Source organism: Mammaliicoccus sp. P-M59 (assembly GCF_022386135.1).
Lineage (GTDB): Bacteria > Bacillota > Bacilli > Staphylococcales > Staphylococcaceae > Mammaliicoccus > Mammaliicoccus sciuri_A.
The window spans coordinates 1-57,671 of sequence record NZ_JAJNJJ010000003.1; the positions used below are offsets into that span (position 1 = coordinate 1).

61 protein-coding genes and 1 riboswitch (1 of these 62 running past the window's edge) are annotated in these 57,671 nt (G+C 31.8%); of the genes, 40 read left to right on the top strand and 21 right to left on the bottom strand.

What is annotated here, in order from left to right:
• Positions 1 to 388 precede the first annotated feature (388 nt).
• The 5 genes from LQ617_RS06240 (at position 389) to LQ617_RS06265 (ending at position 5,839) form a co-directional block, all read left to right on the top strand.
• Positions 389 to 2,110: an ABC transporter ATP-binding protein gene (locus tag LQ617_RS06240; RefSeq protein ID WP_037589325.1), complete on the top strand. Its 1,722-nt coding sequence runs from the start codon at positions 389 to 391 to the stop codon at positions 2,108 to 2,110.
• A gap of 124 nt (positions 2,111 to 2,234) precedes the next feature.
• Complete coding sequence (locus LQ617_RS06245) at positions 2,235 to 2,615, top strand: RrF2 family transcriptional regulator (RefSeq protein ID WP_191836270.1); 381 nt, start codon at positions 2,235 to 2,237, stop codon at positions 2,613 to 2,615.
• 70 nt (positions 2,616 to 2,685) lie between these two features.
• Positions 2,686 to 3,576 carry an NAD(P)/FAD-dependent oxidoreductase gene (locus tag LQ617_RS06250; protein WP_239739991.1) on the top strand — a complete coding sequence of 297 codons (891 nt, stop codon included), beginning with the start codon at positions 2,686 to 2,688 and terminating at the stop codon, positions 3,574 to 3,576.
• Positions 3,577 to 3,685: 109 nt separating this feature from the next.
• Positions 3,686 to 4,534: a patatin-like phospholipase family protein gene (locus LQ617_RS06255; protein WP_239739992.1), complete on the top strand. Its 849-nt coding sequence runs from the start codon at positions 3,686 to 3,688 to the stop codon at positions 4,532 to 4,534.
• A gap of 375 nt (positions 4,535 to 4,909) precedes the next feature.
• Complete coding sequence (locus LQ617_RS06265) at positions 4,910 to 5,839, top strand: ABC transporter substrate-binding protein (RefSeq protein WP_239739993.1); 930 nt, start codon at positions 4,910 to 4,912, stop codon at positions 5,837 to 5,839.
• Positions 5,840 to 6,239: 400 nt separating this feature from the next.
• Here the strand turns inward: LQ617_RS06265 and LQ617_RS06270 are convergent, their stop codons facing one another.
• Positions 6,240 to 6,458 (bottom strand): hypothetical protein, encoded by a 219-nt coding sequence (locus tag LQ617_RS06270; protein WP_037589321.1) that lies wholly within the window; start codon positions 6,456 to 6,458, stop codon positions 6,240 to 6,242.
• 74 nt (positions 6,459 to 6,532) lie between these two features.
• Positions 6,533 to 6,632, bottom strand: a riboswitch (SAM riboswitch).
• A 132-nt stretch (positions 6,633 to 6,764) separates the two neighbouring features.
• Between LQ617_RS06270 and LQ617_RS06275 the strand changes: the two genes are divergently transcribed.
• From LQ617_RS06275 to LQ617_RS06290, 4 genes are all read left to right on the top strand, one after another.
• A complete protein-coding gene (locus LQ617_RS06275; protein WP_037589320.1) occupies positions 6,765 to 7,430 on the top strand; it encodes a PepSY domain-containing protein in 666 nt (221 codons plus the stop codon).
• 238 nt (positions 7,431 to 7,668) lie between these two features.
• Positions 7,669 to 8,529, top strand: a complete 861-nt coding sequence (efeO, locus tag LQ617_RS06280) for an iron uptake system protein EfeO (RefSeq protein WP_037589373.1) — start codon at positions 7,669 to 7,671, stop codon at positions 8,527 to 8,529.
• 6 nt (positions 8,530 to 8,535) lie between these two features.
• A complete protein-coding gene (efeB, locus tag LQ617_RS06285) occupies positions 8,536 to 9,774 on the top strand; it encodes an iron uptake transporter deferrochelatase/peroxidase subunit (protein WP_204189413.1) in 1,239 nt (412 codons plus the stop codon).
• A complete protein-coding gene (locus LQ617_RS06290) occupies positions 9,749 to 11,446 on the top strand; it encodes an FTR1 family iron permease (protein ID WP_239739994.1) in 1,698 nt (565 codons plus the stop codon). The genes efeB and LQ617_RS06290 overlap by 26 nt, the downstream gene beginning before the upstream one ends.
• 213 nt (positions 11,447 to 11,659) lie before the next feature.
• On the opposite strand, the gene LQ617_RS06295 is transcribed toward LQ617_RS06290, so the two are convergent.
• A complete protein-coding gene (locus LQ617_RS06295; protein WP_239739995.1) occupies positions 11,660 to 12,538 on the bottom strand; it encodes a hypothetical protein in 879 nt (292 codons plus the stop codon).
• 168 nt (positions 12,539 to 12,706) lie between these two features.
• Here LQ617_RS06295 and LQ617_RS06300 point away from each other — a divergent pair, with 168 nt between their 5' ends.
• The 4 genes from LQ617_RS06300 to LQ617_RS06315 are packed head-to-tail and all read left to right on the top strand — an operon-like array spanning position 12,707 to position 16,016.
• Positions 12,707 to 13,573, top strand: coding sequence for an ABC transporter ATP-binding protein (locus LQ617_RS06300; protein ID WP_201277779.1), 867 nt, complete (start codon positions 12,707 to 12,709; stop codon positions 13,571 to 13,573).
• Between the two features lie 6 nt (positions 13,574 to 13,579).
• Complete coding sequence (locus LQ617_RS06305) at positions 13,580 to 14,311, top strand: ABC transporter permease (protein ID WP_106417328.1); 732 nt, start codon at positions 13,580 to 13,582, stop codon at positions 14,309 to 14,311.
• A complete protein-coding gene (locus LQ617_RS06310; RefSeq protein ID WP_159315835.1) occupies positions 14,311 to 15,417 on the top strand; it encodes a sensor histidine kinase in 1,107 nt (368 codons plus the stop codon). Before LQ617_RS06305 ends, LQ617_RS06310 begins: the two co-directional genes overlap by 1 nt.
• Positions 15,414 to 16,016: a response regulator transcription factor gene (locus tag LQ617_RS06315; RefSeq protein WP_191836276.1), complete on the top strand. Its 603-nt coding sequence runs from the start codon at positions 15,414 to 15,416 to the stop codon at positions 16,014 to 16,016. Before LQ617_RS06310 ends, LQ617_RS06315 begins: the two co-directional genes overlap by 4 nt.
• A gap of 516 nt (positions 16,017 to 16,532) precedes the next feature.
• Here the strand turns inward: LQ617_RS06315 and LQ617_RS06320 are convergent.
• On the bottom strand, positions 16,533 to 17,177 hold the full coding sequence (locus tag LQ617_RS06320) for a FusB/FusC family EF-G-binding protein (protein ID WP_239739996.1): 645 nt from the start codon (positions 17,175 to 17,177) through the stop codon (positions 16,533 to 16,535).
• Positions 17,178 to 17,409: 232 nt separating this feature from the next.
• On the opposite strand from LQ617_RS06320, the gene LQ617_RS06325 reads away from it, so the two are divergent.
• On the top strand, positions 17,410 to 18,435 hold the full coding sequence (locus LQ617_RS06325) for a hemolysin family protein (RefSeq protein ID WP_239739998.1): 1,026 nt from the start codon (positions 17,410 to 17,412) through the stop codon (positions 18,433 to 18,435).
• Positions 18,436 to 18,477: 42 nt separating this feature from the next.
• Here LQ617_RS06325 and LQ617_RS06330 read toward each other — a convergent pair whose 3' ends face one another.
• Together LQ617_RS06330 and LQ617_RS06335 are read right to left on the bottom strand one after the other, a co-directional pair.
• Complete coding sequence (locus LQ617_RS06330) at positions 18,478 to 19,023, bottom strand: hypothetical protein (RefSeq protein ID WP_239740000.1); 546 nt, start codon at positions 19,021 to 19,023, stop codon at positions 18,478 to 18,480.
• A 12-nt stretch (positions 19,024 to 19,035) separates the two neighbouring features.
• A complete protein-coding gene (locus LQ617_RS06335) occupies positions 19,036 to 19,617 on the bottom strand; it encodes a TetR/AcrR family transcriptional regulator (RefSeq protein ID WP_204254923.1) in 582 nt (193 codons plus the stop codon).
• A gap of 186 nt (positions 19,618 to 19,803) precedes the next feature.
• Here LQ617_RS06335 and glpT point away from each other — a divergent pair, with 186 nt between their 5' ends.
• Positions 19,804 to 21,165, top strand: coding sequence for a glycerol-3-phosphate transporter (glpT, locus tag LQ617_RS06340; RefSeq protein WP_037589310.1), 1,362 nt, complete (start codon positions 19,804 to 19,806; stop codon positions 21,163 to 21,165).
• Positions 21,166 to 21,467: 302 nt separating this feature from the next.
• Positions 21,468 to 22,370, top strand: a complete 903-nt coding sequence (locus tag LQ617_RS06345) for a helix-turn-helix transcriptional regulator (protein ID WP_191836278.1) — start codon at positions 21,468 to 21,470, stop codon at positions 22,368 to 22,370.
• 77 nt (positions 22,371 to 22,447) lie between these two features.
• Here the strand turns inward: LQ617_RS06345 and LQ617_RS06350 are convergent, their stop codons facing one another.
• The 3 genes from LQ617_RS06350 to LQ617_RS06360 all read right to left on the bottom strand — a co-directional run bounded on the left by LQ617_RS06350 (position 22,448) and on the right by LQ617_RS06360 (position 25,811).
• Complete coding sequence (locus LQ617_RS06350; protein WP_037589371.1) at positions 22,448 to 23,488, bottom strand: NAD(P)/FAD-dependent oxidoreductase; 1,041 nt, start codon at positions 23,486 to 23,488, stop codon at positions 22,448 to 22,450.
• A gap of 510 nt (positions 23,489 to 23,998) precedes the next feature.
• Entirely contained in the window at positions 23,999 to 24,931 is a 933-nt protein-coding gene (locus tag LQ617_RS06355; protein WP_037589370.1) for an aldo/keto reductase, read from the bottom strand.
• Positions 24,932 to 24,980: 49 nt separating this feature from the next.
• On the bottom strand, positions 24,981 to 25,811 hold the full coding sequence (locus LQ617_RS06360) for an aldo/keto reductase (protein ID WP_239740003.1): 831 nt from the start codon (positions 25,809 to 25,811) through the stop codon (positions 24,981 to 24,983).
• 202 nt (positions 25,812 to 26,013) lie between these two features.
• Here LQ617_RS06360 and LQ617_RS06365 point away from each other — a divergent pair, with 202 nt between their 5' ends.
• From LQ617_RS06365 to LQ617_RS06380, 4 genes are all read left to right on the top strand, one after another.
• Positions 26,014 to 26,223, top strand: a complete 210-nt coding sequence (locus tag LQ617_RS06365; protein WP_025905002.1) for a hypothetical protein — start codon at positions 26,014 to 26,016, stop codon at positions 26,221 to 26,223.
• 183 nt (positions 26,224 to 26,406) lie between these two features.
• Positions 26,407 to 27,621: a NupC/NupG family nucleoside CNT transporter gene (locus tag LQ617_RS06370; protein ID WP_025905003.1), complete on the top strand. Its 1,215-nt coding sequence runs from the start codon at positions 26,407 to 26,409 to the stop codon at positions 27,619 to 27,621.
• Positions 27,622 to 27,708: 87 nt separating this feature from the next.
• Positions 27,709 to 28,194, top strand: a complete 486-nt coding sequence (locus tag LQ617_RS06375) for a DUF1648 domain-containing protein (protein WP_239740005.1) — start codon at positions 27,709 to 27,711, stop codon at positions 28,192 to 28,194.
• A gap of 10 nt (positions 28,195 to 28,204) precedes the next feature.
• Entirely contained in the window at positions 28,205 to 28,774 is a 570-nt protein-coding gene (locus tag LQ617_RS06380) for a DNA-3-methyladenine glycosylase I (protein WP_239740007.1), read from the top strand.
• A 44-nt stretch (positions 28,775 to 28,818) separates the two neighbouring features.
• Here the strand turns inward: LQ617_RS06380 and LQ617_RS06385 are convergent, their stop codons facing one another.
• On the bottom strand, positions 28,819 to 29,259 hold the full coding sequence (locus LQ617_RS06385) for a MarR family winged helix-turn-helix transcriptional regulator (RefSeq protein ID WP_126476710.1): 441 nt from the start codon (positions 29,257 to 29,259) through the stop codon (positions 28,819 to 28,821).
• Positions 29,260 to 29,488: 229 nt separating this feature from the next.
• Here LQ617_RS06385 and LQ617_RS06390 point away from each other — a divergent pair, with 229 nt between their 5' ends.
• Both LQ617_RS06390 and LQ617_RS06395 read left to right on the top strand, forming a co-directional pair.
• A complete protein-coding gene (locus tag LQ617_RS06390) occupies positions 29,489 to 30,247 on the top strand; it encodes a threonine/serine exporter family protein (RefSeq protein WP_037589303.1) in 759 nt (252 codons plus the stop codon).
• A 10-nt stretch (positions 30,248 to 30,257) separates the two neighbouring features.
• Positions 30,258 to 30,719: a threonine/serine exporter family protein gene (locus LQ617_RS06395; RefSeq protein ID WP_037589302.1), complete on the top strand. Its 462-nt coding sequence runs from the start codon at positions 30,258 to 30,260 to the stop codon at positions 30,717 to 30,719.
• A 51-nt stretch (positions 30,720 to 30,770) separates the two neighbouring features.
• Here the strand turns inward: LQ617_RS06395 and LQ617_RS06400 are convergent, their stop codons facing one another.
• Positions 30,771 to 31,214 carry a YtoQ family protein gene (locus tag LQ617_RS06400; protein ID WP_206166415.1) on the bottom strand — a complete coding sequence of 148 codons (444 nt, stop codon included), beginning with the start codon at positions 31,212 to 31,214 and terminating at the stop codon, positions 30,771 to 30,773.
• A 106-nt stretch (positions 31,215 to 31,320) separates the two neighbouring features.
• Here LQ617_RS06400 and LQ617_RS06405 point away from each other — a divergent pair, with 106 nt between their 5' ends.
• A complete protein-coding gene (locus LQ617_RS06405; RefSeq protein WP_239740009.1) occupies positions 31,321 to 31,839 on the top strand; it encodes a GNAT family N-acetyltransferase in 519 nt (172 codons plus the stop codon).
• A gap of 827 nt (positions 31,840 to 32,666) precedes the next feature.
• On the opposite strand, the gene LQ617_RS06410 is transcribed toward LQ617_RS06405, so the two are convergent.
• Complete coding sequence (locus tag LQ617_RS06410) at positions 32,667 to 32,771, bottom strand: type I toxin-antitoxin system Fst family toxin (RefSeq protein ID WP_345773043.1); 105 nt, start codon at positions 32,769 to 32,771, stop codon at positions 32,667 to 32,669.
• Between the two features lie 633 nt (positions 32,772 to 33,404).
• Here LQ617_RS06410 and LQ617_RS06415 point away from each other — a divergent pair.
• Positions 33,405 to 33,776, top strand: coding sequence for a hypothetical protein (locus tag LQ617_RS06415; protein ID WP_025905698.1), 372 nt, complete (start codon positions 33,405 to 33,407; stop codon positions 33,774 to 33,776).
• Between the two features lie 157 nt (positions 33,777 to 33,933).
• Here the strand turns inward: LQ617_RS06415 and LQ617_RS06420 are convergent, their stop codons facing one another.
• Complete coding sequence (locus LQ617_RS06420; RefSeq protein WP_107603061.1) at positions 33,934 to 34,029, bottom strand: type I toxin-antitoxin system Fst family toxin; 96 nt, start codon at positions 34,027 to 34,029, stop codon at positions 33,934 to 33,936.
• Between the two features lie 245 nt (positions 34,030 to 34,274).
• On the opposite strand from LQ617_RS06420, the gene LQ617_RS06425 reads away from it, so the two are divergent.
• Positions 34,275 to 34,859, top strand: a complete 585-nt coding sequence (locus tag LQ617_RS06425) for an AAA family ATPase (protein ID WP_239740011.1) — start codon at positions 34,275 to 34,277, stop codon at positions 34,857 to 34,859.
• Positions 34,860 to 34,920: 61 nt separating this feature from the next.
• On the opposite strand, the gene LQ617_RS06430 is transcribed toward LQ617_RS06425, so the two are convergent.
• Together LQ617_RS06430 and LQ617_RS06435 are read right to left on the bottom strand one after the other, a co-directional pair.
• Positions 34,921 to 36,144: an Nramp family divalent metal transporter gene (locus tag LQ617_RS06430; protein WP_239740013.1), complete on the bottom strand. Its 1,224-nt coding sequence runs from the start codon at positions 36,142 to 36,144 to the stop codon at positions 34,921 to 34,923.
• A 28-nt stretch (positions 36,145 to 36,172) separates the two neighbouring features.
• A complete protein-coding gene (locus LQ617_RS06435; protein WP_025905703.1) occupies positions 36,173 to 37,114 on the bottom strand; it encodes an agmatinase family protein in 942 nt (313 codons plus the stop codon).
• Positions 37,115 to 37,265: 151 nt separating this feature from the next.
• On the opposite strand from LQ617_RS06435, the gene LQ617_RS06440 reads away from it, so the two are divergent.
• From LQ617_RS06440 to LQ617_RS06450, 3 genes are all read left to right on the top strand, one after another.
• Positions 37,266 to 38,102 carry a hypothetical protein gene (locus LQ617_RS06440; protein WP_239740015.1) on the top strand — a complete coding sequence of 279 codons (837 nt, stop codon included), beginning with the start codon at positions 37,266 to 37,268 and terminating at the stop codon, positions 38,100 to 38,102.
• Between the two features lie 124 nt (positions 38,103 to 38,226).
• Positions 38,227 to 39,660, top strand: a complete 1,434-nt coding sequence (locus LQ617_RS06445) for a sucrose-specific PTS transporter subunit IIBC (protein ID WP_037589295.1) — start codon at positions 38,227 to 38,229, stop codon at positions 39,658 to 39,660.
• A 63-nt stretch (positions 39,661 to 39,723) separates the two neighbouring features.
• On the top strand, positions 39,724 to 40,056 hold the full coding sequence (locus LQ617_RS06450) for a hypothetical protein (RefSeq protein WP_159315799.1): 333 nt from the start codon (positions 39,724 to 39,726) through the stop codon (positions 40,054 to 40,056).
• A gap of 82 nt (positions 40,057 to 40,138) precedes the next feature.
• Here the strand turns inward: LQ617_RS06450 and LQ617_RS06455 are convergent, their stop codons facing one another.
• Both LQ617_RS06455 and LQ617_RS06460 read right to left on the bottom strand, forming a co-directional pair.
• Positions 40,139 to 40,696, bottom strand: a complete 558-nt coding sequence (locus LQ617_RS06455) for a TetR/AcrR family transcriptional regulator (protein WP_239740017.1) — start codon at positions 40,694 to 40,696, stop codon at positions 40,139 to 40,141.
• A gap of 1,097 nt (positions 40,697 to 41,793) precedes the next feature.
• A complete protein-coding gene (locus LQ617_RS06460; protein WP_107576910.1) occupies positions 41,794 to 42,693 on the bottom strand; it encodes an ABC transporter substrate-binding protein in 900 nt (299 codons plus the stop codon).
• A 136-nt stretch (positions 42,694 to 42,829) separates the two neighbouring features.
• Between LQ617_RS06460 and LQ617_RS06465 the strand changes: the two genes are divergently transcribed.
• Positions 42,830 to 43,729, top strand: a complete 900-nt coding sequence (locus LQ617_RS06465) for a DNA-3-methyladenine glycosylase family protein (protein ID WP_239740019.1) — start codon at positions 42,830 to 42,832, stop codon at positions 43,727 to 43,729.
• A gap of 55 nt (positions 43,730 to 43,784) precedes the next feature.
• Here LQ617_RS06465 and LQ617_RS06470 read toward each other — a convergent pair whose 3' ends face one another.
• Positions 43,785 to 44,204, bottom strand: coding sequence for an OsmC family protein (locus tag LQ617_RS06470; protein ID WP_037589290.1), 420 nt, complete (start codon positions 44,202 to 44,204; stop codon positions 43,785 to 43,787).
• A gap of 179 nt (positions 44,205 to 44,383) precedes the next feature.
• Here LQ617_RS06470 and LQ617_RS06475 point away from each other — a divergent pair, with 179 nt between their 5' ends.
• Both LQ617_RS06475 and LQ617_RS06480 read left to right on the top strand, forming a co-directional pair.
• Complete coding sequence (locus LQ617_RS06475; protein WP_239740022.1) at positions 44,384 to 45,436, top strand: ABC transporter permease; 1,053 nt, start codon at positions 44,384 to 44,386, stop codon at positions 45,434 to 45,436.
• A 2-nt stretch (positions 45,437 to 45,438) separates the two neighbouring features.
• The gene (locus tag LQ617_RS06480; RefSeq protein WP_107565335.1) at positions 45,439 to 46,116 is read left to right on the top strand and encodes an ABC transporter ATP-binding protein; all 678 of its coding nucleotides are present in this window, start codon (positions 45,439 to 45,441) and stop codon (positions 46,114 to 46,116) included.
• Positions 46,117 to 46,169: 53 nt separating this feature from the next.
• On the opposite strand, the gene nfsA is transcribed toward LQ617_RS06480, so the two are convergent.
• From nfsA to LQ617_RS06495, 3 genes are all read right to left on the bottom strand, one after another.
• Positions 46,170 to 46,925: an oxygen-insensitive NADPH nitroreductase gene (nfsA, locus tag LQ617_RS06485; protein ID WP_239740024.1), complete on the bottom strand. Its 756-nt coding sequence runs from the start codon at positions 46,923 to 46,925 to the stop codon at positions 46,170 to 46,172.
• Positions 46,926 to 47,118: 193 nt separating this feature from the next.
• Positions 47,119 to 48,309 carry an MFS transporter gene (locus LQ617_RS06490; protein ID WP_239740025.1) on the bottom strand — a complete coding sequence of 397 codons (1,191 nt, stop codon included), beginning with the start codon at positions 48,307 to 48,309 and terminating at the stop codon, positions 47,119 to 47,121.
• A 1,065-nt stretch (positions 48,310 to 49,374) separates the two neighbouring features.
• Complete coding sequence (locus tag LQ617_RS06495) at positions 49,375 to 50,658, bottom strand: homocysteine synthase (protein WP_037589286.1); 1,284 nt, start codon at positions 50,656 to 50,658, stop codon at positions 49,375 to 49,377.
• A gap of 190 nt (positions 50,659 to 50,848) precedes the next feature.
• Between LQ617_RS06495 and LQ617_RS06500 the strand changes: the two genes are divergently transcribed.
• From LQ617_RS06500 to LQ617_RS06525, 6 genes are all read left to right on the top strand, one after another.
• Positions 50,849 to 51,592 carry an amino acid ABC transporter ATP-binding protein gene (locus LQ617_RS06500; RefSeq protein WP_103362168.1) on the top strand — a complete coding sequence of 248 codons (744 nt, stop codon included), beginning with the start codon at positions 50,849 to 50,851 and terminating at the stop codon, positions 51,590 to 51,592.
• A gap of 10 nt (positions 51,593 to 51,602) precedes the next feature.
• Positions 51,603 to 52,430: a transporter substrate-binding domain-containing protein gene (locus LQ617_RS06505; RefSeq protein WP_107565337.1), complete on the top strand. Its 828-nt coding sequence runs from the start codon at positions 51,603 to 51,605 to the stop codon at positions 52,428 to 52,430.
• Between the two features lie 11 nt (positions 52,431 to 52,441).
• Positions 52,442 to 53,137, top strand: a complete 696-nt coding sequence (locus tag LQ617_RS06510; protein ID WP_037589283.1) for an amino acid ABC transporter permease — start codon at positions 52,442 to 52,444, stop codon at positions 53,135 to 53,137.
• A 5-nt stretch (positions 53,138 to 53,142) separates the two neighbouring features.
• Complete coding sequence (locus tag LQ617_RS06515; RefSeq protein WP_025904717.1) at positions 53,143 to 53,847, top strand: amino acid ABC transporter permease; 705 nt, start codon at positions 53,143 to 53,145, stop codon at positions 53,845 to 53,847.
• 115 nt (positions 53,848 to 53,962) lie between these two features.
• Entirely contained in the window at positions 53,963 to 54,490 is a 528-nt protein-coding gene (locus LQ617_RS06520; RefSeq protein ID WP_107572590.1) for a GNAT family N-acetyltransferase, read from the top strand.
• A 57-nt stretch (positions 54,491 to 54,547) separates the two neighbouring features.
• Positions 54,548 to 55,063 (top strand): hypothetical protein, encoded by a 516-nt coding sequence (locus LQ617_RS06525; RefSeq protein WP_239740027.1) that lies wholly within the window; start codon positions 54,548 to 54,550, stop codon positions 55,061 to 55,063.
• A 446-nt stretch (positions 55,064 to 55,509) separates the two neighbouring features.
• Here the strand turns inward: LQ617_RS06525 and LQ617_RS06530 are convergent, their stop codons facing one another.
• A complete protein-coding gene (locus tag LQ617_RS06530; RefSeq protein WP_037589281.1) occupies positions 55,510 to 56,193 on the bottom strand; it encodes a DUF1129 family protein in 684 nt (227 codons plus the stop codon).
• A 144-nt stretch (positions 56,194 to 56,337) separates the two neighbouring features.
• Between LQ617_RS06530 and LQ617_RS06535 the strand changes: the two genes are divergently transcribed.
• The 3 genes in view from LQ617_RS06535 to LQ617_RS06545 are tightly spaced (at most 18 nt apart) and all read left to right on the top strand, a layout consistent with a single transcriptional unit that may run on beyond the window.
• Positions 56,338 to 57,090, top strand: a complete 753-nt coding sequence (locus LQ617_RS06535; RefSeq protein ID WP_206166406.1) for a sulfite exporter TauE/SafE family protein — start codon at positions 56,338 to 56,340, stop codon at positions 57,088 to 57,090.
• Between the two features lie 11 nt (positions 57,091 to 57,101).
• The gene (locus LQ617_RS06540; RefSeq protein ID WP_204173348.1) at positions 57,102 to 57,539 is read left to right on the top strand and encodes a GNAT family N-acetyltransferase; all 438 of its coding nucleotides are present in this window, start codon (positions 57,102 to 57,104) and stop codon (positions 57,537 to 57,539) included.
• Between the two features lie 18 nt (positions 57,540 to 57,557).
• Positions 57,558 to 57,671, top strand: the start of a protein-coding gene (locus tag LQ617_RS06545) for a cation:proton antiporter (RefSeq protein WP_037589278.1). It continues 1,929 nt past the right edge of the window; the window shows 114 of its 2,043 coding nt (coding positions 1–114); its start codon is at positions 57,558 to 57,560; its stop codon lies beyond the right edge, outside the window.

A 57,671-nucleotide genomic window follows, 5' to 3' on the forward strand; every position in this document is an offset into this window, starting at 1 on the left:
CCCGAAAACAGGATTTACAGGCCGATAAAAATAAATAACGACCCGAAAACAGGATTTACAGGCCGATAAAAATAAATATCGACCCGAAAACGAGAATTGCAGGCCGATAAATAAAAATATCGACCCGAAAGCGAGATTTACAGGCCGATAAAATAAATTATCGACCCGAAAATGAGATTTGCAGGCCGATAAAAAAATTTATCGACCCGAAAACGGGATTTACAGGCCGATAAAAATAATTATCGACCCGAAAATCCACCGCGCACCACGCCATCATCTATTTTATTTCGGATACAAAAACAATTTTAAATAAATTCTTAAAAAGTGCAGAAAAATATAATTCTATAGTATAATTAAAATTGGTCGAAATTTATTTAGGAGGTCCGTTATGAAAGAATTCTTCCAATATTATAAACCCTATAAAGGATTGTTTTTCTTAGATTTTGGTTCGGCTGTTTTTGTAGGTATTCTCGAATTGGTGTTTCCACTTATAACGAGTATATTTATTGACCAGCTATTGCCAACTAAGAATTGGAGTTGGATTGTGATTTTTGTTTTTCTTTTATTATTCATATACGTTGTTGAATCTGTATTGAAATTCATCGTGACGTATTGGGGGCATAAACTGGGGACTAATATTGAAAGAGATATTCGTAATGAGCTTTATGAGCATATTCAAAAAATGAATTTTGGATTCTTTGATAACCAAAAATCAGGTAAAATCATTGGACGATTAACGAACGATTTAATGGATATTGGAGAAGTTGCTCACCATGGACCTGAAGATGTCTTTGTAGCTGTGATGACGCTTGTCGGTTCATTTGTCATTATGTTGACGATCGATGTGAAACTCGCGCTAATTACGTTCTGTGTTGTACCGATTATTTTTGTATTAACGATTTACTTTAATCAAAAGATGTCAGGTGCTTTTAAGAACTTATTTAGCAATGTTTCGAGATTTAATGAGCTTATTGCTGATAATGTTGGTGGTATGCGTCTTGTACAAGCATTTACAAATGAAGGTCACGAATTAGCAAGATTTAAAAAGGTCAATGATAATTTTAGAGCGACAAAATTAAAAGCATATTCTTATATGTCTTGGAACTTGTCGATTAGTCATATTGCTCAAAAATTAACGTTAATCTTTGTACTGATTTTAGGAAGTTATTTTGTATTAAATGGAGCATTGTCATATGGCGGATTTGTAGCGTTTATTATGATTACAAATCTATTATTTAAACCATTAGAGTCTATTAATATGGTTATTGAACTATTTCCTAAAGGTATTGCTGGATTCAAAAATTTCAAAGAAATCGTAAATATGGATCCAGAAATTAAAGATAATGACGATGCTATCGAATTTATAGATGAACCAGATACAATTGAATATGAAAATGTATCATTCAAATATTCAGAGAAATTAATCTTAAATCAGCTATCTATCAAAATTGAACAAGGTGAAAAAGTAGCACTAGTAGGACCGAGTGGGGGAGGTAAAACGACAATTTGTTCGTTATTACCAAGGTTCTACGACCCGTTACAAGGTAAGATTAAAATCAATAATCGAGACATTAAATCTTATAAGTTGGAATCATTAAGAAAACAAATTGGTGTTGTACAGCAAGATGTATTTCTTTTCGGTGGAACGTTAAGAGATAATATTATTTATGGTAATTTAAATGCAACGGAAGAAGAAATTAATTACGCAGTTGACCAAGCACAATTAAGAACGTTTGTAGATGAATTGCCAGAAGGTTTAGATACTGTCGTTGGGGAACGCGGTACAAAATTATCTGGTGGACAAAAGCAACGTATTTCAATTGCGAGAATGTTCTTGAAGAATCCGCCAATTATTATTCTTGATGAAGCAACAAGTGCTTTAGATGTTGAAACTGAAAATAAAATACAATCAGCATTTAAGAATTTATCACGTGGTCGAACATCACTGATCATTGCGCATAGACTGAGTACAATTAGACATGTCGATAGAATTGTATATATCGAACAAGGTCAAATACAAGAAATGGGCAGTCATGATGAACTCATGGATAAAGGCGGCAAATACAAAGATTTATACATGTCACAATTTGAACAAATTGATGAATTTTAACATAATGCTAGAGATCTTTTTGAAGAAAAAGGTCTCTTCATTTTTATATTTTGAGCTAAATAATAGACTTTCTGTTTAAAGTTGTTATTATAGAGTGGTAATATCTGTGATTAAGAGGTGTAACATGAAGATTTCTAAAGGATCAGACTATGGGTTGCATGCATTGGCATATTTAATTGCTAAAAGAGACCAACAGCCCATCAATGTTAAAAGTTTATCTGAAACGTTAAATGTATCTGTAACATATTTATCTAAAATATTAACGCAATTAGTAAAAGCTAGTGTCATAAAATCTGCATCTGGTGCCAAAGGTGGTTATTACTTAGTTAATAATTGGGAAGACATAACTGTCTATGATATTATTACTGCAATTGATGGTCATCAAAGTACACTTGAAGATAGCTTTGATCACGGTCCAGAATGTAAGATACAAGCGATATTAACTTCAGCTGAAGATGAAATGACGCAAGCTTTGAAAAATAAAACTTTAAAAGATTTAATGTAAGTTAAATCTTTTTTTATCTATCAATTATAGATATTACGACTCTATAATAGTTATGAAAGGTGGAAATACCATGTTTGATTGTATCGTAATAGGTGGAGGGCCAGCAGGATTAGCGAGTGCACTCACATTAGGAAGAGCTTTAAAAAAGACATTAGTGATAGACAACAATAATGCGAGAAATAAAGTGACACAACATTCACATGCATTTTTAACACAAGACGGTGTAAGACCTGAAGAATTGAGAGCTAAAGCAGAACACGATGTAGATCAATATGATGATGTAACACGTATCAATGACACTGTGTTAAACATATTGAAAGAAGAGCATAACTTTATTGTTGAAACAGCCAATCAACAATATAAAGCTAAAAAAATTATGGTATGTACAGGATTGCGAGAAACATTACCAGAAATTGAAGGTTTAAAAGAAAGTTACGGCAAATCTGTCTTTTATTGTCCATGGTGTGATGGATATGAATTGAGACATCAACCATTACTCGTAGCTGTTCAACCTGAACATGTGAAACATATGGCGATGCTGATTAACAATTGGACAGACGATATTGTTATAAGTAGTCGTGATTTTTCATTATTAACTGAAGAAGATAAAGCGTTTATTGAAAGTAAACAGATCACATTAGTGGAAAGCGAAGTAGCTGAATTTAAACATCATGAAGGACAAATTAATGAAGTTATCTTTAAAAATGGTGAACGAATTAATAGAAGCGGTGCAATCATTGGTGTGAAGTGGGATACTGATTTTGAATTTTTAAAAGCGCTCGATATTGAAAGAGAAGACAATGGAAAAATAAAAATTAATGAGTTAGGTGAATCATCTATACCAGGTTTATTTGTAGCAGGAGAAAGTAAAGATTTCATGGCATCTCAAATTATAGACGCAGCAGCAAATGGTAATCAAGTCGCAAAATTTGTAGCGATGCAAATCATTATGGAATCATAATAAAAGAAAGGAGAAATAAATGATAATTTCGCAAAATAGCGTTATAGTTACCATTGACTAAAGCTTTGCGTAGTAAAAAGCATTTTATAAATGGATGGAGATGTATCAAATGATTCAAGAAAAAGCACTTGTATTAGGTGGGGGAGGTATAACAGGTATTGCTTGGGAATCTGGTGTTCTAGCAGGACTAATGGATTCAGGGATACTTGTAAACCACGCCGATAAAATATTAGGGAGTTCGGCCGGATCATATGTGGGTTCTATTTTAGCTAACGGGCAAAATATGAAGCGTTATTATGAGGATCTTGCTATAAATCACGATAATGCAGATAACGCCCAATTGGATCCATCTTTATTTGAATTATGGCGTGATGCATTTGTACAAGGAAAAACAGACGAACGTGTTATCGGACAAAAGCTTGGAGATATTATTCATACAAATCCTTCAAAAGTTTCACGCGATGAACGAGCACATTCTGTTCGTCAAAGAATAGGTGATGTAGATTGGACAGAACAACTTGAAATTACAGCAATTAATGCAGAAACCGGAGAACTTACAGTATTTAATAATAAGACTGGTATAAGTTTAACAGAAGCGGTTATGGCAAGTGGAGCAGTACCTGGTATTTGGCCACATGTTGATTTTCAAGGTGTTTCTTGGATTGATGGCGGTATGATTTCTTCAACAAATGCGAAACTAATGACTGATTATCAAGATATTATTGTTTTAGCGCCACTTGATCAAAAGCAAGGTTTAGTACCTTCAGTGTATGAAGAAGTTGAAAGCCTCAAAGAACACAGCAACGTTATATTAATAACGCCTGATCAGAAAAGCAAAGATATTATAGGAACCAATATTTATTCAGCAGAAAATATTAAAGAAATCGGTGACGCTGGATATGAACAAGGCATAACAATTGGACGCGAATTTTTAAAAGATGCGAAGAATTGGAAATAAAATTGAAAAAACATGAGACAAACTGAACTTAAATTTAAAAGTTCAGTTTTTTTTATTTAAATGATTAACTTCTAAAACTTGCAAATTAACACTATTGAAAATAATAGAATTTATCTTATAATTGATAATAGTTATCAATTAGAGAAAGGGGTATTAATTCTGAAGGCGTTTTTGTATTTTATATATTTTATGGTTGTATTTTTTATTTTGAATTATCTGATTGATTTACTAATTTTCAAAGATAATGAGGTATTAAAAAATATAATTTCTGCTTTTATTTATGCAATACTTATGACACTACTTTTTAATGTGTCAGACAAAGGGAAGAAAAAAATAAACTAGGTATGAACAAATAAGAGGATAGGAGATTAGAAAGTGAATAAAGTGAGTAAACTGATCGCAATATTATTAGCGATATTATTTATAGCAACGGCATGTTCGAACGGAAATGCAGAGAAGAAAGAAAAGGATAAAGATAACAAAGATACAGTGATTTATAATGACAAAGTAAATAAAGATGTAGAAATACCTAAACATCCAAAAAGAGTTATTGATATGAATTTTAAAAATGTTGGTAATTTACTTTTATTAGGTCAAGAGCCAGTTGGTGTACAAGAATGGATTAAATGGAATCCAGAACTTGAAAAAGAAATGAAAGATATACCTAAAGTTGATTTGGATAATATAGAGAGTGTGGCTAAGCAAAAACCAGATTTAATATTAGCTAATGCTTCAGATAAGAATATAAAAAAATATCAAAAATTGGCACCAACTATTGTTTATGATAGTAAAGCAGACTATAAAGACATCTTAAAAGTACAAGCTAAAGTATTAAATAAAGAAGAGAAGGGTAAAGAAATACTGAAAAATTGGGATGAAAAAATAGAGAAAGATAAGAAAGATTTAGGCTCTAAAATTAATCATAAAACAATTACTGTAGTTCAAGATTACCAAAAAGAACAAATGGTTTTAGGTTCAGGATTAGGGAGAAGTACAGAAATAGTTTATGGTGCATACGGTATGAAACCTTCGAAAAAAGTTGAAAAAACATTTAATGAAAAGAACGCTAATTACTATACATTGAGCAAAGAAAAAATAGATGATATCGATGGTGATTATATAGCTATGATATTATTCGATGGTAATAAAAGTGAGATATTTAATTTAACAGAATGGGAAAATTTAAATGCTGTAAAGAATAATCATGTTCTAAAATTATCTATTAATGATGCTTCATTAGGTGATTTTAAAACACTAGATAAGACTAGAGAAAAAATTAAAAAACAATTCGAAAATATGCAATAGATTAAAAGGTATATTGAATTTAAATAATTAAAAAGCTATAATGTGCAATATCATTTTCTGGAATCAATACTTCAATATTTAATGGTAGAGTTATTTGAGACATGTTATACACTTTATACATAAGGCACCTCGTTGATTTGGTTTTTGTCATGATTAATTAAATTTTACGAGAGTGCTTTATTTTTTGTATAAAATTGGAAATCTGTAACGATTTTGTGCTGTGCTGACGCCTGAGGGAATAGTATGTGTGAGAGACTACAGGCTCGAACCATACCCTAGGCAAGCATGCACGAACAAAATCGTAGATTATAAAAAATAACACCTCATTTATACTGAATAAATCAGTAGAATGAGGTGTTATTTAATTTGAGTTAGGAATTAAGTCCTAGACTCGTTTTGCTTATTTTTTAGTTATTTTAATATTAATTTCAAAGTCACCAAATTGGACATTGTGGTGTTCAGAATCTGAAGTTGGTTGAAGTATTGTATTCTCGACTCTGCATAATTCTTGGATTAAAGCGTTCTTCTTCTGGGTCTTAGCTATTGAACCTGAAAAGCTTTTTGGTGGATTTGCCTTTAATTCTAATAGTTCTGATAAAATATCGTCTCTTGTTCTCATATTTATTGCCTCCTAATTTGATAGTTACAATAAAACAGCTCATCTTAAGATTAAGAAGAGCTGTTTAGAGAATCTTCTTATCTTTCAAGTTAAACTTGTTGGATTTAGCACAGTACATACGCCTGTTGCTGAGGTTTCATCGGGCCAATTCCCTCCGCCTACTCTTAATAAGACTACGAGCTATTTTATTGTTTCTTTATCATAACGAATTAATTGCATTTTGTCTAATTTTTTAAAAACTAAATGTTTAAAAAGTTTGAGATGGTCTATATATTAACTGAATATGAAGCATAGGAGGAATAGATTATGAAGTATAAAATGCTTTCTTTATTATTGTCAGCAGGTATCGTGTTAGCAGCATGTGGTAATGGTGACGATGATAACAATGATAAAAAAGATAATCAAAATGATGAAAAAACAGAACAAACAACTAAAGAAAATAGTAACGACGATCAAAATACAGATGATGATCAAGATTCAGACGATAATCAAAACACAGATGACGATCAAAGTTCTGACAAAGCAACTGAAAATACAGTAAAATGGGATGACGTTAAAGTCTCTCCAGAAGATGCTGTAAAAGCTGCACAAAAAGAATCAAAAGGTGAACTTAAGGATCTATCTTTTGAAAAAGAAACAGGCGAGTGGAGTTATAAAGTTGAATTAGTTGATGGAACAAATGAAAATAAAGTACTCATAAATGCAGATGATAAGTCTGTTACGAATGTTGAAAAAGAACAAGAAGATAGTGATGATAATGATCAAACATTCAAATTATCAGATGTTGCTAAATTTGAAGATGCACTTAAAGTAGCACAAGACAAAGCTAAAGGTGATATTAAAGAATGGTCACTAAGTGAAGATAATGGCAAACTTGTTTATTCTATTGAGTTAAAAGAAGGTAATAAAGAATCAACAGAATTTACAATTGATGCTAAGTCTAAAGAAATTCTAGAACAAGAAACAGATTAATTTATTAAGAGGCATAGGATAATTCATTTTATCCTATGTTTTTTTTGTTCATTAATCGATTATCATTCTCAATTAATAATTCAGAAGAAGTCTGAAAAAAATTTCATTACATAAACACTATAGGTACAGTCTTGTATTTGTATTTTTGATGAATTCTATAAAATTTTTATTGACTATTACACATTATAGGCATAAATTAAAGATGATAATGATAATCAATTAGATGGGGAGTGTTTTGATGAAAAAGTTAGCAACAACTTTATTAGCAAGTACTTTAATTTTAACAGCGTGTGGGAATAGCGCTGATAAGAAAGAAAATGAAGATAAAAAAGAAACAAAGGAAACGAAAAAGTCTGAAAAAGCGGATTTCTCAAAAGAAACAAAAGCTTATAAAGATTTTACAACTGAACAATTAGATAAATTCTTAGCGGATACTGAAAAATTCGTTGAAGCGGTTAAAGCAGACGATATCGAAAAAGCGAAAGAAATATATCCTACAGCTCGTATGTACTACGAAAGATCTGAGCCAGTTGCTGAAAGTTTCGGTGATTTAGATCCGAAAATTGATGCACGTTTAGCAGATATGAAAGAAGAAAATAAAGAAGACGAATGGTCAGGTTACCACAAAATTGAAAAAGCATTATGGGAAGATAATACAACTAAAGATATGGCACCAGTTGCTGATCAATTATTAAAAGATACGAAAGAATTACGTGCAAAAGTAGATACAGTAGATGTTACACCTAAATTAATGTTACAAGGTTCAATCGACTTATTAAATGAAGTATCTAGCTCAAAAATTACAGGTGAAGAAGAAATTTATTCACACACAGATTTATATGACTTTAAAGCAAACATCGAAGGTGCAGAAAAAATCTTTGAAATATTTAAAGATAAAGTAGCAGATAAAGATAAAAAACTTGCTGACACAACACAAGAAAGATTTGATAATGTTAATAAATTATTAGATCAATATAAGACTAAAGATGGTGGATATGAAGATTATACGAAACTATCTAAAGATGAAACGAAAAAACTTTCTGAAGCTGTCGATAAATTAGGGGAATCTTTAAGTCAAATGGCTGTTATTACGGAGTGATGATTGATGTCTAATAATGAAAATCATATAGCTAGAAGGGATTTTCTAAAACTTGCTGGTGTTGGTGGTGCGGGATTACTGATAGGCTCTACTGGTGTAGGCGGTACTTTTCTAGCATCTCAATACTTTGCTAAAGATAAAACAGGCGTAAAAAATAAAATCAATTTCTATGGTAAATATCAGTCTGGCATCACGACAGAACAACAAAAACATATTTACTTTGTCGTTCTGAGCATTAATAAAATGTCAATTTCAGATGTTAAAGAAATGTTTAAAGTATGGACAAATTATAGTGTTCATTTAATGAATGGTGAATATGTAAAAGAGCTTGGTAAAAACAAAATGTTACCAAGTCCAGATACAGGGGAGACGATTGGTTTAGACGCCAGTCGTCTGTCTCTTACTTTTGGTATAAGTCCTTCATTCTTTGAGAAAGTTGGATTGAAAAAGCATAAACCAGATTTATTAAAAGATTTACCTCATTTTCCTAAAGATCAAATTGATGAAGACTATTCAGGTGGAGACATTTGTATTCAAGCATGCTCAGATGATCCACAAGTTAATTTTCATGCCATTAGAAATTTAATTAGAGTGGCTAAAGGTGAAGTTTCAATGAAGTGGAGCCAAGCTGGATTTAACTCATTTGAAGAAAAAGATGGTAAGAAAGAAACGCCTAGAAATTTATTCTCTTTTAAAGATGGAACAGGTAATCCTAATGTCCAAAATAAAAGTGATTTGAATGAATACGTCTTTATACAAGATGGTTGGGCTAAAAATGGTTCATATTTAGTCGCAAGAAGAATTCAAATGTTGTTAGAAACATGGGATAGAACGGCTTTAGGTGAACAAGAAGCCACATTTGGTAGATACCGTCATTCTGGTGCGCCAATTGGTAAAGAAAAAGAATTTGATACATTTGACCCTGATATTAAAGATAAAAATGGCGAGAACTTGATAGAAAAAGAATCACATGTCAGTTTAGCAAAAGCATCTAAAACAAATTTATTAAGAAGATCTTTTTCATATTCAGATGGTATAAACGCAAATACAGGTGCTTTTGATGCAGGATTACTCTTCCTAGCATTTCAAAAATCACCTGAACAATTTATTAAAATCCAAAGTAAAATGGGTGCTATTGATAAATTAAATGAATATATTACACATCGAGGTTCAGGTATTTTTCTATGTTTACCAGGTGTCCAAGAAGGAGGATATTTAGGTGAAACGTTATTCAATCGTATTTAGTTTAGTCGCAATACTATTTATGCTGTTATCTTTGACCGCTAAAGCAGAAACGAGCTTAAGCGATATTTATATTAGTGTGACGGATGCCAAATCGGCGATACAAGATAAAGACGAAAAGGCATTCGACAAACATTTCAAAGAGATTAAAGATAATTGGCAAAGTACGAATAAAAAAGACCATAAACTTGTGAAAAAAATAGATCAAGATATCGAAAAAGTTGAAAAAACAACGTCTCAAAAAGATAGAGAAAGTGCGCTAAATACACTGACTTCTGATTTAATTGATTATGAAAAAGTATTAAATCCTGTTGATAAACAGAAGAAACGAAATCAGTTACAAAATGAAATGCAGCCATTGATTAAAAATATAACAAAGGCGATTTCAGATAAAGATTTTGAAAAAGCAAAAACGATCAACAATCAATTAAATGCGACTTGGACAAAAAATGAAAAAATTGTTCGAGAAGAAGATATTGGCAGATATGGCCAAGTTGAAACTGCATTAATGTTTACAAGAATTGAATTAACGAAAGATAAAGTAGATGCTAGTAGTGCACAAATGCAAGTTGATCAATTGAAAAAAGAACTTGATGATTATCATGCAGGAAAAAAATCAGATGCTAAAACAAGCGATCAAGATGTTAACATTTTAAATGAACATTTAGATACTGCGATTAAAAATATAAAAAATGATGATTTAGCGAAATCAAAGCAAGCGTTACAACAATTTATTATTGCATGGCCAAATGTTGAGAGTGAAATTAGCACGAGAAATGGTGCGTTGTACACTAAAATAGAACAGAAAATTCCTCAATATGCAGGTCAACTTGATGAAGATAATAAAGATGACATTGGTAGCCAGTTAGAAACGCTCAATCAAGAAATTAAATCAACCATTTCTAAGACGAGCTATACATTTTGGGATGCAGCTTTAATCTTATTACGTGAAGGTGTAGAAGCACTGCTCATTATTATGGCGTTGCTTACTGTAACACGTAAATCTGAACAAACAAAAGCATCAAAATGGATTGTTACAGGCAGTGTCATTGGTATTGTATTAAGTATTGCGTTAGCTTTCATATTTAAAGCAATATTTGAAAACTTAGGTTCAACAAGAGAATTAACAGAAGGTTTAGTAGGTATTGGATCTGTAATATTAATGATTATCGTAGGTATCTGGTTGCACTCTAAATCAAGTTTAGATTCGTGGCAGAAATTCATCAATAAAAATATGGATAAAGCTATGTCTACTGGAAGTATCGTTACTTTTGGGTTAGTCGCTTTCCTATCTGTATTTAGAGAAGGTGCTGAGACGATTATCTTCTATTTAGGTATCGTTGGGAAAATCTCAACATGGTCATTAATATTAGGTATTATCGTCGCATCCGTCATACTGGCGTTAATTGCAATCTTCTTTAACCAAATTACAAAATGGATACCAATACATCGTTTATTCTTTATCATGTCATTATTTATATTTATATTGGCATTTAAAATATTAGGCGTAAGTATTCATACATTACAAATATTAAACATAGTACCACAACATACAATTAATCACTTACCATTCATAGACTTAATAGGATTTTATCCAACATACGAAACATTGATACCACAATTAGCATTAGTCATTTTAGTTGTGATTTACTATGCAATGAGTAAGAAGAAATAGAGTAATTTAAAACGCTAAGACAAAGGCATTTGTCTTAGCGTTTTTTAGTGTGTCGCCAAAGTCTTAGACTTTAGTGGCATTTTTTATGCGCATGCTTTCCGCGGGCATGTTCTCAGCCTGTAGTCTTCGAATCATGCTTTTCCCGCAGGAGTCAGCGCTAAAAAATACCAATTGAAATGATTTATGTTTCAGATGTAGTACTTAAAAATCAATTTAGTTTTCGTGGTAATTGACATAATATACTTGATCAATAAATTCTTGTATGAGTTCATCTTCATATTTGTCTGCTAACTTCTCACTCAACTTTTCATCTAAAATTATATTGTCACTTATATAATCTTGATAATGTCCAATTTCATGTGCTAATATTCTTAAAATATTTAAATCACTATCAAAAAGTGACATTTCTTTTTTTAATTGTTCATAGCTATGTGTGGAAACGACTATTCTTGGATACTTAAATAAAGATTTGGGATATTGGAAGTAACCATAAGAATCTTCGAGTTCTTTATGCGTAATATGAATATTAACTTTTATAGGGAAGTCCAATTCTTTTTTAATGAAATTTCTAAATTGTACAAAAGCCTTCTTTAAATGAGCACTTATTTCAGAATCAAACTTCAACGTAAGTCCATCTTTATAGAGTGTAGAACTATTATTATGACAAAATAAATATTTGTAAGTTAAATAATAACTGTATTTTCTAATGTTATATTCAAATCGGTCAAAATGATCAATGAGTTCTTTATGTGTAACTTGTTCGTACTCTAAAGTATAGAATTGTGCGATATGATAATTTAAATCATATAAAATTTCAGAAAGTGCATATTCAAATTCGTTTACAATAATGTTATTGCTCTTCTTAGCCACAAGATATTCTTCAATATTATATAAAGAATAATATATATGACGATTATCAAAGTCTACTTGGCAATCTGAAAGATAACCATAAGAACTTATTGGAGCATCATGGGAAATAATTTTAATGTTTTGATTTAATATGTTATTTCTATTAATCCATTTAATATAATTTCTGATGCTTTGAACTACACTTGTGTGATTACTTTTATTTATTACGGTTATTTTAGTCATCTTCATCATCCTCAAACACTTCTTACAATAAATTATCTATACATTCCAAATATTGTCAATTCAATTTCGCAACCTTTCATGACATTTGTCATATGATATTCGTGACAGTTTGTACTTATAACGGGTGGTGTGATTTTTTATAATATAGGTAACTTATAAAGGACGGTGATGATTGTGATTGATGTTCAAAATGTAACGAAAATCTATAATCAGAAAAAAGTTGTGAGTGATGTTTCTTTTCAAATTAATGAGGGTGAATGTACGGCTTTAATTGGTCCAAATGGTGCTGGTAAGTCTACGTTGATTGATATGATTATTGGGGACAGACATCCTAATGACGGGCAAATTATTAGTGACAATCAACAATTAGATAAGAAGCGGATGGGTATTTTGTTTCAAACGACGGCTTTCCCAGATGTGATGAAAGTTAAGGAGTTGTTTTATCTTTTTAAGTCTTTTTATAAAGATACGATTTCGATAGAAACTTTTAAAGAAATTACTCGATTTGATAATGATAAACTTGAACAATTTGCTGCTAAATTATCTGGTGGTGAACGTAGAATATTGGATTTTACATTATCAATTATTGGGAAACCGGACTTTGTCATTTTGGATGAGCCTACAAGTGCGATGGATACTGAAATGAGGAAGCATTTCTGGAAAGTGATTGAGGAAATGAAACAAGAAGGTAAAACGATATTTTATACTTCTCATTATATTGAAGAAGTTGAAAGAATGGCTGACCGTGTTGTTGTACTTAATAAAGGTGAGCTTGTTATGGATAGTACACCTAGAGCGATACGTCATAGTGAAAACAAAACGATGATTCAAATTCCTTTATCGAAAAAAGAAGTGGTGAATATCCTTAAAAATGTTTCGGTTGAAGCATCTAAAGATATGCTCATCATTACGACTGAAGATGTCAATCCTGTTATTAAAGCTTTTATAGACTATGGCATTGATTTTAATGAGGTAGAAATTATTAAAGAGTCATTAATGGATACGATATTTTCAAAAAATGAAGAAAGGGTTTGATGAGATATGTTATGGGCATATTTTAAATCTGAATTGTTATTGTTAACGAGAAAAAAATCATATTTAATACTTTCGATTATGTTGCCGTTAGTATTTTATTTAATATTCACAGCACTATTGGATTTACCTAAAGAATACGAAGCTAAATTTTATAAAGAATATATGTTTAGTATGGCGACGTTCAGTTTAAGTAGTTTCTGTATTATGACATTTCCATTAGAGATGATAGAAGATAAGAAAATAGGATGGTCAAAAAATTTATTCAAAACACCTTTATCACCAAGTTATTACTATGCAGGGAAAGTAATGAAACTCATGTGCATGTTTTGTTTAGCTATTATCGCATTATTTTTAACAGGAGCTTTTTATAAAGGTGTTGAAATGTCAGCAGGCGAGTGGATTGGATCAGGATTGATGTTATGGGTTGGTTCTAGCATGTTTTTATCAATGGGCGTTCTCATATCTCAAATAAAAGATATTCAAAAAGCTAGTGCTATCGCGAATATCATATATTTAGGACTTGCTGTATTGGGAGGACTTTGGTTCCCAACAGATCAGTTTCCAGATTGGCTAAAGCACGTATCGTATGCAACACCTACTTATAATTTAAGAGAACTCTCTTTATCTGTGACAACTCAAGGTGGCATACACTTTGTTTCACTTCTTATATTGGCAATTTATTGTATACTGTTTATAAGTATTGCGTTGATTATACGTAAAAAGACGGAAGTGGTTTAATGACATTATTAGAAAGAATTAAAGAGAATCCTATAGGTTCATCAAACTTAATTTATCTCATCTTTCCAATATTGAGTTTAACAGTACTTGGTCATAGAGGACCTTTATGGAGCGGTATATTAGTTACCGCTCTATTTACGATAAGTTATTTAATGATGATTTATGTAGATTTATCTAAAAGGCGCATGCTTAGAAGAATACTTTTAATGGTTCATTTTTTAGGTATATTTTATTTTGTAGATTTTTTTAATGCTTCTCATTTATTATTCTTTTTCTATGCAGCTTATATTATTCCATATGTTTTTCAAACTAAAATGAAATCTATCGAAGTATTAATGTATATTGTGTCGTTTATAATCGCTATTTATATTATTGCAGTTGATCATAGAGACTATTTAATTATTATGATACCTATGAGTATTGTCATGATATTTATTATGTTTGGAAATTTTAAAGCGTTAGAATCTGAACAGTTAAAAGAAGAAATTAGAAGTAAAAATGAACATATCAATACGTTAATTGCTGAACAAGAACGAAATCGAATCGGACAAGATTTACATGATACGTTAGGTCATGTGTTTGCGAGTTTAAGTATTAAATCTGAACTTGCGATGAAATTAGTGGATAAAGATATTGATAAAGCGAAAGAAGAAATGGCGTCTGTGAATGAATTGTCTAAAGAAGCGCTTGTTAAAGTAAGAGCAATTGTAGATGATTTGAAGTTGCAATCTTTTGAAGAAGAAGTGAAGACGATGGAAACATTGTTAGAAAATGCAAACTTATCGTTTGAATTTAACAATGCTGATAGAGCTCAATCGCTCAGTCCAACTCGACAATCAGCACTGTCCATGATTTTGAGAGAAGCGGTTAACAATGTCATTAAGCATGCACAGGCTACAAAAGTAACAGGTGAAATCGTTGAAGAAAATGAACATTTAACATTGGTAATCATAGATGACGGCATAGGTATGAAACACATTGATGAAGATGATTTTAAGAGTATCAAAAATCGTGTTCATGCATTAAATGGCCAACTAAAAGTAAGTAATTTAAATAAAGGATTAAAAATGACGATCACATTGCCTAGAGGGGATGACACATTATGATATCAATTGTTATAGCAGAAGACCAAGAAATGTTACGTAAAGCCATGGTTCAATTGATGGAAATGAATGATGAATTAAATATTTTAGGGGACTTTTCAAATGGAGAAGATGCATTAGAAAGTATTCAAAGTCACGAACCAGATGTCGCGATACTAGATGTCGAAATGCCTAAAATGACAGGATTAGAAGTATTGAAAAAAGTAAAAGATTCAAATTTAAATACGAAAGTCATCATCGTTACAACTTTTAAAAGACCTGGATACTTTGAGAGTGCAGTAGCAAACGATGTTGATGCATACGTATTGAAAGAACGATCAATCGATGAACTCGTCGAAACAATTAAAAATGTGATGGATGGTAAAAAAGAATATAGCGAATCTTTAATGACATCAATGTTTAAAGATAGAAATCCATTAAGCCCGAAAGAACAACTCGTATTGAAAGAAATAGGCAAAGGCTTATCCAGTAAAGAAATATCAAAAGAATTATATTTATCAGACGGCACAATTAGAAATTATACATCGATAATTATAGATAAATTAGAAGCAGATAATCGGTTTGACGCATGGCAGAAAGCAATCGAAAAAGGATGGATATAGTGAGGTGCAGAGGTAGTAGCGGTAAGTAGAGGTTATTGGGGAATTTCTGGACCGATAAAATAAATTACCGGTCCAGAAATGAGAAATATGGACCGATAAAAATAATTACCGGTCTAGAAATGTGGAATATGGACCGATAAAAAAATTTACCGGTCCAGAAATGAGGAATATGGACCGATAAAAATAATTAGCGGTCCAGAAATGGGAAATATGGACCGATAAAAAAATTTATCGACCCGAAAACAGGATTTTCAGGCCGATAAAATAAATTACCGACCCGAAAACAGGATTTTCAGGCCGATAAAATAAATTACCGACCCGAAAACAGGATTTTCAGTCCGATAAAATAAAATATCGACCCGAAAACGGGATTTTCAGGCCGATAAAATAAAATATCGACCCGAAAACAGGATTACCAGGCCGATAAAAATAATTATCGACCCGAAAACAGGATTATCAGGCCGATAAATGAAAAGCTGAGCCATCATTTGATGATGTGCTCAGCTTTCTTATTGATTATTTTGTTTTTACTGTGTGTATAAACTCATATAATCCGTTTAGTTGATCGAGTTGTTGATTACAATGTTCACTGTCATGGCAAATATAATTACCATTTTTAGTATATGTTCCATCACCTTTTGACTTCGTAGTTGATAGAAACATGGAAACATTGGATTCTTTCTTACATATACTACAGATTCCGGGCTTAATGGTAGGTGATAAGTCTCCTGATACACCTATCAATTTATCATCTTCATAAAGCACGATAAATTTCTTTTGTTTACCAGAATCATTCCAACCTATATATGAAGACTCTTTTAAGTCTATGTTATCCCATTCTGGATGTTTTAATTTTTTAGTCTTTTTAAAGATTTTTTCAAGTTGCTTACTTGAAGGCTGTTCAAATGGAACGACGTAGCTTTTAAGTCCAAATAATAATTTCTCAATTTGTACTCGAGAAATCTTTTTATTCATAATGATTTTTGTGAAATCTTCTATTTCAGAATGCTTTTCTTCAAAAAGCTGTGAAATATGGTCGTATGTTATAGCTTGAAACGTATCGATTGTTTTTATATCATTTACAGATTTATAAACGTTAAATAACTGTTCTGATTTTTCTTTAATACTAACGAATTGATATGGTTTAATGTAATTATTCATATTGAATCCCTTCTTTTAAATTATTTCCTTTGATCGTTGGGTATGAATAATTGTAGAGAACATGACACATTTAGTAGCATCTTAAGATCCCTCCTTATCAGACACTAGTATAGTCCTTTAACCATGTAATTTCAAATGTATATTATTATAAAAATTATTCGAAATAGTGTAAAATTAAAAGACAACCGAATATGGTTGGAATTTTTTATTATATGGAGGAATTAATTAATAATTGGGGACCACAATTAGTTTAATCACGTTTATTGTATTACTCGCTTTAACCGGATTCTTTGTTGCGACGGAATTTGCAATTGTAAAGGTCAGGTCATCTAGAATTAACTACTTAGCAGAACAGAATTATAAGAACGCTCAACCAGCTAAAAAGGTAGTCGAACATCTTGATGAGTATTTAGCAGCATGTCAGCTAGGTATTACCATTACAGCACTTGGAATTGGTATGGTTGGCGAATCAACATTTGAGTTTATTCTGCATCCACTTTATAGTAGCTTTGGATTATCAGAAACGGTTATTCATGTCTTAACATTAGTCAGCGCATTTATTATCGCAACTTATTTACACGTTGTAGTAGGTGAAATGGCGCCAAAGACAATCGCAATTCAAAAAGCAGAACAAGTTACAATATTCTTTGCAAGACCGATCATACTGTTTTACAAATTATTATATCCTTTTATTTTTATTTTAAATGGGTCAGCAAGAATGATATTGAGCTTATTTGGTATGAAGCCTGCGAAAGAGTCTGAATTATATCACTCTGAAGAAGAATTGAAGATGTTGATTAAAGAAAGTCACCAAGGTGGGGAAATTTCATCAACAGAACTAGAACATATTAATAAAGTCTTTATTTATGATGAACTTGTCGTCAAAGATTGTATGATTTCTAAAGACAATATGACAATGATCAATAGTGATGCTAGTCAGCAAGAAGCAATTCAATTTGTGAAAAATGGCTATTATACGAGATATCCAGTTTACCAAGATGATAAAACGAATGTTATTGGATATTTACATGCGAAAGATTTATTGAAAGACAACATACAAGGTATAACTGAATTGATTCATGAAATCATATATGTCAAAGAGGCAGACGCCATTCAAAACGTACTAGATAAAATGAAAAAACAACGCGCACATATCGCAATTGTTCATAATGAACACAGTGAATTAGCAGGTATGATTACGATGGAAGACATACTTGAAAATATTGTCGGTAACATTGAAGATGAACACGATAAATAGACGTAAAAAGAACCTGAGCCACAAAAAATGGCTCAGGTTCTTTTATTCTGTCTGTTTCTTTTTGGGTGGCCAGATGAAATACGAGATGGTGATAGCTAAATCAATAAAGAGCACTATTGACCAAATGTGAATAACGCCATCCATAGCTTCTGTTCTATTTTTATCATGAATTAAATAAATGATTAAATGTAGAATACCTGTCCCTATAATGTAAGAGAGTAAATGTTTAAACCAACTTTTCGCATATAGTTTAGCATACGCGAATCCACTAGGTTTCTCAGGCTTGCTACCTTCTTTCATGACATAATATCTGAAGCGGTCATCTGCCCATTGAATCATACTTTTACCAAAGACAATTGAAACAGATATATAAACAGCAGCAATAGCGTGAGGTGTTTCGGCAGTTGCACCGTTCATTAAATCCACAGCTGTTGTAATTAATAGAATCAAATCAATTACGGGTGTAAGTGCTAGAAAAATGAGCCCAAGCTTTTTCTGTCTGAAGACATACCTTGTGACGAGTCCAAGTAATATAACGACCCAGAAAGCAACTTCACAAAAAATAATGAGCCACACAATAAAATTCATGATTATCCTCCTTTATTTTGTAAGCTTTGAAATTTCTTCAAATACAATTGCTTCAATATCTTCATTAGAGGTCTGTTCTGGATTTAACAATTTATGTAGTGCTAATCCATCAATTAATGCGTGAAGTCTCATTGAATTAAGATGTATATTGATGTTGTTTTTTAATAAGTGATCGCGTTCTAAAATCGTTAATACCGTTACACATAGTTCATCTAATCCATCATCTAAAGTACTCTGTCCGTATTCATGGCTGTCATATCGAAAGGCCATCCATACTTCCATATCAGCTAATCTTTCTTCATCTAACGGTAAAACGGCGAGTAAACATGCTTTTACTTTATCAATTGTGTCTTGGTTATCAGACGTAAGTATTGCTTCGATTCTCCTTCTTACTTTTAGTTCTACTTCAGACATAACGGCACTGAGTAATTCTGAATGACTTGGAAAATAGTATCTAATTTGACCAGGTGTCATTTGTGCGAGTTTAGCAATTTGTCTAACCGTAGATCCCTTTGCACCATTTTCAACAATTGATTGAAAAGCATATTGAATAATTTGTTCTTTTTTTTCTTTATGATTAATAATTTTTGGCATAGTAGAAGTCTAACATATTTTAATACACCTGTGTTAAATAAAAGTTTGAAAAATAAAATATATTAAATAATAAAAATATAAAAATGCATTGACATTAACGTTTGCAATACATATGATGAAATTATAAATTGCATTTTACAAAATCTTTACATTCTTTACAAAAAATTAATAATAGGAGGTAAGAGTATGGCGAATTTCTTGAAACCAGCGAAACATATAGATCCTCTGCCTAGTGAACAGGTAGATGATACATATAAGAAATTGAGACTACAAGTCTTTATAGGAATATTTCTTGGTTATGCTGGTTATTATTTATTAAGGAAAAACTTTTCACTTGCGATGCCAGCATTGATCGATGAAGGCTTTAGTAAGACTGAATTAGGGTTTGCTTTATCAGCTATTTCAATTGCATACGGTTTTAGTAAATTTATTATGGGTACAGTGAGTGACCGGAGTAACGCAAGAATATTTTTAACATTAGGTTTAGTATTAACGGCAATCGTTAATTTATTGATGGGTTTTATACCGGTCTTAACATCTAGTGTATTTATCATGTTTATTATGCTTTTCTTAAATGGTTGGTTCCAAGGTATGGGATGGCCACCATCTGGAAGAGTGCTTGTACATTGGTACAGCGTTAGTGAACGTGGAGGTAAGACAGCTATTTGGAATGTCGCGCATAATGTTGGTGGCGGGTTGATGGCACCGATTGCCTTGCTTGGTATTTCAATTACAGGAACATTGTCATTTGGTTATTTAAAAGGATTTGAAGGTGCATTTATATATCCAGCTATTATCGCGTTAATTATTGCGATTATTTCATACGTTCTAGTTAGGGATACACCTCAATCGATGGGATTACCACCGATTGAAGAATATCGAAATGATTACCCTAATAAAGAGCAGAAAACGTTAGAAGTAGAGCTTACAACAAAAGATATTCTCTTTAAATATGTATTGAATAACAAATGGGTTTGGATGATTGCTATCGCAAATATCTTTGTTTATTTTGTTAGATATGGTGTGTTAGACTGGGCACCAACATATTTAAGTGAAGAAAAAGGTTTCGACTTAAATGCATCAGGTTGGGCATACTTCTTATATGAATGGGCAGGTATCCCAGGAACATTATTATGTGGTTATATTTCGGATAAAGTGTTCAAGGGTAGAAGGGGGCCAGCAGGATTTATATTCATGTTAGGTGTGACAATCGCTGTCATCGTATATTGGTTAAATCCAGCAGGAAACCCATTAGTAGATAATATCGCATTAGTTGCGATCGGTTTCTTAATATACGGACCTGTTATGTTGATAGGTTTACAAGCATTAGATTATGTACCTAAAAAAGCAGCAGGTACTGCAGCAGGATTAACAGGATTGTTTGGTTATTTAGGTGGAGCTGTAATGGCTAATATCATTATGGGATTAACTGTTGATAAATTAGGATGGGATTCAGGATTCTTATTATTAACAATCATTAGTGTATTAGCAATGTTAAGTTTCATCTTAACTTGGAACAAACGTGGACAAGAAGTTGTAAAATCATAATTATATAAAGTGTAAAGAGACTAGGGCATTTTACCTTAGTCTCTTTTCCTATTTAATGATAAACGTTCGCGAAATTCAATGACACTATTCAATAAATTCTCACTTAATAAATTGTATGATTCTTTCAAAATATTAAAACATTTACCTTAATCTGATTTTCTTCAATTTATATATTTACTGATTTAAGTTTTCGAATTATAATAACGTCATTATAATTCAATATTTTTACATTAGTAATTTGATGTTTACTTTTGGAATTTGGATTAAATATATTAAGATATCAAAGAATTAGGAGATTTGTTGTGAGAAATATATATGAAATCAAATACCTAAAATATTCTGCTACTAAATATCGCAATCATATAGGTATTTCTTTTTTTGTAGTATTAAAGGGTCGTGTTATGGTCACGATCAAAGAGCATAGTAAAGAATATAAAGAAGGAGAAACGTTTGTTGTTAAACATAATGAGTGGTATAAACTCGATGTATCAGAAGGGAATATCGTCGTACAAATTCATCTGTATGAGTCAATCATAACAACGATGATACCAGAGTTACTTTCATATCATCAGCATGTAAGTATGCAAACAAAGTTAGTCCCTTTACGAGACCATTTAATTTGCCTGTGTGATTTATATTTAATACAAGAAAACAATCGCAATTTAAAAATCATGAAGCAACTTATTACGATATTAGAATTTTATAGAGAACGATTGACGGTTTATTCAAAAGAATGTCCACTTGTTAATCGGCATATGAACCCAATAATTGATGAAATTAAAGATTATATTTATGAGCATTATAATGAACGTATAACGATCAATACATTCACCGATAAATATCATATTTCTGAATCATATTTTTCGAAATTATTTAAAGAACAAATGGGGGTAAACTTTAAAGATTATTTAACGGACATTAGATTGTTAAATAGCACGTATGATTTAATTCATACACAAGAAAAAGTAATCGACATTTCTGAAAAACACGGCTTTTACAATGTATCGTCTTATATTTATTGCTTTAAATTGTATTATGGCGTTACACCGAAAAAGTATCGTGATATGACACAACGTAAACACGTACAAATTGAGCGACAAAGCTTTTTTAATGAAGTAGATCATGAGCAAGATTTATCAGATGAGGAAGTTAAATATTATTTGAAAAAGTTTCAAGAGGATTATTCAAGCATGATATGTACATAAAAATTTCGCGATTTTAACAAAACAAAACCTCCCAATCTTTTATAAGGTTAAAGAGATTGGAAGGTAAATGATTCATATTATGATTGTGCGATATATTTTTTAATAACTTCTTTGTTCTTTTCTTTGAAGATGTCGTTGTGGCTCGATACGCGACCACCTGCTTGTGCTTCAGGATCGATATAGCTTTTAGCTAAGTTTGCAGCATTTGCAGCATCATTGAAACAAGAAGCAATCAAATGAACTTTTGCATCATGTTTAAGGATATCCCCAGCACCGAATATGCCAGGTACTGAAGTTTGAGCATTTCCTAAACCTTCAATAAAGAATTCATTCACTAAGTTAACTTTAGTTTGTGCGTTATGAAGTAGTTCTGATTCACGATCAAAACCATGACTAATGATAACTTCATCAACAGGTATGATTTCTTGTTCCTTTGTATCAACATGTTCTAAAACAACTTCTGTAATGACAGGTTTATCAGGATCACTGTTAAGTTGTTTAATAACCATACTTGGTTTCTTAGAGATATCAAGTTTATCTAATAATTGTTTCATATGCTCATGGCCAGAAATTTCTTCTTTTCTGTAGCAAAGCGTAACACTTTTCGCATATTCTGATAAATCACAAGCCCAGTCTAATGCAGAGTTTCCCGCTCCCGAAATTAATATATGCTTGTCTTTAAACTTCTGAATTGACTGTACAACATAATTTAAATTAGATAATTCAAAACGCTCAGCACCTTCAATATCTAAAGTTAATGGTTTGATAATGCCACTACCAACAGCAATAATGACAGATTTTGAATGATACTCATGACCTTTTTCTGTATATATAATAAAATGTTGTTCTTCAACTTTTTTAATATCAATAACTTTTTCTTCTAAGCACACTTCTGGACCGAAATGTAAGCCTTGTTGAACTAAATCTTGAATAACTTCATAACAAGGTTTTGGCGCAAGAGCCCCTATATCCCAAATGACTTTTTCAGGGTAGACATGCATTTTACCGCCTAATTTATTTTGGAAATCAACTATTCTAACACTCATTCCTCTTAACCCGGAATAGAAACTCGCAAATAATCCCGCTGGACCCCCGCCGATAATCGTAACGTCTGTAATATTCATCAGTCATGATTCCTCCTAATTATTTCAACTTACGGTTATTATCCTATATTTGCAAATGATAATCAATATCAATGATGGAATTGTCATAATTTTTTAATTTAAATACATATGTAAAATATTTTTAGATGAATAAAAATTGAGTGAGAATATTTATGTGAATCGGGGGTGATAGTGAGGATGTATTTGAGTATTGTCGAAAAAATGAGTCGTGTTAGGGACAGAATTCCGAGAAATGTCTCTAAGAGGGGTTGTTAGGGACAGAATTCCGAAAAATGTCCGTAAGAGAGGTTGTTAGGGACAGAATTCTGAGAAGTGTCCGTAAGAGAGCGCTCACCTAACTACCAGAATTCGAAATAATGGAAGCTAGCCGATTCTAACTACCACAATTCAGAAAAATGGAAGTTACAGCGTTCTAATTACCACAATTCCGCAAAATGAAAATTAGCACACTCATACATAATGAAAGGCTGAGACAATTTTCATGTCTCAGCCTTCTTATCATACTTATGCGATTGGGAAGAGTGATTCGATAAGTTGAATGTTCTCTTCTGTTAAGTTCACTTCTAATGTTTTTAAGTTGTCGATAACTTGTTCGCCTCGTTTAGCGCCAGGTATGATCACATCTAATGATGGTTTTGTTAAGTAATATGCTAACACAATATGTGCTACGTCTACGCCATGCTCTTGTGCGATTTCTCTAAGTTTGTCTACTTTTTTAAGATTTTCTTTAAAAGCTTCACCTTGGAATTCAGGTTTTTCTGCTCTTAAGTCATCAAACGTTGTATTTTCATCATATTTGCCAGCTAATAATCCTGCAGCTAATGGGAAGTATGGAATAAATGTAATATCATGTTCTGCTGTATATTCCAAGATGTGTTCATTCTCACGATTTAATAAATTATATTCATGTTGAATAACATCTACATTACCATTTTTATTAGCTTCTTTCAGTTGTTCTAATGTGAAGTTAGAAACACCGATTGCTTTAATTTTTCCGGCATCTTTTAATTCTTGTAAAGCTGCAACTGCTTCGTCTTTAGGTGTTTCGTCATCTGGGAAATGAATATAATATAAATCGATATAGTCAGTTTGTAATCTTTTAAGGCTGTTTTCAACTTGTTCTTTTAAAAATTCAGGGTCGTTAGATAATTTAGTATCATCGCCGTCAAAGTAGTGAGCGCCTTTAGTAGCAATCACGACGTCTTCACGATTGTATTCTTTAACGACTTCTCCGACAAGTTCTTCTGATCTTCCTGGACCATAAATGAAAGCAGTATCTAATAAATTAACACCATTGTCTAGGGCAGCTCTTACAACATTTTTACCTTGTTCTTCATCAAGGTTTGGATATAAATTATGACCGCCAACAGCATTTGTTCCTAAACCAATTGGATTAACTTCAATATTTGATTTACCTAATTTTACGCGATTTGCCATTTCAATCATCCTTTTCTCATTGTTTGTTTTAAATTTGAATAAGTTTGAATTAAAATTCTTCATAAGTTGCTGGATCTTGATCTTTAAGTCGTCCATCAGCTTTTGTTAATGCATCAATTGTGTGTAAATCTTCTGATTCTAAATAGAAATCAAACACATCTAAATTTTGTAGTTGTCTAGCATTAGATGTTGATTTTGGAATTGGGACAATACCATTTTGAACGTGCCATTTTAAAATGATTTGCGGAATTGTTTTATTATATTTTTCAGCGATTTTACCAATTTCTTTATCGTTTATAACTTCTGAAGCGCGACCTAATGGACTCCAGGCTTCTATTATAATACCTTTTTCTTGATGATATTCGAGTACATCTTTTTGGTTGAAATAAGGATGTAATTCTATTTGGTTAACTGCAGGTAGTACGCCAGTTTCTTTTTCTAATGTATCAATATGTTCTTCTAAGAAATTACATACACCAATAGATTTAATAAGGCCAAGTTTCTGTGCGTCTATGAGTGCTTTCCAAGCTTCTACATATTTGCCTTGTTTAGGGTTTGGCCAGTGAATTAAATATAAGTCAATATATTCTACACCTAATCGATAAATCGATTCTTGTATAGCAGTAATGGCTTGATCATAACTATGATAACGACCAGGTAGCTTTGATGTTACGATAATTTGATCGCGACTAACATGGCTTTCTTGTATCGCTTTTCCGACAGTACCTTCATTTTCGTAGTTATATGCAGTATCTAATATTCGATATCCGTTGTTTAATGCATTTACGATTGCATGAACACCAGATGATCCGTTCAATTTATACGTACCAAATCCTACTTGCGGTAACACTTGTCCATCATTTAAATGATAATTTTCCATGATAAAATGCCTCCTATATAAATATAATGACTGTACACTTTTAAACTATATCATACCTCTTTTTGTAGATAGGAATAATCAGCTTATAAATATTTTTGTAAAACGTATTGAATTCATATAGTGAATGTAGTAAGATGTATCTCATTGCGCAAGATAAGTAGCTAATAGCTAGAGTCATATTATTGAGAAAAGAAGGGTTAAAATGGAGCGTGTATGTGTCATATCATTAAGCATTATAGATGCAATCATGATACTCATGTTGGTACTGTTTAATACAGCAATTATTTCTAATATTTATGTATTAACAGTTTATGCTTTAATCATGGTACTGGTTTCTGGTTATATCGTATATTTAGCTATCAGTATGAAATGTGATCAATCTATTAATCAATTTGATCAATTTTCTAAATAATTAAATTTAACGAGTAAAAAATGTATATGATTGAAAATTCGACGAATAAGCCTTTATGGTTTGTTCGTTTTTTTTATTTATATAAAAATCGTAAATAGTATGTAAAAATGTAGTAACATACTTTTACGTTGCATGTTATAATAATGGTGCTTTTAATTAAACGAAAAGGGTGGACAATAAACAATGTTTTTAATCATCAACATAATTGGTTTGTTGGTATTCATTGGTGTCGCTTTTCTTTTTTCTAGAGACAAAAAGAATGTTGATTGGAAATCAGTCTTAATACTAATTGTTATTAACTTAGTATTAGCATGGTTCTTCACACAATTTTCTTTCGGGGCGAGATTCGTTAAAGGTGCGGCTGACGGCGTATCATGGCTTTTAGAATCTGCTTTTTCGGGAATTGGATTTGCATTTGGTAGCTTTACAGCACCAGGACCAGGGAAAATGGATATGGCAGTTTCAGCGTTACTACCAATTTTACTAGTTGTACCAGTATTTGATATTTTAATGTATTTAGGTATTTTACCGAAATTTATTTCAATGTTAGGTTGGGTTATTTCAAAAGTAACAAGACAACCTAAATTTGAGTCATTCTTCTCAATTGAAATGATGTTCTTAGGAAATACGGAAGCATTAGCGGTTTCATCTAAACAATTAACATCTATGAATAAAGTCAGAGTACTTACGCTTGCAATGATGTCTATGAGTTCTGTATCAGGGGCAATTGTTGGTGCGTATGTCACAATGATACCAGGAGAATATGTATTAACGGCAATACCATTAAACATCATTAATGCGATTATTGTAACAACAATTTTAAATCCATTTGATTTAGACCCAGAAGATGATGTCGTGGCTGAGATAGACGAAGGGGAAAAACAGCCATTCTTCTCATTCTTAGGGGATTCAGTTATCAATGCAGGTAAACTTGTATTAATCATTATCGCATTTGTTATCGCATTTGTTGCGATTGCAGACTTGATCAATAAATTACTAGGTATTATGGATCCAATTCCATACTTACCAAACATAAGATTAGAGTATATTCTCGGAATCTTCATGTTCCCATTTGCAATTTTACTTGGTATGCCAGTTGGAGAAGCATGGGTAGTTGCTCAACAAATGGCACTTAAGATTGTAACAAATGAATTTGTTGTCATGAGCACAATCAGTAAAGAAATAAGTGAATATTCAACACATAGAGCAGCAGTAATTAGTACATTCTTAGTATCATTTGCTAATTTCTCTACTATTGGTATGATAATAGGTACTTTGAAAGGTATCGTCAAAGAAGATGTATCTAATTTCGTATCTAAATATGTACCAATGATGTTGTTATCAGGTATATTAGTATCACTGTTAACAGCAGCATTCGTTGGATTATTTGCTTGGTAAGTTGAATCAACACTTTTAAAGTTAAATTTAAAAGCAACAAGCACATTTAATGTACTTGTTGCTTTTTTTAATAAAGGGGGATATATCATGCTCAAAAAAGTATTAGATATATCGAGTATTGTTTTGTGGTTAATTTCTGTCATATTAATATTGATTAACTTTGCCGATTTACCGGATAAAATACCGAGTCATTATAATTTTGCTGGAGATGCAGATGCATGGTCGACTAAGACTTTTATATTCTTTATGCCGGTATTAGGATTATTGATATGGCTTATACTTCATTATTTAGTCAGCAATCCAAAGTTAGATAAATACATACATGTTCCATCACTTTATGGTCAACCAAATAAAGCCCAAATAGAAAATGCTAAATTATTAATTTATTTTATCAAATTCGAAATGATGGCATTATTTACATTTCTCGTCATTAAAGACTTGTATACGGCACTTGGTATGCCTTTTAAATTGGGTGTTTGGGAATCAATTATTATTTTAAGTGTGTTAGGCGTGACGATTATCATATTTATGGCTCGAAATCATATGTTAGATAAAAATAAAAATACGAAATGAGTGAAGATAAATGTCTGAATGTACTTGGCCAAGTAGTGATTTAATGAAAAAATATCACGAAGATGAATGGTGTAGAATTAATAAAAATGATGATTACATCTTTGAAATGTTATCATTAGAAGGTGCGCAAGCTGGTCTGTCATGGGAAACGGTTATTCAAAAGCGTGAAGCCTATCAAGCAGCTTTTAAACAATTTAACATTGATCGATGCGCAGCGTTAACAGATGAAGAATTAGAAAGCATTAAAACTGAATATAATGTTATTAAACATATAGGTAAGATAAAATCCGTAAAGAGTAATGCATTATTAGTTCAAGAAATACAACAAACATATGGTAGCTTTGCTGATTTTCTTTGGTCATATGTAGACGGCGAGCCAATTATAAATGAATGGCATGACATGTCAGAAGTACCGGCAGAAACGGAGCTTTCTATTAAACTAAGTAAAGACTTAAAAAAATTAGGATTCAAATTTGTTGGACCTAAAATTATGTATTCTTTTTTACAAAGCATCGGTATTATAGATGACCATCTCATCACCTGTCCATATCACGGTTATAATAGAAATAAAAAGGGTTAGGACAATCATTAAAGCTTGTCCTAACCCTTTATGTTATTTCAAAATTATGCATCTTTGTCATTATTAAGATTTGTTTGAATAAATGATTCTACTGAATCTCTTAATTCGTTAAATTGCTCGGTATCCATGTTCAAACCTTTGAATGTTTTATAAATTTCCTCTAAGATTTGACCTTGTGTTTCGACACCTGATTCAGTAAGAGAAACACGTAAGTTTCTTTCGTCATTAATCGCTCTTTCACGATTAACGAATCCTTTTTCTTCAAGTTTCTTTAATAACGGTGTTAAAGTCCCAGAATCTAAGTATAGTCTGTCGCCTAAAGTTTTAATATTGATTACTTCGTTTTTATCTATAGCTACAAGAACGATATAACCTGTATATGTTAGGTTATATTTCTTCAATATCGGTGTATATTTTTTTATAAGCTCTTTTGACGCAACATATAACATGAATCCAAGTTGTTTGTTGATTGGTGGTATATCCATTTCATTATCCTCCTTACGTCAAAATTAAGCCTATTATGAAATGAAAACAAAGTCAAGCTATTTACGAAATGTTCATAAAATAGCAAAAATTATCGCGCTCAATTCAGTTTTGGAAAATCTCAGTTATAATATATATATAAATTAGAATTTTTTTGAAGGAAAAGTTAAATTGTAATGTTATTTTTGATATTCTATTATAGATATAAAGATAAAGTGAGGTGTATAGTATATGAATCAACAACGTTATCCTAAATCTTTAGTTCAAGAAATTGTGATGAATGCTGGTTTAGTATTGTTAGAAGCGGGATCGGAGGCTTTTAGAGTTGAAGATACGATGTATAGAATGGCTAAACGATTAGGGTATCCGAATAATCAATGTTATGTCAGTTCAACGATTATAAATTTCGCTTTAGATATTGATGATAATATTAGAGTTTATAGAGTTAGTAAACGAGATACTAATTTAGGTAATATCCACCGAGTAAATAATATTTCTAGAATGTTAGATAAAGGGCAAATATCTGCTGAAGAAGCATTGAAACGTATTCGTACTATACATAAATCTCCATTACCATACTCATTACCGTTTAAAATGATTGCTGCAGGTTTCATTTCAATTTTCTTCCTATATTTATTTAGTGGACATAAAGAAGATATCATCGCTACATTTATTGGTGGTGCAATAGGTTATTCTATAGTAGAAATCCTTCATTCATGGACACGTGTTAAATTTATAGCAGAAATTATTGCCGCAAGTGTCATCGCATTAATCGCTATTTATAATCAAATGTTATTTGGTGGAGATGCTTTAAATATTGCGATTATATCTGCAGTTATGCCGATTGTGCCAGGTGTACTCATAACGAATGCGATTCAAGATTTATTTTTAGGACAATTATTGGTTGGTATATCTAAAGGATTAGAAGCAACTTTTACTTCTATTGCCATTGGTGTAGGTGTAGGTATTGTGTTGTTAATATTCTCATAAGAGGTGAATTATGGTTATTACGATAATATTAAACATTGTATTTAGTTTTGGTACGGCTTTCTTTTTTGCTTTATTATTTAATTCACCTAAATATTTATTAACTCCTGCCGGTATCGTCGGTGCCATCGGGTGGGTTGCTTTTCAAACGGGTATGATAGTCAATGGTTCTGACGTACAATCTTCGTTTATTGGCGGTTTGTTTATAGGTGTGGCAGGACATATCATGAGTAGAAAATTCTTCTCACCAGTTATTCTCTTTATTATTCCTGGTATCATACCACTTGTACCTGGGGGCACAGCCTATGAAGCAATTAAAAATTTAATATTAAATGATTATCATGAAGCATTAATTACGATGATAAAAGTTGCGCTTATCTCAAGTTCAATAGCACTTGGGTTACTCATAGCAGATTTATTATCGAAAGTTTACTATAAATTTAAGAAACATCGACAATTAAATAAAGTTAAATAAAAAGGTTATCACGCATGTATTGTCATTAATAAGCGTCATAACCTTTTATTTTTATTCGTAAATATATTTAAGGACTTCTAATGCTTGGTCTACTGTCTCAACAGTGACATTTGCTTTGTTAGATAACTCTTTAAGTGGGTGAATTAAGTCAGTTGGTCGTATAATTATTAACGGCTTGTTTAAAGCAATCGCCGTAGAAGCATCCATTGCCGTATTCCATTGTTTATATTTTTCACCAAATAATGCAATGACAACATCTGCTTTATTCATTAACACTTGCGTACGGAAATTATTAATATCAGAAGCGGCTTGATCTTTATAATAATTATTAGGTTGTTCACCTAAAATAGATTCACCAATATTATCAGAACGATCATGGTTGGTTTGCGGACCAACAAACGTTAACGGTAAATTATGCTGTTCAGCTTTCTGAGTGATTTCTTCTCTCCAATTATCATGAATTTGTCCTGCTAAATAAATCGTTAAATTTGTCATACGAATATTCACTCCTTTTTTATTAGTTTAACATATTTAAATCAATCGCTTTCTTTGATATGATTAGAAAAATATAAATAAAAAAGTATGGAAGAAGGCTCTCAATATGCATACAATCGAAATAACAGCTATTCAAGAAAATGAAATAGAAGCTTTATCTACAATATGTAAAACGACTTTTAAAGATACATTTATAGACGATATGCCACAAGAAGATATGAATCAATATTTTGAAGAAGCATATAAACATGAAATACTTTTAAGTGAACTGCAAAATAAAGAATCATGGTACTTCTTTGCCAAAATCAATCAAGAAATAGCAGGGTACATGAAACTTAATATTGGATCAGCACAAACGGAACCAATGGGAGATGAATATCTAGAAGTACAACGTTTATACATGTATAAGCAATTTCAGTCAAAAGGAATCGGCAGTGAACTCATGAAAAAAGCTTTTGAAATTGCTAAAGAACAACAAAAATCAAAACTGTGGTTAGGCGTATGGGAACATAATCACCAAGCACTTAACTTCTATACTAAACATGGCTATAAAATAGTAGGATCACATCAATTCGTAGCTGGTAATGACATATCAACCGACTATATCGTTGAGACAGAAATATAGAGATGAATATAATATAAGGAGGCAGAATATGCTTATATTTTTATTTATTTTAGCTTGCGGACTTTATGGTTATTATTTGGTTAATCGTAAAAGAAAAAATTAGAAAATAATACGATAAAAAAGAGGCCTAATTTCAGGTCTCTTTTTTATCGTATTTGCAATTCTAATTTCAAAATTTGCTAACCTTTTAATTAAATAAATATTTTTAATCTGTTCTTTTAAAATGAATACAAAAGATGACATACACGTGCGCCTACTTTATTTAATAATTATTATTTTTACATAATTTAACCATGATTCCATTTATTTGTAAATATTGTTTTGAAGTAGGCGCTCTTTGTTGTAAAATTAACTTAAACGTAGTGAATCATAGGCAGAAAAATATATTATGTAAATCACTGCACCTTAGACAAAGGATCTTAATAATGGTGTATTTAGGAGTGATTGCATTGCTATACTTAATAATTATTTTATTCATTGTAGGTTATACTGCATTTAACACATGGGCACAGGTATATGGATTAAAGAGGTATAATAGAAAAGTTTCCAAAAAGCTATTTAGAACTATATTAGTAACAAATTTTGCGTTAGCGATAATATTAATCATCATCTATATCTGTTTTCCTTAGTAAAGATATAGATTCATTTGAAGATATTTGGAATCATGTAGAATGAACTGGAAAAATAATGTCAATTTTCAGATGACATGACATGTAATAGGTGGTATAATGTTATTAACAAAAGTAATAACTGTATTTAAACACCTAACCCCCTCACTAGTGCAATAGTGAGGGGGTTTTTTAATGGTGTTGGCTAGATGTCACCTATTATTTTCCCTTACGATTCTCTAGCCAATGAGAATAGTAAGCTATTGCACATCCACATATAATGGGTGCAACGATATGAACAAAAGTAATAACCACTTTAAACACCTCCTCTCTATGCCAAACTACGCCATAGAGCTAGGCGACGATATAATTATATCATCATATCGGAAAATTAAAAACTTTTATTATAAAATTGCATATAATTTATTTTTGTACCTACTTTTTTTGTAAACTGCATTTTGCTTTTGAATTTTTACTTAAATACCACTTTTGACAATACCGATTTTCATTATATGTAATAAGAAAAATAAAGTGTCTTACATTTCGACATATTTACTTGGATTAAAAAGATATAAAAGTCGAAGTTTCAAAAGTCCTATAACGAAATATTATAAACAAATTTAGTGTTAGCGATAATATTAATCATCATCTATATCTGTTTTCCTTAATAAAGATACAGATGCATTTTAAGATGTTTGGAATCATGTAGATTGAATTGGAAAAATAATGTCAATTTTACACATGACATGAAATGCAATAGGTGGTATAATGTTATTAACAAAAGCAATTGTTGTGTCTCAACACCAAACCCCCTCACTATGCCAGTAGTGAGGGGGTTTTTAATGCAATATTTCATTTATCGTTTGGACTTGATTTAGAGTTTTGGTTATCATTATTTTAGAAGATGATTGTGGTAATACACATACTAATTATTTTATAATCAAGGGGTGTTTGAATATGCTTGAGAATAAAGAGAGTTTTAGATTACTTTATCAAGCTATAAGCGAACTATCAGTTAGAATTGGTGATAATCAATTAGAGACAAACTCTGTAAGTTTATTATTATTGGATTTTGATTTTGAGCATGAGGTGTTTGATAAACTTATGTTAGCTATTATGAAGTATTTGGGTAATGTAAGTTTAGATGATATAAATCATAGAGAACTTTTGGAATTGATAGATCAGACTATTCCAGAGGATAGACAATTAAATGAATTTGTGAAGAACAAAATCATTATAGGTTTTGCTAATAATTATTTTCCTGAATTACAGACTGTAGCAAATCACATAAAGAATGAAATGGGTATGTCTATTGCTAAAAGTAAATAAATTTTTTGAACATCAATGTCATTTTTACACATGACATGAAATGCAATAGGTGGTATAATGTTACTAACAAAAGTAGTTGTTGTAACTCAACACCAAACCCCCTCACTAGTGCCATAGTGAGGGGGTTTTATTAGTGGTGTCGGCTAAATGTCGCCTTTTATTTTTTCTTACGATTCTCTAACCAATGAGAAAAGTAAGCTATTGCACATCCACATATAATGGGTGCAATGATATTGACAAAAGCAGTTGTCATTCTCAACACCTCCTCTCTATGTAGAATTACGCCATAGAGCTAGGCGACGATATAATTATACCATTATTCCGGGCAATTAAAAACTTTTAACATAAAATTGTATTTAATTTAATATTTGTGCCTAAATTTTTTGTAAACTGCATTTTGCTTTTGAATTTTTACTTAAAAACTACTTTTGACAATACTGATTTTCATTATTTGTAGTAAAGGATATAATGTATCTAACACTAGAAAAGGGAGAACTTATGATTATCTGGCTGAATGGGGCATTTGGTTCTGGAAAAACGACTGTGGCTTTTGAATTGAATAAGAGATTATCTAAATCTTTTGTTTATGATCCTGAAAATTTAGGTTTCTTTATACGCCATAATATACCTAAGAATTTACATAAAGATAATTTTCAAGACCATGATCAATGGAGATACTTTAACTATGATTTATTAAAGTATATAGCGGAATCATATGACGGTATAATCATTGTACCTATGACGATCATTAATATTGAGTACTACCAAGAAATAATTGAACGCTTAAAAAAAGATGGGATTCGATTAGATCATTATATATTGTATGCAAATAAGAAAACTTTAAATAGACGTTTGAATAAAAGACTGGAATTGGGAGAAACATTTGCTCGTGTTCAAAAGGACGACTGTATTGAGTTTTATGATAATGTTGTTACAGAATATAAAATATATACAGATCAATTAAATGTTGATCAAGTTGTAAATGAAATCGCTCAAAAAAGTCAATTAAAACTATTAAAAAATAGAAATTGGATAAAGAGAAAACTTGATAGAATTTTAACGACATTTAAGCATATTAGATGATTAAATGTTATATTTTAAGATGAAACCCCCTTACTAATGTGATAGTGAAGGGGTTTTTGATTTATCCGATAAAGCTTTGTATAGCATCTATTAAACTGTAGACACCTAAAAATGATACGACGAGTACGACGAATAGTCCGATGATGTTAAGGACGATGCCGTTTGCAAATTTACCCATCATATTCTTTTTATTTAATATTACAAAGATTAATATTGTGATGAGTGGTAAAATGATGCCATTTAATGCTTGTGCAATGAGTAAGACTTCTAATGGTTCGAATCCGAGTGAAGATGTGATGATACCTATGAAAATAACGATTGCGAACACGAGTCGATATTTTTTACTTTTCACGCCACCTTCCCAACGGAGACAACTACTGATTGTTGCTGCGGCACCCATTGGAGAGGCAATTGCTGAAGATAGACCTGCTGAGAATAATCCGACACTCATAAATATAGGTGCAAAGTCTCCTAAAATTGGCTTAAGTGGTTCGGATAACTCGACTAAACTTGAGACTTCTTTTCCATGGATGAGTGTGCCTGCAGTAATAAGTATGGCAGCAGAAATCACTCCACCTAATCCTATCGCAACAATTGTATCGATTCTTACAATTTTTAAGTCTTTTATACCATTAAATCGTTCATGTATTGAACTGGCATGTATAAAGAAATTATAAGGTACTACTGTTGTACCAATTAGTGCGATAATAGTTAATAATGAGCCGTTAGGTATGCTTGATATGAAGGCACCTTTTAAGACAGCACCGAAATCTGGTTGAATGACAATCACTGTTGTTATAAAGATGACACCCATAATGAGCACGAGTACGGTCATAACTTTTTCTATTAAATCATAACTACCGCTTAACCCGATTAACAAAATAACAATACCAATGACAGGTGCAATATAATTTTCTGGAATGCCTAGTAAATAGGCAGCACCTAACGATGTCCCTAATAAATCCCCCGATATGTATGCTGCACAACCAACTGCGACAGCAATCATACTGAACCAAACTGTGATGATTTTAAGTAATTGGTGATTAAAAATATCCCGTATAGCTTCTCCTAAACCTTCATTTGTAACAAGCGCCAATCGAGCAACCATTTCTTGAAGTGCAATTGTTGCAATGATTGAGAAGACTACTGCCCAGAGTAAGCTGTATCCAAACCCTGCACCACCTTGAGTCATGGTTGTAACGGTACCAGGACCAACAAATGATGCAGTAATAATCATTCCGGGACCAAAAATACTAAACTTACTTCTTTCTCTCTTTTCAGTCATATCTTGTCATCCCTTCGTTTGTAAGGCGTTAAACTTTGTTTAAATACTTAATATGGCCGGCTAATACATAAAGTACAGCAGTTGAAACAAAGTGAGCAGAGTTCTGATTCGCATCTTGCATTGGATAAACTTCAACAAAGTCCATACCAATAAGACCTAACTTTCCAAATTCATAAATCATTGTTAATAGTTCATAACTTGTTAACCCATTGCCATCAACAGGGCCGCCTGGATTAAAAGCGAAATCGAGTACATCACTACAGATCGTTAAGTAAACGACATCTACATCTTTACTTGCTTGAGCATAAATATCACGCGCAAACTGACGTAAATCAGATGTTTCTTTAATTTCATTAATTGTGATAGTAACCGCACCATTTTCTTTAGCGAATTGTCCCGTTTCAGGCTGGTTACGAGGTCCATGAATACCAGTATGAATTAAGCTTTCATTTCGAATGCCTTCTGTTTCGTACAACCTCATGAAAGGTGTATTACGCGCAAATTGTTCATTTTCATAGTGAGGCATATTATCATAGTGCGCATCTAAATGAATAATGCCTACTTTTTTCCCGGTGTTCGTTAATCCTTTTAAAATTGGATAAGTGATGCCGTGATCGCCACCTAAACCAACTAAAAATTTATTGGATTTCCATAAATCTTCAGCAAATGCTTCGATGTTCTGAACCGTTTGATCAACATCATGTGGTACAGTTGAAACATCACCTACATCCCCGATAGATAAATGTTTATGTACATCTATGTGATCTAATTCAGGTAAATATCCACTATATCTAGCAGAAGATAATCTAATTTGCTTCGGCCCTAATTCACACCCAGTATAATCTCCCCAAGTGCAAGGTCCTTCGAAAGGGACGCCATATACGAGAACGTCTGTAGAATAATCTTTTTCTTTTGTTAAGTTTTTACCACCTAAAAAGCAAGGTGTATTGCCATAAATTCGTTCTGTCATTGTAAAAGTTCTCCTTTCAATTATTTATTCACATTATATAAAAGTAATCATTAGTTTTCAAACTTTTCTGAATATTATTTTTAGAAAAGGGAATATTAATTTTAATAAATTAATTAAATTTCACTTAAAATGATTGGAGGGATTTATAATCATGATATATAAATGTGTATGGATGGTTACTGCTATATTGCTGTTAACAGGATGTAGTATCACAATAGGAGATCCTCAAAATCACAATCAAAAACCTTCGAAATCCAATAATAAACAGCAGAAAAATAAAAAAGAAACGCCAAAAATTAATGTTTTATCACAAGATTTTTCTGATCATTATATGAATGAAAACCATGTTACGGGATATAGAGGATTAGTGAAGACAATGGATAAATCAGAAATAGAATCTAAATATGGAGATGAAGAAGAAGTACGTAATTTTTTAGGAAGAGAAGGGCATGTTTATGGGAACTTTATGGTTAGGTATTATTTGAGTGAAGGTTATCCAGTTAAACAATTTAGTATCGTTCCTAGTAACCACGTTACGTATAAAGACTTCGTCGATTTTCATGGTGAACCAACACAAGATTTAAGAACGAGACAAGGACATTCATTTGTTGTATATAACAAGACGAATCATAACGGCTATCAAGTTGCTGTATATACAAAAGGAAATACTGACGATGATAATATTCAATATATCATGCAATTTCCAGATGACTTTCAGTTTGAAAATTCAAGGGATAATCAACAAACAACCATTATGAGAGAGAATGTATTTGATGCAGTAGAAGCATTTGAAGGTATAGATAAAGATGATACAGATCATATCATTTGGAAAGAACCTAAGAAGAAAGGTGACGTGTTTGGATTTTCATATTCAAGTAAAGATGGCAAACTACTTGGTTCTTATAATGTTAGTGAAGATGGTTATGTAGAATCCTTTAATGAAAATGGCAAAAAAATTAGAGCTGGTTATATTAATTTAAATCAGTAAAATTACATTCGTAGCGTTGACAATTTTAATGGAACCGATTACAATCATATCATGTTAATATATTTTTTTGAATCTTTTTGGTACCGGTACCAAAAAAGGACGGGATAAATAAGGAGTGAAATGAATGAATTATAAAAAGGAAGCTCAGAATATTACTGAAGCAATAGGTGGGAAAGATAATATTGAAGCTATTGCGCATTGTGCAACACGCTTAAGACTTGTATTAAAAGACGAGTCTCAAGTAAATGAAGACCAATTAAATGATATGGATGTTGTTAAGGGGACTTTTTCAACGGGTGGTCAATATCAAATTATTATAGGTTCTGGAACGGTAAATAAAGTCTTTGCGGAAATGGAATCTTTAACAGGGTTAGAGGCATCGACGACATCAGAAGTAAAAGAAAAGTCGACTAAGAAATTAAATCCTATTCAGCAATTTGTAAAAATGTTATCAGATATATTTGTTCCGATTATTCCTGCAATTGTAGCAGGTGGTTTATTAATGGGAATTAACAATATTTTGACTGCTAAAGATTTATTTTATGATAAAGCGTCATTTATTGATGTACATAGTCAATTTGCAAGTTTAGCTAATATGATTAATGTTTTCGCAAATGCACCATTCGTATTTCTACCAGTTCTAATAGGGTTTAGTGCAGCGAAGCGGTTTGGAGGCAATGCATTTCTTGGAGCTGCACTTGGTATGATACTTGTGCATCCTAGTTTAATGAATGGTTATGATTATCCTAAAGCTTTAGTAAAAGGCGACGAAATCCCAACGTGGGAAATTTTTGGACTTTCTATCAAAATGGTTGGTTATCAAGGACAAGTGTTACCTATATTAGTCGCATCTTACATACTTGCTAAATTAGAAATTGGATTTAGAAAAGTCATCCCTTCTACTTTAGATAATTTGTTAACACCATTACTGTCATTATTCTTTACAGCATTTGTTACATTTTTAGTCGTTGGACCAGTTACACGAACTGCAGGGACTTTCTTATCTGACGGTTTAACTTGGTTATATGAAACAGGTGGCGCAATTGGTGGCTTATTATTTGGATTATTATATGCACCGATTGTTATTACTGGTATGCATCATAGCTTTATCGCTATTGAAACAACATTGATTGCAGATAAAGCAAATACAGGCGGATCATTTATATTCCCAATTGCAGCAATGTCTAACGTTGCACAAGGGGCAGCAACACTTGCAGCATTCTTTATTGTGAAGAATCATAAGATGAAAGGTACTGCTTCAGCAGCAGGTATTTCTGCATTATTAGGTATTACAGAGCCAGCTATGTTTGGTATAAACTTAAAATTACGTTATCCATTTATCGGTGCGATTATAGGATCAGGTGTTGGTTCTTGTTATGTAGCTGCAACAAAAGTAAAAGCTATTGCACTCGGTACAGCAGGATTACCAGGATTTATTTCTATAGCTCCAGGTAGTTGGTTTAACTATATTATCGGTATGGCGATAGCAATTGTTGTCGCATTCGTTGTTACAATTGTATTATCTAGAAGAAAAGCATATAGAGATATGCAATCATAATATTTGTTACGACCTCTCATTATTTCGTACAATAGAAGTAGTTATTAAATGGAGGTATTGAACATGAAATTAAATGAAATTGATGAAAATGAATTATATCCTACAGAAAAAGTTGGGCCAAGTGTATTAGGAACAATTATTTATAAAGTAGGCGAACAAAGCCAATTTAAAGGGGCATATATTACAACAAACGAACGTGTCATTATGAGCGTTGATATGAACGGTGAACCTTATAAAAGAGTATTTAGTTATCAAGATATCAAAGCAGTTACAATAGAAGATAAAGGTGTATTATTTATTGAATTCCTCCCACAAGGAAAAGTTGCAATGATTGATATTGAAGAAGGCGACAAAGAAGCATTCAAAGATTACGTTAACAATCTTGTTCAACAATAAATAACATTGTTAAAAACCTTTCAATGAAGACCATAACAGGTCTAAATTGAAAGGTTTTTTTAAATACAAATGATGAAATTGATTAACTGTTATGCAATCCAATAATATTGACTTCGTTAAAAATTTTATCAAGCTTTTCATAGTCTAAATCATTGTTTGTGGACTTTGACCAATGTATAATACCAGCTAAATTAGAAGCGTAAATAAAAGGTAGTAAAGATTGAGGTAAATGCTCTGGTGTTGAAACCATATCGATATTATTTTTAAAATCTTTGCTGAATACTTCAATAAAGTACTTAGCGATTTCGTCCATAAATGCAGTATCACTATTATCTTTTTGCTTTTCAAATACGTCACTTAACTCACTGATAAATGCCTTTTCCATCGATTGAAATGGATGATGTAGACGGTCGTATAAATCTAATTCAAAGAAATCTTTTGTATATTCGCTTAATGCATATTGTAAGAGATCAAACTTATCCATAAAATGCTTGTAAAATGTTGTTCTATGTATAAGAGAAGCATGACAAATTTCATTTACAGTAATCTCAGAGAAATTCTTCTCTTTAAGAATCGAGATTAATGTTTCAGTGAGTGCTTTTTTAGTTTTAATCACGCGTAAATCCGTTTGTTTAGTCAAAATGAATTCCACTCCTTTAATATACAGTGTATGCATAAAAATTATGAAATGCAAATAGGGAGGCTGTGAGTTACAGATGATATGAGTTTTGTATATGAGCGTGCCGTTATTAGCAGTTTTAGTGAGAAGTGAAAATAACGAGTGTGTTAGTAACACTTCAGGCGACTTTTGTAATTAAGGCAGTCCATAGTAACAGTTCGGCAGACTTTTGTAATTATGGCTAACCATAGTAACACTTCGGCGCAGTTTTGTAATTAAGGCGGTCCATAGTAACAATTCAGTGGAGTTTTGTAACTAAGGAGGTCCATAGTAACACTTCGGCCGAGTTTTGTAACTAAGGAGGTCCATAGTAACACTTCGGCAGACTTTTGTAATTAAGGAGGTCCATAGTAACATTTCGGCGGAGTTTTGTAATTAAGGAGGTCTATAGTAACACTTCGGCGGAGTTTTGTAATTAAGGCGGTCCATAGTAACAATTCAGCGGAGTTTTGTAACTAAGGCGGTCCATAGTAACACTTCAGGCGACTTTTGTAACTAAGGCGGTCCATAGTAACACTTCAGCGGAGTTTTGTAATTAAGGAGGTCTATAGTAACAATTCTCAGTAGTTTTGTAATTAACAACTCCGTTACGAACAAGTTTGGGCAGAAGTGTTCACAAGACCCCCGTTATGAACAAGTTTAGCTAGAAGTGTTCACAAGACCCCCGTTATGAACAAGTTTAGCTAGAAGTGTTCACAAGGCCACCGTTATGAACAAGTTTGTGCAGAAGTGTTCACAAGGCCCTCGTTACGAACAAGTTTGGGAAGAAGTGTTCACAAGGCCCTCGTTATGAACAAGTTTGGGAAGAAGTGTTCACAAGGCCCTCGTTATGAACAAGTTTGGCCAGAAGTGTTCACAAGGCCCTCGTTATGAACAAGTTTGGCCAGAAGTGTTCACAAGGCCCTCGTTATGAACAAGTTTGGCAGAAAGTGTTCACAAAGCCATCGTTATGAACAAGTTTGGCAGAAAGTGTTCACAAGCCCGCCATTACGTACATATTTAACAACCCCCATATATAATAGAAGAGACTAGGTCACTATGACCTAGTCTCTGCTTTATTATTTAGTTAACATATCTTTGAAGTATTTAGATTGTTTTTCGATTGAAATTGGATCTGAATACATGAATTCATTTCTTGGATAGTAATACACGTGATCTTCTTTAACTGCTGGTGTGTTTTTCCAAATGCTACCTTTAGTTAATGAAGAACTTGGTGCTTTTCCATTTTCAGTTGGGATTAATAAATAATCACCAGTGTATTTATTAAAGTTTTCGAATGATGTTGTTAACCAACCTTCTTTAGGAATATCTTTTTGTGCTGCTTCTGGATGTTTAAATCCAAATCCTTGATAAATGACTTCTGAACCTCTACCAAAGTTCTTACCGATTAATGTAAGTTCTTTAGGTCCAACTTCCATGATAGAAACTGTGCTGTCTTTACCAATTTTGTCTTGAACTTCTTTCCCGTCTTTAGCCATGATATCTTCTAATTCTTTAACTTGTTCTTTAGCTTTATCTTCTTTACCTAATAATTTCCCGATTTCAATGTGCACTTCTTTAAAAGTACGTTTACTGTGGTCAAATGGTACAGTAGGTGCTATTTTTTCATATTTTTTAATTTGTGGGTTAGCATTATAAGTAATGATTAAATCTGGTTTAAGCTTTGTAACAGCTTCAACATCTTCAGAACCAACACGCTTCCCGTCTTTATCGTCAACATATTTTGATTTAGGGAAATCAGCATCTGTTCCGACTGGATCAACACCAAGTTTTTGGAAGTTACCTTGGTTAGTTGTTAATACGACAACACGTTTTGGATTGTTAGGAATTTCAACTGTTTTACCTTCATCTGTTTTATATTTGTGCGTTTTGCTTTTAGATGAGTCATCATCTTTGTTGCCACAAGCTGCTAGTACAAGTAACAATGTAGCGAGGAATACAAGTAATTTTTTTGTCATTTTTCTCTCTCCTAAGTGATAATTACTTTCAATTATATCATGTTAATTTGTTAAATAGTATCCATTTTTTTATTTTAAATTTGTTTATGAATTGTAAATAATGGATAATAAACTGTAACGATGGAGGTGATGTATCATGCATGAAATTAGAATAGAATGTCCCAAAATATTCGACTATGAAAAATGCTTAGATTATTTAAAAAGAGATGAGAATGAAGTGTTATTTGAAGTTGAAGATCATAAAATTTATCGTGCGATTAATTTAGATGGCGAGCGACTGTTGATGTGTATTTATTATCATCACCATTACTTAATTGTTGAGATTTTAAATGATGTTTCTGTAAATCCTACACTTACTGAAAAAATAATTGCATATATAGAAGAATGGTTCGATTTCTCAGCAGATTTATCATCGTTTTACCAATATGGTAGAAAAAATGAAATACTAAAGCCATTAATCCAGGAATTATATGGTTTAAGATTGATTAGAATTCCAAATTTATTTGAAGCTATTTCCTGGGGCATAATTGGACAGCAAATTAATTTAACATTTGCATACCAACTTAAAAAGAGACTTGTTCAAACATATGGCGAAAAAATAACTTACAATCATAAAGCTTATTATATCCATCCTACAGTTGAAGTGATTGCGAATGTTTCTGTACAAGAGTTAATGGATTTAAAATTTTCAAGAAGAAAAGCAGAATATCTAATAGATATTGCGAAAAGAATGCATTCTCAAATGTTATCTAAAGACATGTTGTTGGATATTGAAGATACAAATGAAATTGAGCGTACACTTATTAAAAATAGAGGGATTGGTCCTTGGACAGCACATTATGTTATGATGCGTGCGTTAGGTGTTCAGGATGCTTTTCCAATCGGGGATGTTGGTTTACAAAACGCATTGAAAGACATCTTGAATTTAGGTAAGAAACCATCTAAAGAACAAATGTTGAGTTTGAATGAAGGTTGGCATGAGTGGAGTTCATATGCAACATTTTATATATGGCGAGCACCACATATTCAAAATTAAAGAGTTGGATTGAAATCTCTACGATAAATAGGGTATTTCATCCAACTCTTATTGTTTAGTCTAAAGTTTGTTCTTCACCATTAAAGATAAGTTTCGGTTCAATTGTTGCTTTTAAAGAATGTGCAACCGTACAATATTTTTCGACACTCAGTTTTATGGAACGCTTTAATTTTTTTAAATCCACTTCACCTTCAACATCAAAGATTAATGTGACATGTTTCACTGCTCGAGATGTTGTATCTTCTCTTTCATCATCTACAGTAATTTCTAATTTCGTAACTTGTGCTAAACGTTCTTTCATTAAATTGGTAACATCAATTCCAGTACATCCAGCTAAACCGCTTAGCATAAGTTCAACAGGAGATGGACCGTTGTCATCTCCACCTGATTCTGTTGGTGCATCAGAGATGATGTCATGGCCAAATTTGGATTGTGCTTTAAAAGTTTTCTTACCTTGCCAAGTAGACTTAATCATTAAGCTCTCCTCCTCTTTTTCTAAATTGTATCAACTTCAAATAATATAGACTAGTAAATCGTCTTTCCCATAATCATTCATAAAATAAAAAAATTTGTTTTATGTCTTTTTGTTCATATTCAGTTCATATTGCCTCGCTATGATATGTATATACATTAAAGAGAGAGGAACGGATAGACATGAAACTAGCACTTAAAGAGCTTACTTATTACAAATTTAAATATCTACTCGTAACATTAATTTTATTCTTATTAGCATTTTTAGTGTTATTTATATCAGCTTTAGCACAAGGGTTAGCTAAAGAGAATGTATCGGGAATTGAACAATGGAATAAAAGTACGTACGTAATCGCCAGTGATGCTGACAATAACTTGAGTCAGTCTAATATTACGACTAAAACTGATGACGCTGTTAATACAATCGCTAAAGGCGACACAATCAAAACAGCAATGCAAAAAATAGATACTAAAAGCGGGAAAACAGATTTAATGTTTACACAAATGACAAATAACATTAAACCGAAACCAACAGAAGGACATTTACCTCAAAATAAAAACGAAGTGTTATTGAATGAAAAATTAAAAGCAGAAGGCTTTAAAGTAGGGGACGAAATTAAATTATCAGAAGGCGATCAATCATATAAAATCTCAGGATTCGCTGATAATATCATGTTCTCACATACATCAATGGCATATGTAAATGAAAATGGTATGGATGCGTTGAAAGGTCATCATATTTCAGTCATTGCATATGATAACTTGAATGATCATCAAAAAAATGAAATCAACGACATAGACAATGTTAAAGTCATTTCACAAGATGACATGTTAAATGCCATTCCAAGTTATAACGCAGAACAACAACCATTGAACTTGATGATTGTATTCTTATTCGTTATTTCAGCGATTGTTATTACGGCATTCTTCTATGTTATGACAATTCAAAAAACAAGCCAATTTGGTATTTTAAAAGCAATCGGTACAAAAAACATATCACTTATCGCATCATTAATGCTGCAAATTCTGATGATTACATTAGTGGGCGTGGTCTTATCCATTGCCGTTATATTTATCATCAACAGTGTGATGCCAGTTTCAATGCCATTCTATATTGACGCAAACTTAATGATGTTAATGGTAGCCGTATTCATCGTTGTTTCAATAATCGGCGCAGTACTATCACTGATTAAAGTGACAAAAATCGAACCACTTGAAGCTATAGGAGGAGAATAATAATGGGATTAGTTGTTGAACATGTTACAAAATCATTCGGAGAAAATGAAGCAAAAACACAAGTATTAAATGACATTACATTTACAGCAGAAAAAGGACAGCTTGTTATTTTGAATGGCGCTTCTGGTTCAGGGAAATCTACATTGCTTTCTATTATTGGTGGATTACTTGGCAAAAGCTCAGGAGAAATAACATTAGATGATTTAGATTATGTAGACTTATCAGATAAAAAATTAACAGATATGAGATTGAATCAAATTGGATTTATCTTTCAATCATCGCACTTAATACCATATTTAAATGTCACAGATCAACTTGTTTATGTTGGAGAAATGGCTGGCATGCGTAAAAAAGATGCTAAAGAAAGAGCTGAAAAATTATTAAAACAAATTGGTTTATCTCATCGACTTAAATCATATCCAAATGAATTGTCAGGCGGAGAAAAACAACGTGTTGCAATTATGAGAGCTTGGATGAATCATCCAAAAATGATTTTAGCAGATGAACCTACTGCAAGTTTAGATTCAAAACGTGCAATAGAAGTAGCAAAAATGATTAAAAATAGTGTAAAAGAGAATAATTCAATTGGTATTATGATTACACATGATGAAAGAATATTTGAATTTGCAGATAAAGTGATTAAATTAAGTGACGGAAGAATTGAGGAACAAGTATCATAATTAGAAAAAGCGGCTGGAGATTATTAATCATCTCACAGTCGCTTTTTGTATGTTTATTTTTTAATAAATCCTTTTAAATTTAATTTTTCTAGAATATCTGGTCTTGTTTTTTTGCTCATCATATTCTTAATTTGTTCTGACCAAGATTCTGAGCGCTTGCCTTGGGTACGTTTTTCATAATATTCTTGAATGTCTTTGTCATATTGTTTAATTTGACTAAGTTGTTGTTCTTTGTCAGCATTGTATTGATTTTCGTGGAAGACATGTTCAAATGGTAAGCGTTGCTTAGGTGACCCTTGATCGTCATCACTTGGTACACCGACAGCCATACCGAATAGTGGGAAGACATGCTCAGGTAAGTTTAATATTTCACTCACTTGACCAACATCGTTACGTAATGATCCTAAATAAACAATGCCTAACCCCATATCTTCAGCTGTTAAAGCTACATTCTGTGCAGCAAGTGCAACATCTATTGTACCAACGAGCAAGCCTTCAGCTGACTCAAAACTAGGTTGCATATTGCCTTGTGTTTCTTGGTTAATTAAACTATGACGGTAATAATCTATCACATACACAAATAAATAACCGTTATCGACAACATGTTGTTGTCCTGATACTTCTTTTAATGCTTGTTTAATTTCTGGGTCTGTAATACCAATAATAGAATAAGCTTGAACGTAACTTGAAGTTGAAGCCATTTGTCCTGCTTTTACTAATTTTTCTACAGTCTCTTTAGAAAGAGGTTCATCTTTAAACTGTCTAACAGATCGGTGCTGTTGAGTTAAGTCAAATACGCTTTGATTCATTGTGTTCAGTGCTCCTTTATAATACTTATGATATATAAATGTTATCAAAAATATTAAAAATATTCATATAACGTGCTTTAAAGAGTAAATAAATAAGAGCGTTGCCAATGATTTCTAAAAGTATCATTACTTAGTGATTTTACTTCTCTTCCAAAATTCTCATAAATAAATCCAGAATTTTCTTTTTGTCTGATTATATATTTTCTCTCTTAGGTAACTTAATTAATAATAAAGGAAATAGAGAAATGAACATTATTCCTCCAATAATATTAAAGGTAAATTTGATACCTATACTGTCAATAGTTAACTTGCATAATAAGATAGCTACTAAAGTTGCTATTTGCGGTAATGTATCAATCAGACTCCATATTCTTCCCTGAAATTCAACAGATACTTCATTTTGAATGATTGTGTTTATAGCAGACGTTAAGGTAGTATATCCAAAACCTAATATAAATAAGGAAATATATATAACTAGCTTATCGGGTGCTATAGTAAAAAGAATATATGAGATAACTGATATTATAAGCCCTATTTTGAATAAAAAATTTACAGAAAGTCTATTAGTACACTTTGCATTTAAAATTCCTGCCAATACAAAACTCAATCCTGAATAAGAAATAATAAGAGAATATTCTTTATCAGTAACATTAAATAATTCTTTCAAATAAACAATTTCAAAAGAGTCAATTGAAACACTTAGAGAAACAAAAAAGCAATCACATAATAATAAAATTTTCAATATTTGAGTTTTACTTATATATACTAATGAAGACTTTATATCATTTAATAATATTTTAAAAGATATACCCTTTTTGTAAAAAGTTCTATAATTTGGATGATTATTATATCTTATGAACGAAACTAATAAGACAGAAGACATGAAACACGCAAATTGAAAAACAAATGTATATTTTATATCTATACTGATTAAAAATGCTCCAATTATAGGACCCAATATATATGCTATAGATGATATAGTTGCTCTATATGAATTAACCTTATGTCTATTGGACTTATTCGTAAATGTAGTAATTAGTGGGTTTATTGAAGCTGAAATAAACGGTGATAATGAAAAAAACAGTATTGTAATTAAAAAAATATATATTTCGTTATTATTTAAAAAAAACATGAATGATAAAAGGCATATGCCTTTTATTAACTCGCAAATTATAAGTGTATATTTATGATTAGTTCTGTCTACGATGCTACCAGAAATCAAACCAATTATAGAGGGCATTGTTAGTCTTATAATCCAAAAAAATGTTAAATATTGCACCCCCCCTTTTTCTGCAAATATAATACTTAAAATTACTAAAGACATGCTATCTGCTAGAACACTAACAAATCTAGTAAACAAAAGTGTTTTTACAAATTTAGACATGTTTGTATCAAACCTTCCATAAAATATTTACACAAAGGTAACCTTATTTGACAATATTAAATTGCTATCCTTAAAATTATTCCATATTTCTAATTTTAGATTTGGATCTTTTTCTAACAAATACATATCATATTCATTAATATCTACATCACCATAACTATAATTAACCGGAAATTTATCTAAAATATCCGAAAAACTATCAAATTTTTTTAAGACAGATTTATATAGAATTTAATTAATTAATAGATAGCTCATCACATTAATCTCCAATAAATAAATATAATAACCAGAGAGATAGTTAAACGTATAATTTGATGTGCCAAAGAAAATTTTCCTTTTAAAAAATTACCATTTAAAACAGCCCCTAACTGTATTAATAGTAATCCAATTAGTAACGAAATCATTTTATTAAGAGAAAAGTCACCCCACACAGAGTAAATCATAAGTATCGAACCAACAATGAATATAGATATATTTAAAATAGGTAAATTCTTTTTTATTGAAAGTATAGAAACAAGTATATTTTAAATACTGTATATTAGTATTATTAGTTTTAAAATCATTATAAAATCTCCTTTATTTAAGTTACATAATATATACATAATTTACATATTATGTAACTTATGATTTTATATTATAACCGTAGGGAATAAAAGTAAATATAAATTATCGATTTTATTTGAAAAAAATGAATTTTCTGAATTTTAATCGTATATACTTTGCATTGCTAAATCAATTGATTCATTAACAACATCCTGATTAATTCCAATGTATCTCAGTGTTACAGATTGAGAGAACTGAATATAACGATCAATAAGTCTGGGGTAGAAATATTCTAGAAAGGAAAAATACAGTGAAAATTTGCAGCGATTTTGTAAAGTGCTGACGCCTGAGGGAATAGTATGAGTGAGAGACTACAGGCTCGAGCCATACCCTAGGCAAGCATGCACGAACAAAATCGTAGATTTAAAAAAATACCACCTTATATATACTGAATAAATCAGTAAATAAGGTGGTATTTAATTTGAGTTAGTAATTTTATCCTAAACGCTTATTAAGTGAAACTTATTTAATTTTATTTAACGCTTGTTCTAAATCTTTAATAATGTCTTCGCTAGATTCTGTACCTACTGATAAGCGGACTAAGTCTTTTGTAACGCCTGATGCAAGTTGTTCTTCGTCTGTTAATTGTTGGTGTGTTGTACTTGCTGGATGTATGATAAGTGATTTAGAATCACCAACGTTTGCTAATAAAGAGAATAAATTCAGTGCTTCAACAAATTCTGGAATAGCTTCTGAATCACCTTTAACACCAAATGTTAAGATAGCACCTTGGCCATTTGGTAAGTATTTAGTTGCGAGTTCGTGATATTGATTAGATTTAAGACCAGGATAATTAACCCAGCTTACTTTTTCATGATTTTCTAGAAACTCTGCAACTTTTTGAGCATTTTCAGAATGACGTTCTGTTCTTAAATGTAAAGTTTCAAGTCCGATTAGGAATTGTTGTGCATTAAATGGGGATAGTGCTGGTCCAATGTCTCGCAATAATTGTACACGTGCTTTCGTAATGTATGCAGCTGCACCAACGTCATTGACATAAGATACACCATGATAACTTGGATCAGGTTCAACTAATCCAGGGAATTTGCCATTATCCCAGTTAAATTGACCACTATCTACAATCACACCACCAATTGATGTACCGTGACCACCAATAAATTTAGTCGCAGAATGGACAACGATGTCAGCACCAAATTTAATTGGTTGTAGTAGGTGAGGTGTAGCAAATGTATTATCGACGATTAATGGAATACCATTATCGTGTGCAACTTTAGCAACAGCTTCAATATCTAATACATCTATACGTGGGTTACCAATTGTTTCAGCGAAAATAAGTTTCGTATTTTCATTGATTGCTGCTTCAAAATTTGCTGGATCATCTGGATCTACAAAGTGAACTTTAATGCCAAATTTCTTTAAAGTTACAGCAAATAAATTATATGTACCACCATATAGGTTGGTAGATGCGACTACTTCAGAGCCACTTTCTGCAATATTTAATATACTCAACGTAATGGCTGCTTGACCGCTACCAACACTTAATGCTGCTAGTCCGCCTTCTAATAAAGCGATACGTTTCTCGAATACATCATTCGTTGGGTTCATGATTCGAGAATATATATTACCTTCTTCAGCTAAAGCGAATAAGTTCTTCGCATGTTCAGTAGATTTAAACGTATATGAAGTTGTTTGATGAATAGGTACAGCTGTAGAACCTGTTACAGGATCAGGTACTTGTCCACCATGAATGGCTAAAGTTTCTTTATTCCAATTTTCTTGTGTCATAAAAATAATCCCTCCTAAAGTTATATATGTCATTATAGTCAGATAATTTAAAAAATTCAATTAAATCCGAGTTAAAAGATAAGAAAATTTCATAAAGCCTTTTAAAATGCAATTTTAGATTAAAACCGACTTTACTTATAAGAATAGTTGTGATAAATTCAAAATATTATTACGTTCGGGAGTGAATGACTTGCTTAAAGTTGAAGGGTTGTATCATAAATTTGGTACACAAGAAATTTTGAAGAATATAAATTTTGAACAAGAAAAAGGTACCGTCACAACAATTATTGGACCAAGTGGATCGGGGAAGACGACGCTACTAAGAAGTTTAAATATGCTTGAAACACCATATAAAGGATTGATCGAACTAGGGAATTGTAAGTTCGATGTAGAAAATTATCAAAAACAGGATGTTACACGCTTAAGAAGTCAATCTGCAATGGTCTTTCAACACTATAATTTGTTTAAAAACCGTACGATTTTAGAAAACATTACAGAAGGTTTAATATACGGACAAGGAATGAAGAAGAAAGATGCTAAAGAAAAAGCTATGAAGTATCTTAAGAAAGTATCTTTAGATGATAAAGCAGATGTTTATCCTGTTCAATTGTCAGGTGGACAACAGCAACGAGTTGGTATCGTGAGAGCACTCAGTATCGAACCTGAAGTATTGTTATTAGATGAACCGACTTCAGCACTTGATCCGGAATCTGTACAAGGTGTGTTAAATATTATTCAAGAAATCGCAAGCGAAGGTAGAACGATGGTTATTGTAACCCATGAAATCCAATTTGCGAAAGAAGTATCTGATCAAGTTGTGTTTATGGATAAAGGTGAAATTATTGAAAGTGGGACACCAGAAGCCGTTATTGATAATCCAGCGTCTGAACGTACGAGAAGATTCTTAAGTCGTTTAACACCAGTCGGATTGTAGGAGGTAAAGAATGAAGTATATTAAATTATTGATTTTGATGATGCTCATCATTTCTTTATCTGGTTGCGGCACAATCACGAAAGAAAATAACGGTAAAAAAGTAGTTAAAGTAGCTTTATCTGCAGAAGTTAATCCACCTTATTTATATACAGATAGTGATAATAAACCAGTCGGATACGATATGGATTACATGAAAGAACTTGAAAAGAAATTACCGCAGTATGATTTTCAATATGAATTCGGAGAAGAAGAATCTAACGTTGTCGGTATTGGTGTTGGTAAATTTGATATGGGTATTAATTGGTTCTTCAAAACGCCTGAAAGAGAGCAGAAATTCTTATATCAGAAAGAACCTTATGTTTATTCTTTAACAACGCTTATTGTACATAACGATACAAATGATATTGAAACTTTAGATGACTTACAACATAAAAGGCTGACGCCTATGTCACCGAGTGGCGGCTTATATTCAATCTTAACAGGTTACAACAAGACACATAATAATCAAATCGACATTGATGAAATTCATAAAGTTTCAAATGGTGAGAATTTCAAAATGATTGAATCTAAAAGAAGAGATGCCATGTTCTTAAACTTAACAACTTACCAAGCGATTCAAAAAGAGCTCAATGCTGACGTAAAAGTTGGTGGCGTTGTTTCAAAAGAATCTGTTCATATTTTATATAACAAGAAAAATACGCAATTACAAAAAGATATAGACAAAGCGACTAAAGAATTAAAAGAAGACGGTACGCTAGAGGAATTATCTAAAAAATGGTTTGGATTTAATATATTTGATGATAAAGAGTCATTAAATGATATTAAAGACCGCTTATAAGGAGGAGACATATGGGAACAACTACTTGGCCAGATTTGTTTGTGCAAATACTGGATAAACTACCAATAACATTGTTAATAACCGTTCTTTCTCTTTTATTTGCGATGATATTGGGGCTAGTATTAGCAGTTATTAGAATCAAAAAAGTACCTGCACTATCCCAAATCGTAAAATTATATGTATCCTTTGTTAGAAGTACGCCACTTATATTACAACTATTTTTAGTATATTTTGCGTTACCGATCATATTGCAGTGGATTTACATTGATATTAATCATTTTAGTAGACTTTTCTTTGTTATTTTGACATTCACGCTGCATACTGGTTCATATTTATCAGAAGTGATGAGAGCTGGATATAACTCTGTTGATAAAGGACAAATTGAAGCGGGGAAAACAGTCGGACTTAATGATCGTACAATTTTATTAAGAATTATTATTCCACAAGGATTTAGAAATAGTTTACCAAACATCGGTAATCAAGTTATAGAACTGATTAAAGACACATCATTAGCGTTTACAATCGGTTTAATCGACATGATGGGACAAGTAAATTTAATTATCGGTAATAACTACGGACTAGGTATGTTTCCCGTATATGTCGCGATTTGTATCATTTACTGGGTTATCTGTATCATAGTCGAATTTATCGTGATGCTTTTAGAAAAGAAATACAATATTCCATATCAAACTGAACAAATGAGGTGAGCAATTTGACGATAGATTTTCCTTTTATGTATGAACATGTTGGAGATATTTTAAAAGGTGTGCCAACAACGTTATTAATAGCAGTAGTCAGTATGGTAATTGGTTTAGTGATAGGTACTGCTTTTGCATTAATAAGACAAGCTAAGTATCCAGTTATTAATCAACTCATTGTCATATTTGTTTCATTCTTCAGATCGACTCCACTCATCGTTCAGTTGTTTGCTTTTTATTATGGGACGCCTGTAGTCATAGAGTGGTTAAACAAAATGTGGCATTTGAATATTAATCCAGATGGAATAAATCCTTTAGCAATCGTATTATTTGTATTTACATTACATTCAGCTGCTTATTTAACAGAAGTGATGCGTGGTGGTTTACGAAGTGTTGATGATAAACAAATAGAAGCGGCACTTACAGTAGGACTTAGAAAACGTCATATACTTATGAGAATTGTGATACCTCAAGCTTTAGGTTATGCAATTCCGAACTTAGGTAATCAATTTATTGCTTTAATTAAAGGAACAGCAATCGCGTTTGTTGTTCAAGTAACAGAAATACTCGCAATCAGCCAAATTATTGCTAACGATGGTTATCGTTTTGTTGAAGTTTATATTATAGCTAGTGCAATATATTGGATTATGGCTATCTTTTTCGAATGGATTTTTGGCAAGATGGAAAACAGAGTTGGAAAATATTTATATCAAACATAAAGCGCAAGGTCATAGATTATCATTTCCTAGGAAATTTTAACTATGACCTTGTTTTTTTATAACTTTACATCGTATAAGTGTATACTAATAGATAAATAAATATCGGGGGTGCACCATGATTGAAATCCGACCAGTAGAAATGAACGACGCAAGTGAATTATTAGATATAGATGTACGTAATAGAGCGCTATTTGAATCATATTCAGCAGCAGACAGAAAAGATTCAGACTACCAGCTCTATAATTATAGAAAAATTATCGATAAACATTTACAAGATATGACTGAAGATAAGGGTTATCACTATGTCATTGTACATAAAGAAGATAATAAAGTAATCGGAACGATAGATTTATTTGCAGTCGTTAGACACAATATTCAGAGCTGTATGATGGGTTATGCATTAGACGCAGCATATAACGGAAAAGGTATTACAACATTGGCAGCAAAAGAAGTCATTCGTATCGCATTTAATGAATTAGGATTCCATAGAGTTGAAGCGGGCGTACAACCAACAAATATAGGTTCAGTTAGAGTATTAGAAAAAGCAGGCATGACACGCGAAGGACTAAACAGATCTAACGTAAGAATCAATGGCGAATGGAAAGACCATTACCTATATGCCATCGTAAACGAAAACTATTAAAGACAGGTGAGTAGCATGGTGGTAGTAGGGTTGGGTGTTTATATATGTTTGTTAATATTGGCTAATTACTTAATTAAAAATGAAAAATTCTATATTATTCATACGATGTTTACAGTAATCTTTATCTGTTTTAGCCAAATTCCCTTAATTTATTATGCAAAACTTGAAGGGGAATTAAATGGCATTGTATTGATATTAGGATTGATATTTACAATACTGATGAGTGTATCGATGTTCCTACAAGTGATTTGTGATTTATTAGCATATACGAATTTGTTTAAAACAAAAACCATAGATAAAATGTTCAAAATTGTATCTGATCCATTTGAGGTAGCTGGTAATGTAATGAAATCAGTATGGTTATTACTATTAGGCATACATTTAATTCAAAATAATGACTATGGAATAGGATTATTAGTTCTAATATGGGGTATAACGATTGTCTATTATATTGGCATCCTTATAAATTATTTAACAAGACACAAGAAAGGTATTAGACCTAATGTGATTTTTATAAATATTGAAACGCTATTGATATTTTTAATTCTATTTATAGGTACTTTTGTTATATGAGGTGACTTTCTGGACCGATAAAAATAATTACCGGTCCAGAAATGAGAAATATGGACCGATAAAAATAATTATCGGTCCAGAAATGAGAAATATGTACTGATAAAAATAATTACCGGTCCAGAAATGAGAAATATGGACCGATAAAAATAAATACCGGTCCAGAAATGAGAAATATGGACCGATAAAAATAAATACCGGTCCAGAAATGAGAAATATGGACCGATAAAAAAATTTACCGGTCCAGAAATGAGAAATGTGGACCGATAAATAAAATTACCGGTCCAGAAACGAGAAATATGGACCGATAAAAAAATTTATCGACCCGAAAACAGGATTACCAGGCCGATAAAATAAATTATCGGCCTGGTAATTTCCTGTTATCACATTAAATGAAACAAGCGGAACCATAATCAACGATGGTTCCGCTTGCTCTGCTCGCTTGTCATCTACCTTGAATCGGGTTGGTCTATTTTTCTGTGGTGATCTATATATAATCCGAGTGGTGTTAATATGAATGAAAGTATGATATATGCCCAATTTGATGTATATATTTTAGGTCCTAATTGTAAATAGACGCCTGGTAAATAAAAGGCTAGTATCGTCACTACTAATGTTCCGAATATCAATATATTAGTAATCATGGTTGTCCAATTGGATTCGCTATATATTCGTATTTGAACGACTTTAAATATCATCCATATAAATATAAAAATCATCGTAAATCCTGTTACAAAGGTGATGAGGAATGTGTAAAGATATGTGAATTCAACTTGTGTGAAGAATCCTGTGAATCCTCTTATAAATGAGAAGACACCTAACAAAATAAGGATGTGTAATCCGATAAATTTAAATATATTCTGGAATGTTCTATTTGGCATATTTCTAATCATCGTGTCGGCATGTTTTTTTGGATCGTGGTCAAAAAATTCCATGGCATGCATGCCATCTTTTTCGGCGCTTAATAAATGATTAAGTATATTGAGCAACATTTTCTCTGAGTCATATTCATTGATGCTCAAATTTGCACGTACGTATGTTATATAATTTTCGTAAACTTCTCTATCGTGACTATTGAGTCTTAATCGTTTTACGTTGTTTTCAATTATAAGGTCGCGTGTTGATTTTTTCATCAGCGTTTTCCTTTCTGTTATCAATAATTTTATTTTAACAAGTATTTTCTAATAAAAACATTACAAATTTGAGGTTTATACTTTTTACAGATGATTCATTTTTCGATATTATTAAATGTAACAGGTGGTGTAGTCTTGGAGATCATGACATTATTTATTATCTTTTTAGTAGGGGTTTTTGCAGGAACGATTAATATCGTGTCTGCTGGTGGCTCATTAATTGTTTTGCCATTACTTATATTTTTTGGACTACCAACTACTGTTGCGAACGCATCGAACAGGGTTGCGATTTTAGTTCAAAATTTATTAGCGTTATATGTGTTTTATATAAAAGGCATGAAAAATGTTAAGTTGAGCTTAATGTTAAGTGTGCCTGCTATTATTGGCTCTTTCATTGGCGTTCATTTCGCTATAAATCTCCCGGATGCTGTCTTTAACCGCATGTTAGGTATTATTATGCTTCTCGTTTTAATCGTTATGATTATTCCTACCAGATGGAAAGATACACAAAAACAATCTGAAAAATTATCTGTCTTTAGAATTGTACTTCTCATTATTGTTTTTCTAGCACTTGGTATTTATGGTGGCATTGTTCAAGCTGCTGTAGGATTTTTATTTATTATAGCTTTAAATTTAATTATGCCAAGACTGACTTATGCTGAAGTTCAGTGTATGAAGACGTTAGTTATAACGATTTACTTATCATTATCTACTTTTGTTTTTATTTTTCAAGGTTATGTTAATTGGCCATTTGCCATAAGTTTAGCACTTGGTTCAGGATTAGGTGGCTTTATAGGTGGTCGTTTAACAGTTTCTTTACCTGAAAAGAAACTAAAAATCATAATGTTTATTATTATATTCATTTTAGCAATTAAATTATTAATCGAGAATAATTAGGTAGGTTAAAAATGGTTGTCATAAAAAATATAGAAGATGACGCAACGATATATAGCATTAGTGAAATGGCTGCTTCATCATTTAAAGATGAAAATCAAAGCTTGAAACTTGCTACATCATTGGAATATGAAGCGATAAAGCGGTCTCTTGAATATGAGAATAGTGTTTTGAAAGGTGCTTTAATTCAAGATGAATGCATCGGTTTTATATGGGCGAAATATAATGTTCATGATCGAGAGGTTAAGATATACAACCTTCTCGTTGAGAAAAGTCATAGAAATAAAGGTATAGCAACCGCTTTGAAACGAGAAATAGAAAAGTGGGCGAAAGATATGGGTGCGTATTCCATTGTTTCAACAGTCCATGCTCACAATAAAACAATGATTCAAATAAATGAATCAATGGACTACGAAGTTGAAAAAGTTATTATGCGTAAAAAGTTATTTTAAACAGAAGAGAGGAATTTTATGGCCATATTTGAAGGTTTCTTATGGTTCATCATGGGTATCATCCTAAGTTCAATCATACATCATTATATTTCTAAGATACCTTTAAGTTTTGTTCAAATCATAATTGGTTTT

Bases quoted from the DNA above. Each gene is read 5' to 3' on its own strand.
- LQ617_RS06240 (WP_037589325.1), top strand. From the start codon at position 389: ATGAAAGAATTCTTCCAATATTATAAACCCTATAAAGGATTGTTTTTC.
- LQ617_RS06245 (WP_191836270.1), top strand. From the start codon at position 2,235: ATGAAGATTTCTAAAGGATCAGACTATGGGTTGCATGCATTGGCATAT.
- LQ617_RS06250 (WP_239739991.1), top strand. From the start codon at position 2,686: ATGTTTGATTGTATCGTAATAGGTGGAGGGCCAGCAGGATTAGCGAGT.
- LQ617_RS06255 (WP_239739992.1), top strand. From the start codon at position 3,686: ATGATTCAAGAAAAAGCACTTGTATTAGGTGGGGGAGGTATAACAGGT.
- LQ617_RS06270 (WP_037589321.1), bottom strand. From the start codon at position 6,458: ATGAGAACAAGAGACGATATTTTATCAGAACTATTAGAATTAAAGGCA.
- LQ617_RS06275 (WP_037589320.1), top strand. From the start codon at position 6,765: ATGAAGTATAAAATGCTTTCTTTATTATTGTCAGCAGGTATCGTGTTA.
- efeO (WP_037589373.1), top strand. From the start codon at position 7,669: ATGAAAAAGTTAGCAACAACTTTATTAGCAAGTACTTTAATTTTAACA.
- efeB (WP_204189413.1), top strand. From the start codon at position 8,536: ATGTCTAATAATGAAAATCATATAGCTAGAAGGGATTTTCTAAAACTT.
- LQ617_RS06295 (WP_239739995.1), bottom strand. From the start codon at position 12,538: ATGACTAAAATAACCGTAATAAATAAAAGTAATCACACAAGTGTAGTT.
- LQ617_RS06300 (WP_201277779.1), top strand. From the start codon at position 12,707: ATGATTGTGATTGATGTTCAAAATGTAACGAAAATCTATAATCAGAAA.
- LQ617_RS06305 (WP_106417328.1), top strand. From the start codon at position 13,580: ATGTTATGGGCATATTTTAAATCTGAATTGTTATTGTTAACGAGAAAA.
- LQ617_RS06310 (WP_159315835.1), top strand. From the start codon at position 14,311: ATGACATTATTAGAAAGAATTAAAGAGAATCCTATAGGTTCATCAAAC.
- LQ617_RS06315 (WP_191836276.1), top strand. From the start codon at position 15,414: ATGATATCAATTGTTATAGCAGAAGACCAAGAAATGTTACGTAAAGCC.
- LQ617_RS06320 (WP_239739996.1), bottom strand. From the start codon at position 17,177: ATGAATAATTACATTAAACCATATCAATTCGTTAGTATTAAAGAAAAA.
- LQ617_RS06330 (WP_239740000.1), bottom strand. From the start codon at position 19,023: ATGAATTTTATTGTGTGGCTCATTATTTTTTGTGAAGTTGCTTTCTGG.
- LQ617_RS06335 (WP_204254923.1), bottom strand. From the start codon at position 19,617: ATGCCAAAAATTATTAATCATAAAGAAAAAAAAGAACAAATTATTCAA.
- glpT (WP_037589310.1), top strand. From the start codon at position 19,804: ATGGCGAATTTCTTGAAACCAGCGAAACATATAGATCCTCTGCCTAGT.
- LQ617_RS06355 (WP_037589370.1), bottom strand. From the start codon at position 24,931: ATGGCAAATCGCGTAAAATTAGGTAAATCAAATATTGAAGTTAATCCA.
- LQ617_RS06360 (WP_239740003.1), bottom strand. From the start codon at position 25,811: ATGGAAAATTATCATTTAAATGATGGACAAGTGTTACCGCAAGTAGGA.
- LQ617_RS06365 (WP_025905002.1), top strand. From the start codon at position 26,014: ATGGAGCGTGTATGTGTCATATCATTAAGCATTATAGATGCAATCATG.
- LQ617_RS06370 (WP_025905003.1), top strand. From the start codon at position 26,407: ATGTTTTTAATCATCAACATAATTGGTTTGTTGGTATTCATTGGTGTC.
- LQ617_RS06375 (WP_239740005.1), top strand. From the start codon at position 27,709: ATGCTCAAAAAAGTATTAGATATATCGAGTATTGTTTTGTGGTTAATT.
- LQ617_RS06380 (WP_239740007.1), top strand. From the start codon at position 28,205: ATGTCTGAATGTACTTGGCCAAGTAGTGATTTAATGAAAAAATATCAC.
- LQ617_RS06385 (WP_126476710.1), bottom strand. From the start codon at position 29,259: ATGGATATACCACCAATCAACAAACAACTTGGATTCATGTTATATGTT.
- LQ617_RS06390 (WP_037589303.1), top strand. From the start codon at position 29,489: ATGAATCAACAACGTTATCCTAAATCTTTAGTTCAAGAAATTGTGATG.
- LQ617_RS06395 (WP_037589302.1), top strand. From the start codon at position 30,258: ATGGTTATTACGATAATATTAAACATTGTATTTAGTTTTGGTACGGCT.
- LQ617_RS06400 (WP_206166415.1), bottom strand. From the start codon at position 31,214: ATGACAAATTTAACGATTTATTTAGCAGGACAAATTCATGATAATTGG.
- LQ617_RS06405 (WP_239740009.1), top strand. From the start codon at position 31,321: ATGCATACAATCGAAATAACAGCTATTCAAGAAAATGAAATAGAAGCT.
- LQ617_RS06415 (WP_025905698.1), top strand. From the start codon at position 33,405: ATGCTTGAGAATAAAGAGAGTTTTAGATTACTTTATCAAGCTATAAGC.
- LQ617_RS06420 (WP_107603061.1), bottom strand. From the start codon at position 34,029: ATGACAACTGCTTTTGTCAATATCATTGCACCCATTATATGTGGATGT.
- LQ617_RS06425 (WP_239740011.1), top strand. From the start codon at position 34,275: ATGATTATCTGGCTGAATGGGGCATTTGGTTCTGGAAAAACGACTGTG.
- LQ617_RS06430 (WP_239740013.1), bottom strand. From the start codon at position 36,144: ATGACTGAAAAGAGAGAAAGAAGTAAGTTTAGTATTTTTGGTCCCGGA.
- LQ617_RS06435 (WP_025905703.1), bottom strand. From the start codon at position 37,114: ATGACAGAACGAATTTATGGCAATACACCTTGCTTTTTAGGTGGTAAA.
- LQ617_RS06440 (WP_239740015.1), top strand. From the start codon at position 37,266: ATGATATATAAATGTGTATGGATGGTTACTGCTATATTGCTGTTAACA.
- LQ617_RS06445 (WP_037589295.1), top strand. From the start codon at position 38,227: ATGAATTATAAAAAGGAAGCTCAGAATATTACTGAAGCAATAGGTGGG.
- LQ617_RS06450 (WP_159315799.1), top strand. From the start codon at position 39,724: ATGAAATTAAATGAAATTGATGAAAATGAATTATATCCTACAGAAAAA.
- LQ617_RS06460 (WP_107576910.1), bottom strand. From the start codon at position 42,693: ATGACAAAAAAATTACTTGTATTCCTCGCTACATTGTTACTTGTACTA.
- LQ617_RS06465 (WP_239740019.1), top strand. From the start codon at position 42,830: ATGCATGAAATTAGAATAGAATGTCCCAAAATATTCGACTATGAAAAA.
- LQ617_RS06470 (WP_037589290.1), bottom strand. From the start codon at position 44,204: ATGATTAAGTCTACTTGGCAAGGTAAGAAAACTTTTAAAGCACAATCC.
- LQ617_RS06475 (WP_239740022.1), top strand. From the start codon at position 44,384: ATGAAACTAGCACTTAAAGAGCTTACTTATTACAAATTTAAATATCTA.
- LQ617_RS06480 (WP_107565335.1), top strand. From the start codon at position 45,439: ATGGGATTAGTTGTTGAACATGTTACAAAATCATTCGGAGAAAATGAA.
- nfsA (WP_239740024.1), bottom strand. From the start codon at position 46,925: ATGAATCAAAGCGTATTTGACTTAACTCAACAGCACCGATCTGTTAGA.
- LQ617_RS06490 (WP_239740025.1), bottom strand. From the start codon at position 48,309: ATGTCTAAATTTGTAAAAACACTTTTGTTTACTAGATTTGTTAGTGTT.
- LQ617_RS06495 (WP_037589286.1), bottom strand. From the start codon at position 50,658: ATGACACAAGAAAATTGGAATAAAGAAACTTTAGCCATTCATGGTGGA.
- LQ617_RS06505 (WP_107565337.1), top strand. From the start codon at position 51,603: ATGAAGTATATTAAATTATTGATTTTGATGATGCTCATCATTTCTTTA.
- LQ617_RS06510 (WP_037589283.1), top strand. From the start codon at position 52,442: ATGGGAACAACTACTTGGCCAGATTTGTTTGTGCAAATACTGGATAAA.
- LQ617_RS06520 (WP_107572590.1), top strand. From the start codon at position 53,963: ATGATTGAAATCCGACCAGTAGAAATGAACGACGCAAGTGAATTATTA.
- LQ617_RS06530 (WP_037589281.1), bottom strand. From the start codon at position 56,193: ATGAAAAAATCAACACGCGACCTTATAATTGAAAACAACGTAAAACGA.
- LQ617_RS06535 (WP_206166406.1), top strand. From the start codon at position 56,338: ATGACATTATTTATTATCTTTTTAGTAGGGGTTTTTGCAGGAACGATT.
- LQ617_RS06540 (WP_204173348.1), top strand. From the start codon at position 57,102: ATGGTTGTCATAAAAAATATAGAAGATGACGCAACGATATATAGCATT.